Here is a 51,131-nt window from a genome sequence, read left to right on the forward strand (position 1 = left end):
ATCTTGGGATGTCTTCACAAACTCCGAATGATCACGTGGTGGCCGTCTTCATGCCACCTCAACGCCCAAGATCGCGAAGTGTCACTGGAGTACTAACCCATCGCCAGCAATCCGGGCCTCACGGTCACCGCCATGAGCGGACCAACCCCCGCCACGAGCCGTTCCGCCACTAAGCGCAACGGTCGGCAGGGTGATCTTGGTGTCCAGACACAGGCACTCAGATGGTTGCGGTGTCGATCACGAACCGGTAGCGCACATCGCTGGCGGTGACCCGCTCGTACGCCTCGTTGATCTCAGCGGCGGCGATCCGCTCGATCTCCGCGCCGATGCCGTGCTCGGCACAGAAGGCGAGCATCTCCTGGGTCTCGGGGATGCCGCCGATCAACGATCCGGCGAGGATCTTGCTGCCGCGGATGAGGGAGAACGGGTAAAAGGAGACGGGTTCCTCCGGAACGCCCACGTTCACCAGGGCGCCGCCCGTTCGGAGCAGGCTGAGGTAGGCGTCGAAGTCCAGCGGCGCCGACACCGTGGAGAGGATGAGGTCGAAGGAGCCGGCGAGTTCCTCGAACGTCTTCGGGTCGCTGGTCGCGTAGTAGTGGTCGGCGCCCAGCTTCAGGCCGTCGTCCTCCTTGCGCAGCGACTGGGACAGGACGGTGACCTCCGCGCCGAGCGCGTGCGCGATCTTGACACCCACATGGCCGAGGCCGCCCAGGCCGATCACGGCGACCTTCTTGCCGGGGGCCGCGCCCCACTGCTTGAGCGGCGCGTACGTGGTGATGCCCGCGCACAGCAGCGGGGCGGCGACGTCCAGGGCCAGCCCGTCGGGGATATGGACGACGAAGTTCTCGTCGACGACGACGTGCGTGGAGTAGCCGCCGTAGGTGGGCTCGCCGTCCTTGCCGATGGCGTTGTACGTCTGGACGCTCCCCCGCACACAGTGCTGTTCCTGGCCGGCCTTGCAGTAGCCGCACTCGCGGCAGGAGTCGACTAGGCAGCCGACGCCCACACGGTCGCCGGCCTTGTACTTGGTGACGCCGGGGCCGACCTCGGAGACGACGCCGGCGATCTCGTGGCCGGGGACCATCGGGAAGATCGCCTCGCCCCAGCTCTCGCGGACCTGGTGGATGTCCGTGTGACAGATGCCCGCGAACTTGATGTCGATCAGCACATCGAACTCGCGGACCGCACGGCGCTCGATGGTGGTGCGCCCCAAGGGTGCCTTGGCGGCGGGGGCGGCGTACGCAGCAACAGTGGTCATACCGGGGTTCTCCTAGCGGTGGTGTCGCGCCCGGCTGCCTTCCGGCCGGGCACGGTCTCCACCGTGCCGAACGGGCCGGCATTCGCCCAGGCCACGGCTTTGCGTACGTCCGCTGGTCCTACCACTGGCGGGGTCAGGCTGGTGTGCGTCTGACCGTGGATACTCAAGGCATGGACGAACACCCCGAACCGGTGCACGAGCCCGCTGTCGGCGCCCTGGACCCGCGTGCCGAGCTCAGCGAGTTCCTGCGCACCCGGCGTGCCCGGCTGAAGCCGGAGGACGTGGGGCTGCCCGGCTTCGGACGGCACCGGCGGGTGCCGGGACTGCGCCGCGAGGAGCTGGCGCAGCTGGCTGGGGTGTCGGTGGCGTACTACACACGCCTGGAACAGGGCAACGGCCGCAACGTCTCGGCGGAGGTCCTTGACGCCGTAGCCCGCGCGCTGCGGCTGAGCGACGCGGAGCACGCCCACCTCACGCACCTGGCGAAGCCGAAGCAGAAGAAGCCGGTGGGCGGGACGATCTCAGTCGTCCCGCCCACCGGCTTCTTCCAGGGAATCTGGATAGTGGATCTGAATACGCTGAGGCGCCAGAGGCGGTTACAGCCTCCAGGCCCGAGGGCTGATTCCATATAGCCAACCAGCGCTGCTTGTTACGGTAACGCTGGTGTAGTAGTCAATACCGCGGGACATGAATGCCGTCTGGGGCCCGAGGTGTCCCGTGCGGCACGGGTAATTGCCGGTGGTCCCGTTGGTGACTTTAATCTCCACTCTGCAGTTGCTCCCGGTAAACCGATTGATGTAGGTGTCACCATAGGCGAGGACACCGTCGTCCCCGATGCACGCAGCGAACGAGAAGCTGCCGTTCGAGTGCGTGCGACAACCGCCACCCTCCGCGTTCGCGGGAGCGGCAGAGATCGTGAGGATGCCAGCAGGTGCAGGTACACCCGCCAGGTGGGCACGCCGGTCATCGGCAGAGCGGACGACAAGGCGGGGATTTCCATCCTGGCATCACCCGCCACGCGTCACCCGCGAATCAGCGCACCCCACCCTTCCGGGGTGAGTGAGGTGTCTCCAGGTCACCAGGGCTTGTCAACGTCCCACATCGGAGGCGGCGGCCTTCCGGATGATCGCGTTAGCGTCCTCGGGTAGCAGGAAGCCCGCATACCGGGCCGTGGCCGCCGCCGTGGCGACCTTGGACACGTAGCGGCCGTGGTTGCCGTAGCGCTGCCGCAGTTCCTCCCGGCTGTAGAAGCGATGATGTCCCGCCAGCGTGCAGAAGCCAGGGCCGAGGTTGCTCGCCCGGACGGCAGCGGTGGGCACCGCGAACTGGGGTGGCCGGATGCCGCCGAGGACCTGGCCGCTGTCATCGCGCTTGAGAGTGGCTGGAGAGGCGTTCAGGTCGCGTTCGAAGCGGGGCGCGCGCGGTGCGGCCGGACCACCACGGATCCAGGTGTTCACGTGATCGAATGCGGCGTTGAGGACGAGCCCGTTCGGCACGTTGCTCCACAACGGCTGGTACTGGCAGTCGCGGATCAATCCGGTGAGGGTGACGGGCGTGTTGTCGGGAGCGAGCAACGACCCGTCCCGCAGGACCATCGCGTCCACATATCGCGCGTCGTCGAGCGCGATGTGCGAGGTGCCGGCCACCTCCCAGTGGCGGGAGTAGGCGGTGTCCTGCGGCGTGGCGGCCGGGTCGCGCTGCGTGCCGTTGAGCCACTCGGACTCCATGCTGACCGCGGGCACGGAGATGTCGTCCCGGAGCGCGCCGGCGCCGTCGTAGTACACGAATCCGTCATAGACGCCGTGCAGGCGCTGGATGGAGTTGTAGTACGCGGTCAGGCGGCCGGCGGACTGGGACTGGCCATTCGCGATCAGCCGCCGGACGCCGAGTCCCGCCAGCGGATCCTGGGCGGCGGCATGGGTCCGCAGCGTGCGGCCCACCTGGGAGAAGATGTCCCACGCGAGGACGTCGCCGCCCGCATACGGCCACGCGGGCGGCTCGAGCAGACCGCCGGTCGCCGGATCGGTGTTCGACGCGTCGACGGTCAGCCGTCCGTAGCGTTGCGGACTCCATCGCCGCAGCTGCTCGACACCCACTCGCTGCGCTGTGACTCCCACCCATGCGTAGCCCTCACGCATGAGATGGTCGTGGCTCGCCGCCCAGCTGAAGTCGATGTCCTGGCCGCCGGTCACGTTGTTCCATTCGACGACCACGGTGCCGTTGAACCGCTGTGACCTGGCGGGCTTGCGCACGACGATCCTGGTCACATACGGCCAGCCCCGGTCGACGATGGAGGCGTCGGCCGCGCCTGCCATGCGATAGCGGCTCGCCCGGCCACTGACGTAGTACTCCTGCTCGACGTAACCGCGCGCCTTCAGGTCGACAGCGGACGCGCCCAGCATGCGAGTGCCCGGAGCCTGCACGCGTTCGACGGTCACCGTCGGAACGGCCGACGCGGCGGTCGCGGTCGCGGCTGCCGGCAGGAGCGTGAGCAGGAGCGTGAGCACTATTGCAAGACGCAAATTCGCCCTGGCTATCGTCATTCGGCTGCTCCTCGAGCTCCATCGGCGGGAAGCGAAATCCCACCTGGTGCGCTCCAAGGGTGCCTTGGCGGCGGGGGCCGCGTACGCAGCAACAGTGGTCATACCGGGGTTCTCCTAGCGGTGGTGTCGCGCCCGGCTGCCTTCCGGCCGGGCACGGTCTCCACCGTGCCGAACGGGCCGGCATTCGCCCAGGCCACGGCTTGGCGTACGTCCGCTGGTCCTACCACTGGCGGGGTCAGGCTGGTGTGCGTCTGACCATGGATACTCAAGGCATGGACGAACACCCCGAACCGGTGCACGAGCCCGCTGTCGGCGCCCTGGACCCGCGTGCCGAGCTCAGCGAGTTCCTGCGCACCCGGCGGGCCCGGCTGAAGCCGGAGGACGTGGGGCTGCCCGGCTTCGGACGGCACCGGCGGGTGCCGGGACTGCGCCGCGAGGAGCTGGCGCAGCTGGCTGGGGTGTCGGTGGCGTACTACACACGCCTGGAACAGGGCAACGGCCGCAACGTCTCGGCGGAGGTCCTTGACGCCGTAGCCGGCGCGCTGCGGCTGAGCGACGCGGAGCACGCCCACCTCACGCACCTGGCGAAGCCGAAGCAGAAGAAGCCGGCCGTCCGGTCCCAGCAGGTGCCGGGCACCCTGCGGACACTGCTGGACGCCATGGACAGCGTCCCGGCGATGATCGTGGGGCGGCGCTCGGACATCCTCGCCTGGAACCGGATGGCCGCGGCAGTGTTCGGCGACTGGACGGAGCTGCCGGCGCAGGAGCGGAACTGGGCACGGCTGATCTTCCTGCGGCCTGAGTACCGCGACCTGATCGTGAACTGGGAACAGAAAGCGATCGACGTCGTCTCTCTGCTGCACCTGGACGCCGGCTCCCACCCGGACGACCCCCGGCTGTCCGCACTGGTGGGCGAACTCTCCGTGAAGAGCGAGGATTTCACGCGGTTGTGGGCCACCCACGACGTCAAGGAGAAGTGCCACAGGATCCAGCGCCTGCAGCACCCGCTCGTCGGCGAACTCGATCTCCACCCCGAGTCGTTCCACCGGGCCGACGACCACGAACAATTCCTGATGACATACCACGCCGAACCGGGTTCCCCGTCGGCGGAGGCACTACGCCTTCTGGCCAGCTGGGGCACGGATGCGACCCGGGCGGGAACGGGTACGCCGTCAGTAGGCAGGGGCCGTTGAACTTCCACACCCATCAGGGGGTAAGCCGGACCGCGCTGGCCGGGCGGCTGCCGGACCAGGCGATCGATTCCATCTCCGAAACCAGATAGCCCCAGGTCAGAGGCGGGTTCGTTCATGCTGTCGCCGATTGCTACGGGGACCCCTCATGGCCGCGATCGCGATCTTCCTGCTGGGCTCCGGGCTGTCGGGAGCCGCGCAGGACATGATCCAGCTCGTCGGCTTCCGCATGGTCCAGGGACTGGGCGCGGGCGGCCTGATGACCGGGGCACTGGCCTTGATCGGCGAGCTCGTGCCGCCCCGGCACAGCGGCAAGCTCATGGGACTGTTCGGGGTCATGATGCCGATCGCCTTCATCGCCGGGCCGCTGCTTGGGGTGCCGTTAACCAACGTCCCACCAACCGCCAAACCAGCTCTGAGCTGGGATAATCAGCGGTCTGCTTCGAGGTCAGCCGCCGACTGACCGATGGCAGGGCGGGCCGTCGTCGTGAGCTCGGGGACGTACTTGTAGATGGTCGAGCGGCTGACGCCAAGCAGGCGGGCAATGGAGGAGACGGTGTTTTCCGGCCGGGCGAGCAAGTCGCGGGCGTGCCGGATCTGCTCGGCGGTCATCGCCGGCGGGCGTCCCAGACGCTGACCGCGCGCCCGGGCGGCGGCCAGGCCCTCGTGCGTGCCCTCCACGATGAGTTCGCGGATGAACTCCGCTAGCGCAGCAAAGACGTGGAACACGAGCCGCCCGCCGGGGGTGGTGGTGTCCAGCGCCTCGTGCAGGGAGCGGAAGCCGACGCCGCGCTTGCGCAGCCCCGCCACGATCGAGATGACGGCCACGGCGCGCCCTCGTTGAGCTGGGCGGCCGGCAGGTGCTGTCTGATGGCGAAACCCTTGGAAAGGATCAGGCGGACAGGCGGCGGGCGATGGCCGGGACCACGATCGCGGCGGCGACCACGTGCGCCAGCATCAACAGCACCCTCGTGGCCGGGGCCGCGTCCACGAGCACATCCGGTACCAGCGACAACACGGTGAGCACAACCGTGGTACGGACGAATACCGTGCGCGGACGGCGAACCGAGCGAGCCAGCACCAGCGCCAGCACCAGCCCCACCGCGGAGAAGATGACGGTCAGCACGCCGAACCCGGGCACCGGGAGCGGCGTGCCGCCGACGACCAGGCTGATCCCGGTGAGCTCACCCACCGCGGCGATGGCCGCGGTCGCCGCGCCGGCGACCACCGCGGCGATCAAGCCACCGATGACCAGCGGCTGCGCGGGAGAGGTAGCGGTGGCGGTGACGGTGGTGGTGACGTCGTCGTGGATGTTTTGCGTCATTTTGATGCCTTTCGGAGAAGAACTATGCGGACGGTCAGGCCCGGATCGCTGTGGAGCCGTAGCCTTTGTCGCCGATGACGTGGTCGGGGGCCGGATGCGCGGTCTTCCCGGACCGGGCGGCGCACCCGTATCGCGTCCATCACGGCGGTGAAATGGGTGCCGTCGTTGGTGTTCCCGGCCCGTGAGGGTGAAAGCGAGCGGACGCCCCAGGGCATCGCAGGCCAGGTGAATTTTGCTGGTCAGCCCGCCTCGGGAGCGTCCGAGTGCGGGACTGCGGAGCCCTTTTCGGGCCGCCATGGCATGTTGGTGGGCGCGGGCGACGGTGGGGTCGACCGGCATGAGTCAGTCGATGTCCCCGGCCGCGTCCGCCCTTGCCTGGGCAGCCTGGAGCATCCGCTCGTGGGCACGAAGATCGGGCCGTTCCAGTCCTCGTTGTAGGGCCGGGCGCTCGGGTCGCGGTCCCAGCCGTTCCGCCCGCCCAGGACCGCGCCGGTGGTCTTGATGTACTCCTCTTCCACGCCGTCGCGGCCGGTGACCCCGGTCAGCCAGTCCATGGCGTGGTTCGGGCCCGCCACGAACCCGTCCAGCGACATGCTGAAGTGAAGGGGTACTTTCCCGCCTGCGGTCTGCGGCTCGGGGGCGTTCATTCTGTCGCCTCCTGCGATCTGCTTGCGTTCTGTGACTTTGTCGGAGAGAGATGGATCTCGCCTGTCGCTTGGTCAGGGCCGCGCATCGGTGATGTCGCCCCAGGCGTCTGTCCGTGTGGCGAGACGCCGGCTTGGGGGCGGCGGCAGCACAGGGCGACGGCGCCTGTCGTGGCGATTGTGGTGGCGTGGCAAGGCCGCCATTTCGCCGAGGCCGTCGGGCAGGAGGCGCACTGCTCCGCAGACGGCGACCTCCGCTGGCCGGCCCGATCCCCCTGGAGAACGTCGCGCCGCCGCCCGAGATCCCGATCGGCGACCTGCGCTTACCGGCGGTGTCGCACCACCGATCGTTAGCGGGACGTCCTGTCGCGTTTGCTTCTTTCGGCGAGGCGCTGGACCTCCCCGATGTGTATGTCGCTTACCCACTCCCAGCCGGGCTTGGCCGATGGGCCGACCCGCGGGTCACTGGGAACGCGGCCTTCACGCAAGGCGAGCACGTACGCCCGATCCAGCTCGATCCGCGCGTGTACCTGGTCGGCTCCGCCTACTGACCCGTGGCCGGGTACGACGACATCGACGTCGCCTGCCACGCCCTCGAGCAGCCGCAGCCCGACGAGGTACTCCTCGATCGGGTCATTGGTGTCGTTCAAGTTGTCGAGCCCCGGGACCAAGACATCAGAGAGCATGTCGCCGGCGACGAGAACCCCGCGTTCCTCGATCAACAGCGCCGCATGGCCCGGGGCATGCGCCGGATGGTCAATAATCCGGACTTCAGGGCCGTCCCAGGGAATCTGAGCAGTTCCGGCAGGCAGGCCGGTGATGAGGCCGAACAGGTCCAGCGGTGTCTCGTCCGCGATTTCCGGCGGCAACCCCTCGGCGATACGGGTCTTCCAGTCCGCGTTCGACCGCAGATCTCGCATATAAGCCGCGCAGCGGGCTGTACCGTAACGGGGCGCATCGCCGAGCTCGGGGTGCCAGAGCACGTGATCCCAATCAGGATGCGTCGCGAAGCCTGCCGCGACGGTCTGGCCCAACTCGCGAAGGTCGTTCGCGAGGCAGACCATTTCGTCGCCCGTTATTCCCGGGTCGATGAGCAACACGCCGGCCCGGCCCTGCACGACAACGGTGTTGTTTTCGAGTAGCTCGCTCTGGTGGACCAGCACACCCTCCGCGACCTGCGTCAACATGGGGTTCCTTTCGCTTGTGGTTGGTAATCGATCGTCGGGACCGTACTGCCTGCCCGTCCCCGCGACATCGTCTTCGGAGACCGCCGCCCGCGCTCCGGCCGGTTCGCCCTACCGAACGGGCAGTGGGCGGTAGCGCACGTTGAGGGTGGTCACCTGGTCGTGATCGTTGAGCAGTTCTAGATGGACGGGTTCGCCTCCTGGGTTGTCGAACAGCCGGACCCCGTCGCCGAGCAGTACCGGCACGATGTGGAGGTCGATCTCGTCGATCAGTCCGCGCTCGAGGAGTTGGCGGCCGACGTCGGCGGAGAGGATCTCGAGGTTCTTTCCGCCGGCGGCCTTCAGCGCGATCTGGACGGCCTCGGCGACATCGCAGTTCAGAAATGTCGTGTCGGCGGTGGGCGGGGCGTCTTCGGGATGGTGCGTGAGGATGAACACCGGGCCCTGCCAGCCGCCGTAGGTGCTGGTGGGCTCGGGGTAGGCGTCGAAGCCGTCCCGTCCGCCCAGGACGGCGCCGGTCGTCTCGACGTACTCCTCGACGAGGCCGGGGCGGTCGACGCCGGTCATCCAGTCCATCGCGTGGTTCGGTCCCGCCACGTACCCGTCCAGCGACATTGTGAAGTGCCAGAGCACCTTGCCTTCGGCGGTCTGCGGTCTCGTGTCCGCTATCGCCCAGGTGGGCGAGACGGCTGCGTGCGCGCGGGTCTCTTCGGTGGCCATGATCGGTCCTCTTTCGGTGATCGGCTGGGTGCGATGTTCCGGTTGAGCCGGAACACGTTGTCGGGGGTCGTAGCGGTTCTTGAGCGCGGTGAGGCGGACGAGCTTGTGCGGCGGGTATGGCCTCTCGTATGCCGGCGACGTCCTCGTCGTTCAGGGTGTTGACGTAGACGCCACCAGGGAGACGAACCGCAAGGCGAGTGGCCGGGTGAGGATCCGCGGGCGGGTGAGCTCGGGCCGTCCTGCCGACCTGGCCGGCGCCGGGCACGTCACGATCGGTCCTCGTCATCCAGCACGGCGTACAGGTGCTCGACCGACCCGTCCGGGAAGGTCCGGCTCGTGGTGAGCAGCAACTGCTGCCGCTCACTCTTCTCGGGCGTGAGCCGGACCCCGCTGCCCAGGAGGATCGGCATCACGACGACGCCGAACTCGTCGAGGGCGCCGATGTCGCGGAACGCCTCAATGGTGCGCTGCCCGCCCACCAGATGAACGTCGCCGTCGATGTCGGCTTCGCGCATCAGCCGCAGCAGCGTCGCCGGATCGTCGGCCGCCACGACGTCGCTGGGTGTTCCCTCCGGGAGGGGCCGGCTGGTGAGGACGAACACCCGCAGGTACGGCCACGGCCAGTGCGACGAACCGACCGCCTGCTCGAACGTGGTGCGTCCCATCATCACCGCGCCGCAGTCCGCGACGAGGTCGGGCAGGCCGTGGGAGACACCCGACTCGAAGTCGGGCGCGGTCAGGATGACGGGCAGGCCGTCCGGAGAGGCGATGAAGCCGTCGACACTCACGGCGATGTGGGTGCGGATGCGCATGAGGCTCTCCCATGTCCGGTTCGGTCGATCGGCTGTCATGCTCAGCTTGTCCGTCTCGCGGCCCGCCGACATCGGGTAGATGCCTTAGATCTGATGAGATCACCTCTTCAGATCCGCCGCGCATGGGATCATCTGAGGATGTCCGGTCGGCTGACGAGTCCCGTGCTGGTGGGGCGGGAACGCGAACGTGCGGCGCTGGCAGCTGCCCTCACCGCCGCCAGGTCCGGCGCGGCCGTGGTGCTGGTCGGCGGCGAGGCCGGGATGGGCAAGACCCGGCTCGTCCGCGAGTTCACCGGCGGCCTGGGCGCCTCCGCGCGCGTTCTCACCGGAGGCTGCACCGACCTCGGCGTCGACGGCTTGCCGTTCGGGCCGTTCGTCACGGCACTGCGCCGGCTGGTGCGCGAGCCCGACGCGCCACCGGTGACCGCGCTGCTGCCCTGCGGTGGCCGGCGCGGTCTGGCGCGTCTGCTGCCGGAGCTGGGCGTGGCGGATGACGAACCGGAACCCGACCTCGGCCGCGCCCGGCTGTTCGAGGAGGTCCTGCTCCTGCTCGAAGGCGCGGCGCGACAACGGTTGCTGGTCCTCGTTTTGGAGGATCTGCACTGGTCGGACCGGTCGACCGGCGAGCTGCTGACGTTCCTCGCCACCAACCTGGCAGAGCCCGGCGTCCTCATCCTCGGCACGTACCGGCCGGACGAGATCGGCGGCACGCACCCGTTGCGACCGCTGATCTCCCGCGTCGACGGCGTGCGCGGCATCAGCCTCGGCGGGCTGGACCGGGACGGCGTGGCCGAGCAGCTCGGCGAGCTGCTCGCGGCCCCGGCGGACGAGGCGTTCACCGAGCGGGTGTTTCTCCGCAGTGGCGGCAACCCGCTGTTCGTCGAGGCCCTCGTGACAGTCGGCGACGCGCCCACCGCGTCGCTGTCCGACCTGCTGCTGGCCGATGTCGACCGGTTGCCCGACCCCAGCCGCCGGGTGCTGCACGCCGCTGCCGTCGCCGCCAGCCCGGTCGCTCACGCACTACTGGCGATCCTCGTCGAGATGGACGATCTCGCCTTCGAGGACGCGCTCCGGCTGCTGGTACGCCGACGGTTCCTGGACGTCGTCGAGGACGGGTACGCGTTTCGGCGCGACCTGATCCGCGAGGCGGTCTACGGCAGCCTGCTGCCGGGCGAGCGGGTGCGGCTGCACCGCGCCTGCGCCGAGGCCATCACCACCGACCCGGCCCTCGTCTCCGGCGATCGCGCGTACGCCGAGGTCGCCCTGCACTGGCACGCGTCGGGCGCACCCATCCGCGCCGCCGAGGCCGCCTGGCACGCCGCCGAATTCGCGCGGCGGACCTACGCCTACGCCGAACAGCACCGCCTGCTCGACCGGGTGCTACGGACCTGGCAGCGGGTACCGGACCTGGCGGACCGCCTCGGCGTGGACCGCGGCACCGTCGCCGGCCTGGCCGCCGAAGCTGCACTGAACGCCGGCGAGCTGGACACCGGCGTCGCCTCGGTGACGACCGCCCTAGCCGAACACCCCGATCCCGAGGTGGCCGCACACCTGCTCCGGACCCGCGCGGCGATGTACGACCGCAACGGGCAGGACCCGATGCCCGACCTGCACGAGGCGGTCCGGCTGCTCCCGACCGGCACGGACACCCCGCTGCGCGGCCAGGTCCTGGCCGACCTCGCCATCGCGCAGCGGCATCACCAGCACGACGCGGAGGCGCGAACGACGGCCGAAGACGCGTTGCGGATCGGCCAGCGCACCGGCGACCGCGGCGTACAGGCTCGGGCACTCATCACGCTCGCCGCGGCCGACGCGGACCTGCCCACCGCGGTCGAGCTGTTCGAGCGGGCACGTACGGCCGCCCGGGACGCCGGCGCCGCCGACACCCAACTTGCCGTGGCCGTGACCGAATCGGACCGTCTGGAGGCCGCCGGTGAACATGCCAGAGCGGAGCAGGTCGCGCGGAGCGGAATCACCCTCGCCCGCGAGCTGGGACTGACCCGCACCCGCGGCACCCTCCTCGCCCCGAACCTGTCCGAGTCGCTGCTCTCCCTCGGCCGCTGGGACGAAGCCGAAGCGGTGTACCGAGAGGCGCTCGCCCAGTCGCCACCGCCGCTGTATCGCGCCTACCTCCAGGTCATCCAGGCGACCGTCGACCTCAGACGCGGCGCACTCGACGCCGCGACCGCGGCCGCGACGCAGGCGAGAGCGGTGATGCGTGAATCCAACCGGGGCGAGGAGACGTGCCTCGAACCGGACCTTCTGGACTGCCGGCTCGCGCAGATCAGACAGGACGCCGGCGCGGTGACGGCGATCCTCGACCACGTCCTCACCGACCACGACCTCGCACGAAGCCCGCGCTACAGCTGGCCGCTGCTGACCACGGGCGCGCTCGCCCTCGTCGGGCACCGCGGCACCGGCGTCCTCCTCACCCGGATGAGCACGTACGCCGACACGCTCGCCGTCACCGGCCGACTCCAGCAGGCCCACCGACTGACCTTCCTCGCCGCGACCCGCCACGACGACACCGACGCATGGGCAGCGGCCATAGAGGCATGGCGTGACCTCGGACAGCCGTACCCGCTCGCCGAAGCGCTGCTGCACTCCACCCGTGCCGCACTGACGACCCAGCACCGATCCACTGCGGCCGAGCTGATCACCGAAGCAGCGGCGATCGCCGAAGACCTTGGCGCCGCCCCACTTCAACGCGAGATCCAACAACTCGCCACCCGTGCACGGATCACGACCAACCCGACCAGACCCGACAACCCCGCAGGGCTGACCCCCCGCGAGATGGAAGTGCTCGAGCTGGTGGTAGCCGGCCTGAGCAACCGGAAGATCGGCGAGCACCTGTTCATCTCCGCCAAAACCGTCGGCGTACACGTCTCCAACATCCTCGCCAAACTCACAGTCACAACTCGCCTCGAAGCCGCCGCATGGGCCCACCGCAACCAACTCTTCAAAACCGAATAAATGCCACGAACAGAGCTTGTAACCCCTAGTGTGTAAAGCTGATCTTCCTGCTGTTTGGTGGCTCGCGCGCCGAGATTGTTGGCGCCGAACGTGAACCCAGCTGGCAAGATGACCGGCTCCACAGTGATCGTGAATTGTCCGCGCCTGTCAGGGTGCGCGCTGGCGGGCATGCTGACCTTGGTCCGGCCGCGCGGGACATCGATGGGACGTACCCACCTCATGCTGGAGGGTGCACAGGTGGTGTGCCGCATCGGAAGGTGTCAAGTCAAATGCGACAGAGGGCCGAGCGGTTTGATCGCTAGGCGGTCTCTTCTTCGGGTTGGTTGATGTAAGCGGCCCGGGGGATCTTCGGAAGCTGGGGTGCGCGGGTGAAGCGGTGGGGGTTGGCCGCGCGGAAGCGTTCGATGGTCTCGGCTCGCTTGTCCTGGATGGCGTGGGCGGTGCCCATGTGCACGGTGAACGGTGTGTGCAGGGCGACCCCGGCGTGGTAGGGGGGCCGGCCGGAATACGCCAGAAACGGGCCGCAGGGGTTCCTGTAGCTGGTCTGACCTGCGGGGCAGGCCGCCCTCACATCATGGGAGAGGTTTTAGCCAGGGCGGCGAGTGGCTCGTGTTGATGGGTCTTCTATGGGTGGTACAAGCGGTCGGCGCATTGTCGACGATGATCCGCCTAAGGTCCGGTGACCGTGTCGGCGGCTGCTCGCAGAACCTGCCGGAGCTGGTCGAGGCCGGGCGCTCCGGCCGGGCCGTCGGAGGTGCAGTTGGGTGCCACCAGGAGCTCGATCTCCGCATCTCCAGCATCGCGCATCCCTGCGCCGTACGGGCCGAAGGGGGCCGACCTGTCCTGGTAGCGCGCCAAGCAGTGGTGCGCCGCCCTTCCTCCGGTGCGGTCCGGGGATCATCAGCTTGCCCCTTCGCCGAGGACCTGGCGCTGGAGACGGTCCATGAGCTCGGGGTCGGTGCCGCTTCCTGGTCCGGTGATCCGGGCGCGGAGCGGCCGTCGCGGGCCGATGAGGTCCGCCTCATCGTGTGCGTCGTGTTGTTCGGCCTCGGCCAGTGCCCGGTACACCGAGGCGACCGAGGGGTGCTTGCCGGCGTTCTTGCCGGTCTTGATGGTGAGCTTCCTGGCGATTTCCGGGACCGGGACGCCCTTCTGCTTGAGCGCGAGGGCGAAGGTCAGCGCGTCGTCGTCGATGACCTTCGGCCGGCCGCCGTGGTTGCCCTTGGCCGCGGCGGCGTGCTGGCCCTCCAGGGTCTTCTCGCGGATGTAGTTGCGGTCGAGCTGGGCGGCGACGGCGAGCACGGCGAAGAACATCGCGCCCATGCCGTTGGGGTCGTAGATGCCGGTGAGCGGGCCGGTGAGGAGTTCGAGCTGGACGCCGGCACGCTGGAGCTGGGCAGACAGGGTCATCAGCTCGGCGGCGTTGCGGGCCAGGCGCTTGAGTTCGTGGACGCTGAGGATGACCTCCTGGTCAGGGGCGGCCTGCTTGATGTCGTAGGCGAGCGTGAGCGCCTTGTCCAGCTCCGGGCGGACTTTGACGCGGGTGCTGATCTTCTCGGAGAAGATCCGCTTGCACTGCGCGGCCGCCAGCGCGTCCAGCTGGCTCTGCAGCTCCTGCTGCGCGGTCGAGCAGCGCGCGTACCCGATCCGGATCGGTTTGGCGACCGGCACCGCCGGGACCGCCTCGATCGGCGGGCCGGGTTTCCACGGCCGGGCGGGGCCGCGGTCCTCGGGAACGAGGACTTCGAGCTCCTCTCGCAGGGCGGGGACGAGGATGAAGCGGGCGGTGTGATACTTACTCGCGGTCTTTGCGCCGCGGGTGCGGCACGGACTCCCGGCGGGTACCTCGCACTTCGGGCAGGCGTGTCGTTCTGCCGCGTGTGCGGCTTGCTCGGGCGTCAGATCCACCCCGCCAGTCTCTCAGAACTCTCTTGCAGAACGCCGAGCTTTTGAGAGGTTTTCTGCGAGCGACAATCGGGTCAAACCGGACGCGTTTCGGGGGTCTCGCAGAACTCTAGCAACTGGTCATTTCTGCGAACCACACGAGCTACATCTGGGTTCGCGCGTACGCGTGCAGCGCGTCGCGGACGAACGCCGCCCCCGCGGCGTCGTCGTACATGCCGGCGAAGCGGGGGTCGTCGACGTACATGTCCCCAAGGCCCTTCACCATCGCGATCGAGCGTTCCCGATCGCCGTCCGCCGTGGGCGTACCGGGGATCTCGCTGAGCCACCGGACGTGCCGGGCGGCCAGCGTCTGGGCACGCGCCGAGGTCGGAGAGATCCCGGCCCTCGCCGCGGCGACCCAGGCGGCCACGAGGTCCTCGACGGCCTGCTTCCAGGCCAGCTGCTGGTCAAGGGTCTTGCCGTGCCACCAGTCGTTGCTCACTTGGAACGCGCGCTCGCCCCAGCGTGAGATCACCTCGTCCTTGTAGCGGTCGTTGAACCCCGACAACATGACGTCCATCCGCGGTTCCGCCCCCGCCTGCAGGGCCTCCAGCGTGTGACGCACAGAGCGGATCTGCCGTTCGATGCGGTCCCGTTCCTCCTCCAGCGCGGCGATGTGAACGCGGAGCCCATCGCACGTGTCCACCTCGTCCGCCAGGACCTTGGCGATGGCCGGCAACCCCATGCCGAGCCGGCGCATGAGCAGGATCCGCTGTAGCCGGGCGACCGCGCCCGGGTCGTAGTAGCGGTGCCCGTTCGCGCCGACCCGGGACGGGGCCAAGAGCCCGACGCGGTCGTAGTGACGCAGGGTGCGGCTGGTGATGCCGGCCCTCGTCGCGAGTTCCTGGATCGTCCACTCCATCGTTCCAGTGTTACCCGCGGCGGATCGTGGTTGCGATGATCTCCGAGCTGTCGGCGTGCAGGGCCTGCGCCGCCGTCTGCCCGGTCGCCGCCAGGTAGGTGTCGACCAGCCGGTTGCCCGCGGCGTACCCGGCGCCCATCGGCAATCCCACCGGGGTGAGACCGAAGCGCTCGGCGCTGGGGTCGCCGTGCACCCAGGCGGTGAAGTTGTGCATGCCTGTCACGTCGAGCCCGGTGAGCACCTTGGCGAAGACCTCGTCGTCGTGCAGGTGCGGCACGCCGATGCGGGCGGGGCCGAGTTCGTCGCCGTAGAGCTGTCGGGCGAAGGCGTCGGCCAGGCCCTCGCCGACGATGTGCTCGCCGACCGTGACGGTCATCGGGTCCCACACAACCCCGCCCGGGCTCCACCGCAGGTTGTGGTGCAGTTCGTGCACGGCGGTGGCCTCCAGCCGCTCCACGTTCTCGGGGAAGGGCCAGAACGTGATGGCGATGTTGCCCGAGATGCCGCCGAACCCGGTCATTCCTAGGCAGGGACCCATGAAGTGCTTGTCAGCCGGATCGCCGAGGACGAACAGCACGGTGATGTCCGGGGCCTCCAGCCCCGGCGTCGCCTCCAGCAGTACGGCGAGAGCGTCGTCGAGCGCGCGTTGCATCCGCTCCCAGGCTCCGGCCGCCGCCAGGGTTTCGAGCGCGTCAAGGCAACGCTCCTCGTCGCGGTCGATGGGGAACCCGGACGTTTCGAGGTGTATGGCCACCAGGTCGACCTCGCCGGGGTTGTAGCGGTACTTGCCGCTGTTGGGCTCCAGCATCGAACGCAGCAGGTCAGCGCGCTCCGCGACCGGGGCCAGCAGGATCTGCCTCATGGCGGAGTAGGTGTCAAGAACAGTGATCGACATGGCCCCGATGCTAGAAGTTGACGCAGCGTCAAGGTCAAACCAGCGGCGCTCTTCGTCGAGAATGCGGCCGACATGCCGTCACCCAGCGCCGTCATGGGCTGGCCGTTCTCCGCTGGATGGACTCATGCAACGTGGTCGGCAGCCGTTCCCGCGTGCGCAGTTCCTCGGTCTTCCAGTCCGTGGTGAACAGCATCCACCGCTGCGGCTCCGCCGCCTCGGATCAGCTACGCCAGAGGGGCTCCTCGGGGCTGGTCAGAGGCCTGTTGCGACCTCGCCGGCGGGCGAGTGGGTGGGACGGCCGAACGGGCACCTTCGGAAGACCGGCATGCGCCGTTGATCGAACAGTCCGGGTTCACCTCATCAACGACGTCGGGATGACGCTGTGTCACCCGACCGGGACCTTGCCTCGAATCCGGATCTGCCGCCGACCGGGCGTCACGGCGCGTCACGAGCGTCCCCCGCAGCGAACATCCGGCCATCAGCGTCGAGGTCTGACCAGAGCGGCGAGCTCGGTGTCGACGACTTCGGCGGCGTAGGGGGCGGCGTCCGGGGTGATCGGGCGCAGCAGGCCGAACACCTCCATGGACACCAGGCCGTGCAGGTGCACGAACAGGTCGAGCCAGACGGCGAGGACCTCCGTCGGCACCCGCTGTCCGTGCCGTCTGGACCAGGTCTCGAGCTGTTCGGCGGTGCCCGGTGACAGGTGGGCGGCGCGGCGGTGCAGCGCGTCGGGGTCGAGGCGGTCTTCGGCGTAGGCGCGGGCGAGCAGCCCGAGGGCGAACCGGCCGATGCGGGTGCCGGCACGCACGGTGTCTTCCGGCGGCGCGACGTAGCCGGGGACCGGTGTGCCGTAGGCGAGCCCGAACTCGGCTGGGTGGGCCACCGCCCATGCGCGGTACGCGTGCCAGGCCCCACGCAGCGCCTCCCCCACGTCATCGTGCGCGCCGCCGGCTTCGACGGCGTCGGCGTGCTCGTCGAACGCAGCGACGATGAGGTCGGTCAGCAGCTCGTCGCGGCTCGGGAAGTAGCGGTAGAGGGCGGAAACGGCGATCCCGACGTCGCGGGCGATGGCGCGCAGGGACAGGCCGGCCGCGCCGGAGCGGCGCAATTCCTCGAGGGCGGCGGTGCGGATAGCGGCGAGCAGCTCCTGCCGGCGGCGGGCCCGCAGGCCGGTGGAAGGAGTCGTCATCCCGCCATGGTCCCACAAAACGAGAACACTGTTCTTGACAGGCCGAAAAAAGAGAACGATGCTCTTAACGAGAGCAGTGTTCTCTATTTCTGTCCGACCTTCTCGGGAGAGTCCCTCCATGACCACCGCCGCACCGACGACGGCGCCGACCGCCGTCCGCGACCTGTTCACCAACCGATGGCTGCTGCTGTTCCTCGCCGCCTGGGCGGCCGCCACCGTCTACATCTTCACGACCGACCGGTCTGTGCTGCCGCTCAGCGACCAAGAGCCGATCGGGTACTTTTCCGGCATCGTCGGCGGCGTCGTCAGCATGGCGTTCCTATTCCTCCTCGCGCGGCGCCGGGCACCGCTCGACCACCGCAACGCCCCAGACTTCCGCAACCCCGGCAAGGAGACCGCCGGCCTGCTGGCCTGGATGGCGGCAGTCCTGGCGGTCGGCAGCATGTTCGACATCCGCACCCACATCGCGTTCGTCGGGCTCGCCCCCGGTGCGCAGGCCGTCTGGGACGGGCAGACCTCTGCGACCGCCATGACCTGGGCGATCTTCAACTTCGTCGCGTTCGCGGTGCTGCCGTACTGGTTCTTCCGTTACCGGCTGGGCTACCGCCCGGACAGCATGCTGCTGCGGTTCGACCGGCCGAAGGTATGGGTGCCGTACTTCATCCTCGTCGGGCTCCCGCCTGTCTTCTTCGTCGCCACCCCGGAGTACTACACGACCTCCGTCACCGGGCACGCGCTCACCCTCGTGCTGTTCACCCTCGGGTCGTTCCTGCCCATCATGATCACAACCCAGTCACTGCTGACCCCGCGGCTGTCGGTCCTGGCGCGGTCGTGGGTGACCGGATCGGTCCTGTCCGCCCTCGCGTACGGTGCCCTCAACATCACTGAGGCGTTCCTCGCGTGGGATTCGCCCGCGCAGCTCGCACTGTCCCTCGCATGGTTCATGCAGGTCGCGTTCTGGGGTCTTGCGAAAGCCGTCACGACGCTGCGGACCGGCAACGCCTGGCTGCATATCGCGACCACCCACACCATCCACCTCGCCGAGGCCCCAGCCGTCGCAACCACCTTCGACCTGCGATGACGGCGACCCTGCTGGCCCTCGCCGGGCACGTCGCACCCCACGGCGGCACCGAGGGGTTCATCGGGGTCGCGCTGCTGCTCGTGGGCGCGGCGACGGCACTGTGGTGGGCCAGCCGACGAGACAGCTGAGGGGCGACGGTGGGGCGACGGTGGGGCGACGGCCGTCGGCTCGGCCGGTTTCGAGCGGACCCGCACCGATGGCCTCATCCACGCCTCCGCGCCGTGCTCGCGAGCCGAGTCGCCGACGCACTCGGACGCCTTCGGCCGGCCGACACACGCAAGCCGGACGATGCTGCCTCCGATCCGGCTCCTGCGAGCCGCGAGTGCGCGACCACGGTCGCGCTGAACGAAGACGAGTCCGAGCGCCTCGCTCAGGTGTCCGTCCAGGCCGGCATGCACTCCCGGACGGGCACAGATCCGGCCGGAGGAACCCATCGGCCTGACCTGGCTGTGCGCACCCATCGCCCTCACCTCACTGGCTGAGGCTCTGCCCGCTCTCACGTCGATCATGTCGGGGCGAGGGCTGGTTCTTGCCCTTCACAGATAGAAAATCTGTTGTCGTCACGATAGACATTCGCGCCGGGTGGGGGTAAAGTTTCTGCCATCGCAAGGGACGGATCCACGAGGGCAGCGCAGGACGAGCACCATGACGAACTGCCCGGACGGACGTGGACAGCAGTACGGAAACGAAGAAAGGCAGAAGGTCGGACTGCCGCGGCCAGTGCAGTGGAAGAGGGCCGGGGCGGTGGACGCGCTGCCGTTGCACGACGTCGACGCACGCTGTCGATGTAGGGATAACCGGAAAGGAGTGTTGAACGCCATCAGGATCGCCCGTCGCCGGCTAGATGTCATCGCCGCACGGGTACCGCAGCTCCACGAAAAGGACGGTGGTCTACGGTCACGCTTACGCGATCCCCGCGCCCCCGCCACATCGGGCGGCTGGTGCGGAAGAAGTGAACCGGCCGGATGGCCGGTCGATGGTGTTAAACCTCATTCGGGCCCCGGCGCATCATCGCGCCGGGGCCCCTGTTCGCATTCGGGGAAGGTTGAATGGATCAAACGCATCGGGTGTCGCACTCCGGGCAAGACCGACATCGCCGCACCTACGACACGGCGGCCGACAAGCCGTCCGTCTTGGCCGACGGCCCCGAGCAACGGCTCGATGACGAGGACTACCCGGCCTACAGCATGGGCCGCGCCGCCGAGATCCTCGGCGTCAGCCCGGCGTTCCTGCGCAGTCTCGGCGCCGCCAAACTGATCGAGCCGCTGCGCTCGGAGGGCGGCCACCGCCGCTTCTCCCGCTACCAGCTACGCCTGGCCGCCCGTGCCCGCGAACTCGTCGACGCCGGCACCGCCCTGGAGGCGGCCTGCCGCATCATCATCTTGGAAGACCAACTCGCCGAGGCTCTGCGCATCAACGAAGAACTGCGCCGACGCGACTGACGCTGTATCCCGGCCCCGGCATAGCCGGGATCCCAGGACCCGCCGCACAGCAAAGACGTCAGGCAGCCGCCGCGACAGTGCGCACCTGGACGGTGGCGGCGGGCTGTTGCGGGAAAGCAGCGAGAGGGCGTGCCACCCGCCGAGGGCAGGTTTCGGTCCGGGCGTTCGGGGATGAGCCCGGCGCTCTGCGGCACGATGACGCTGGATCGGGCGTTTCCGCAGCTCGTGTCGGCTCGCCAAGTATCTTTACGTCGACCCGCGCCCGGCCTGTCGGCTCCACCTCAAGATCGTGCATGTGGGTTCTGGGCATATGAGGGCTGACCCCCGGCCCTGCCAGCGGCACGCGTTCACGATGGCAGAGCCCTGATCTGGTTGGAGCTTGACGCGGGCCACGGGGCTTGTGCCGGGCAACGGGCCGGTCAGTGGCCGAGGCCGGCCTCGCGGGCCTGGATGATGGCATGGGCGCGGTCGGCGACCTGCAGCTTGGTGAAGACATTGGACACGTTGTTGCGCACTGTCTTCGGCGACAGCGACAGGTGCTCGGCGATCATCCGGTTGGACAGGCCGGCCGCGATGAGCGCGAGTATCTCCCGCTCTCGCGCCGTGAGCTGAGGAAACGGCTCCTCGCGGACCGGCGGGGCCGCGGCCAGCCTGGCGAAGTAGCGCGTCACCCGGCCCGCGAGCGCCGGCCCGAAGATCACTTCCCCGCTGGCCACGGCCGTGATCGCCCGCAGGATCTCGGTCTGGTCCGCGCCCTTGAGAAGGTAGCCCCGGGCACCCGCGAGCATGGCGGCGAAAACGCTCTCGTCGTCCTCGTGCATCGTCAGCACCAGGACGTGCGTCTGCGGGCAGGCGGCGACGATGCGTTCGGTGGCCTGCACGCCGTCCATCCGGGGCATCCGCAGGTCCATCACGACGACCTGCGGGCGGAACCGGATGGCCTTGGCAACCGCCTCCTCCCCGTCTGCGGCGGTCCCCACCACCTCGGCCTGCCCTGTGGAGGCGAGCATCATGCGCAGGCCGTCCCGGTACACCGGATGGTCGTCGGCGAGCAGCACGCGCGGCGTCACGAAGCGGTCACCGCCCCGGCGGGCAGAACGGCGTGGACCCGGGTCCCGCCGCCGCGGCGGGACCCGATCGCACACCGGCCGCCCAGCTCCTCCGCGCGCTCGCGCATGCCGAGCAAGCCCACCCCGACAAGAGCGCCCGAACCGACTCCGCGCCCGTCGTCCGTCACCTCGACCTCCAGCGTGCTCCCGGCCACGGCGACGCGCACGTGGCAGTTGGCCGCGCCGGAGTGCCGGGCGACGTTGGTCAGAGCCTCGCAGACGATCCGGTACGCCGCCACCTCGGTCGCGGCAGGCAGCCCCGCCAGGTCTCCCTCCGCGTCCACCTGCACGGCGAGCCCGCCGTCCCGGAATCGGCCGGCCGCCTGCCGCAGAGCGCCGGCCAGGCCGAACTGGTCCAGGGCCGGCGGATGCAGGTCGTGCACGAGCCGGCGCACGTCGCCGAGCATCGTGGCCAGGTCCGTCCTGACCTGGTCCAGAGCCTGCCGGGCGGCGTCGGCGTCGCGGGCCACCAGATTGTTCGCCGCCTCCACCTTCAGTGCGGCGGCGGCCAACGTGGGCCCCAGCCCGTCGTGCAGGTCCCTGCGCAACCTGCGGCGCTCTTCGGCCACGCCGGTGACCAGGCGCTCGCGACTGTGCTGCAGTTCCTCGGTCAAAGCGGTGGCCCGCACGGCGGCTGCGGCCTGGCGTACCACGTCGGCCAGCAACCGCTGGTCGGACTCGGTCGGCCACGCGCCCGCGCGTGGCACCAGGGCGAAGCGGCCGATCAGCGCCTCGCGGTAGGAGAACGGCAGCACGACGACGTCCTTTCGGGGCGTGCCGTGCTCCACGACGACGGTCCGACCGTCCGCGCGGTCCAGCTCGACCCGCACGTACGGCGAGCGGAACGCCGCCGCCACGGCTGCGGCGGCCTCTACCAGCAGTTCCTCGGGCCGCACGGATTCCTCGAGCCGCCGGGCCAGGGCCGAGACCACCTCGTACGGCTCCGCCCGCCCCGCCAATACCCGCTTCACCCACTGGCGGACCCGCTCCCGCAGCGGCGCGTAGACCACCCCGACCGCGACCGCCGCCAGGACCGCCGCGATCGGCTCGTCGATGAGCGCCCCCAAGCCCACGAAGACGGGCACGTCGATCGCGATGACGGCGACCGCGAGCCCGCCGTACAGCATGGTCCAGCCGAGCACCGGATCGATGTCGTAGAGCCGGTACCGGCTCACCGCGATCAGGACGGCCGCGGCCAGCGCCACCAGAGAGGCGACGAAGGCCAGGTCCTGCGGCACCCCATCCACGACGGCGGGGGCCAGGATCAGGATCATGTTCAGCAGCGCCGCCAGCAGCATCCAGCGAAGCTGCGCCCGTCGCACGCCGGTGGAGCCCTTGAACCGCCAGGCGAAGGCCGCCACCGGCACCAGGAGGCTCGCCACCAGCAGGACCGGCGCCAGCGCCAGCGCGGAGCGCCACAACTCGTCCGGGATCGGAGGCAGCGGCGGGTCGAGCCCCGGCCACCCGGCGTCCGCCGACTCGATCCGCCACGGGACGGCCACGAACACCAGGACGATCAGGCCCGTGGAGCCCAGAGAGAGCCATGCGGCCCACCGCCAGCGCGGCGACGGCAGCCGCCCGTCAGGGAAGAACAGCAGTATGAGCAGCGGAAGCAGGTTCAGCAGCGGGCCCAGCCGCGCCCCGGCGTAGACCGCCGCCGGGGTGAACGGCAGCGTGCCGCCGTGGCGGGTCAGCGACAGCACCGCGTACGCGCCGGCCAGTCCATTGAGGGCGGCCACGGCCCCGCCACCGATCAGCAGCCAGGTCATCAGGTGGCGCGGCAACCGCACCGCCAGCACGGCTCCCGCGATGGCCAGGGCCGCACCGGGCGCCGTCGAGGACCACACGGCCCAGTCCAGCGGCTCCGGCCGGATCACCGTCCCGGTCGCCACGTCGGCCCAGGTGGCGGCCACGCAGGCCACGACGCACAACACGGCCAGCGTCGCCGCCCCTGCCGCGATCCGCCGATCCGCGGCGGTGTGCGCGGCACCGTTCGCCGCCGAAGCACGATCCGGCGCGGATGGGGCCGGGCCGGGTGGGGCGGGGCCGGCGGGAGAGGGATCGGACACGCCGCCAGCGTGTCACACCACGCGTCCCACCTTCACGGGGGCGGTGTCCCTCCCCATCCGGGACAAATGGCCCGGTCACGGAGGGCGGAGTCGGGACTCTCCCGCGTGGCCCTGCTCCCTGGGCGCCCGGGACACACAGCCGGGATCGTACGTCCACCGACACACAACGGAGGAAGAAACGATGCCCAGTCGCATAGTCCCCAGCAACGTCAACCCCAACGAGCCCGTGGCGGACCGGCGCATCGTGGACCCGGCTCGCATGCGGATCGCCGGGCTGCTCCTGGCCGTCGGGGCCACGGCCTGGGCGGCCGGCACCGTCATCGTGGGAGACAAGATCCAGGAGGGCATCCAGACGCTCGACACCCTCACCGGGATGCTGTTCGTCGCGGGGATCTTCGCCCTTGTCTGGACGGTGCTGTCCACCCGCGGTGCCGGCGACGGGTGGACCCGGGTGATCCCGGCGGGGCTGCTCGTGCTGCTGCCCGGCGCGTTCCTGCTCAACGCGCTGTCCTTCGGCTACGCCAGCCACGACGACTTCCCGCTGCCGCTGATGATCCTGGACGCCTGCTGGCCGCTCAGCCAGATCGGCATGTTGGTCCTGGGCATCGCCATCGCGGTCAAGGGCCGTTACCAGGGCGCGTTCCGCTGGTTGCCGCTGCTCGCCGGGATGTGGTTCCCGGTGACCACGGTGGCTCAGATCTTCGGCGGCTCCACCGTCTCGGTGTATGTCAGCGCGGCGTGGCTCCTCGGCACCCACGCCCACCTGGGCGTACGGCTCGCCGCCCGCCCCATGCTCTGAGGCCGCCCCGTTCGGTTGCTTGCGGCTCTGTTCTGACTTCGGGGCGTCCGCCGCAGCCCGGCCGTGGCCTCGGTGCGCCGCGGCGCGTGGGGTGAGGTGTCAGCGCAGGAGGAGGGAGCCGAGCCGGGTCCAGGGTGGACAGAACCGAGACGGCGCTGGTGAGCCGGCCGCGGGTGGTGGCCTGAGCGATGGCCGCGAGGGGATGGCGGGGTTGGCGACGGAGAAGTCGGGGCTGTGGTGCTCGCCCAGGGCGAAGACGTCCAGGCCGGGCCGTCGGCGCCACCCACGGGGTGGGCGGTCAGTTGCTGATGGCGGGCATGGCCCGCCGGTAGCGGGCGTCGGTGAGCTGGGAGGCCAGGAAGGCGGCGATGTCGGCGCGGCTCATCGCGGAGCCGACCTTGTCATGGCCGAGGAAGCCGGAGCGGATGCGGCCGGCGGCGGGCTTGTTGGTGGGGTTGGTGATGCGGGCGATGGTGTAGTCGAGCCCGGAGCCGGTGACGGCCTCGGTCATGCCCGTCAGTTCGGCCAGCGCGGTGGGGAACATCAGCTGGGCCATGACGGGCAGGACCTTGTGCTTCCAGTGCGGCTTGTCGCGCGGGTCGGCCAGCGACGGCGTGGCCAGGCCGATGAAGCGGGACACCTTCTGCGCCTCCATGACCTGCACGATGGTGCGGGTCCCGTCGGTCACCGGGGTGCCGGTCGCGGACCGCTTCAGGGACGGGCCGAGCGCGCTGATCACCGCGTCCGCGCCACTGAGGGCCTGCTCGACGGCATCGCGCTCGGACAGCTGCCCGGTGACGACCGTGAGGTGGGAGTGGGTGAGGCTGAGCTTGGCGGGGTTGCGGACCAGCGCGGTGACCTGGTGGCCGTCGTCCAGGAGCTGCTGGACGACAAGGCGGCCGATGCCGCCGGTCGCGCCGAAGACGGTGACACGCATCAGGGGGTTCGCGGCCAGGATCAGCAGGACGGCGTTGAAGGCGATCGCCCCGGGTTCTTTGCGGCGGGCATGGGTGATCGCGGCCAGCACCATCACCACGACCAGGCCGGTCGCGGCCAGGGGGGTCAGCACGGGGGCGATGCCGGTGACCGCGGGCAGGATCAGCCCGAGCGCGGCGGCGAACTCCACGATGCCGATGAAGCGGACGGTGGCCTGCGAGAAGTCGGCCGTCCAGGGCAGCCGGCCGACCAGTTTCTCCTTGGGCTGGGTGGACTTCATGACGCCGGCCATGGCGAACATGGCGGCCAGCACGGCTTGCACGATCCACAAGAAGACGTTCACGTACGGATTCCTTGGCAGAGGGGGACGGGGTAGGGAGGGAGCGGATGCCCCCTCCCGGGAGCGGGGTGGGCCGGCCGGTCAGGCGTTGAAGACGGCCTCGGAGCGGTCGCGGTTCTCGTACAGGTCCCAGTACAGGGGGGCGATCTGCTCGGGCGTGGCCGCCGGAAATCCTGCCGGGCCGCCCCCGCCGATCCAGACGTTGATCGCCACGTGGGCGGCGTACACGCCGCTGACGGCCAGTTCCTTGTTCAGGTTGAGCACCCAGTTGCGCAGAGCCGCGGCGGCCGCGTTGACGTTGCCGAGCATCGGCACCGGGTCCACGGATCCGCCGCCGGTCGTGAACAGCAGGGTCCCCGCGCCGGCCTCCCGCATGGCGGGCAGTACCGCCCGGGCCGCCGCGACGGCGCCGTAGAAGTTGTACTCGATCTGTGGCTGCAGATTGTCCACCGTGACCTCCGAGGGTGAGGCCAGGGTGACGCCGGGCACCGGGGAGTGCGGGGCGGGGGAGTACTCCAGTACGTCGATGCCGCCGAAGCGGGCCTTGGCCGCGTCCAGGGCATCCGTCAGTGAGGCGCGGTCGAGGACGTCGGCGGGGAACGCTACGGCCGTGATGCCTTCCTGGCCGAGCTGGGCGGCCAGCGTTTCCAGCTTCTCCTTGGTGCGGGCGATCAGGGCGACGTCGAAGCCGCGGCTACCGAAGGTGCGGGCGATGGCCAGGCCCATGCCGGGGCCGGCGCCGACGATGGCGATGGTGGGCACGATCAAATCTCTTTCCGTGAAGCGATGGATGTCAGGAGCAGGCGATGGCGATCTTGCGCGGGGTGCTCGCGCCGAAGGCGGCGAACGCCTCCGTGGCCTTCTTCAGCGGGCCGGGCGGCGGCGAGCTGCGCGGCCAGCGAACCCACCCCACCGGCGGCCCCCGAGATCAGCACCGTCTCGCCCTCGGCCAGGGCCACCGCGTTCAGGCTCACCGAGCCCGGTTCCCCCGCCTCCGGGCGGGGAGTGTCCACCTCGGCCATGGCCGGGGTCTCGGGGACGGAGTTCAGCGTTACAGCACGCATGAGCTGCACCTTTCAGAAAGTGGAACGGCCTCCCCGATTCCGTGATGACAGCCTAACAGTGAAAGTGGGTACCCTGTTCCAGTTGGGTGGAGTAACGTCGTGACACCTCAACGCAGAGCCCGACTCGCCCGCCGACCGCATGGACGCCTACGCCGCCGCCGCCACCGCCGATCCCGATCCCTGGCACGGCTTCACCGGCTACGTCCATGCCCTCTGCGCCATGCAGGCCGCCGACCGCGGCTTCGCCGACGTGCTGACCATGACCTTCCCCGCCGCCAAAGCCCTGGAAGAGCGCCGCGCCGGGGCCTACCACGGATTCCTCGAACTCATCGCCAGCGCCCAGGCCACCGGCCACCTGCGCGACGACGGTTCGATGGCGACACCGACGGACCGGCATCCGTCCGCTGGCGGATGGACGATGCGTAGTTGGCGCGGACGCCAGTCGCGTCTTGCCATCTGGTCGCTGACTTGATGCTCAGGCCCAAGAGTCGGGCGATCACGGCTGGTGGCATCTGCGTGGAAAGGTCTCGGATGGCCGCCTGCCGGGTCGGCCGGGCGTAGATGCCCAGACGTTCAGCCGGTGGGCGAGCTCATATGGCGGCCAGAGTGCATGCCCGGGAACAGCCAGGGCGTCGTCGGGCTGGGTCCGATCGCCCCGTGGCTGCGGCGCCATCGAGCGGGGCGTGGGATGCCGTCCTGCCGGCGCTCGCTGCAGATCGAACGGGCTCCCCGCTCGTCCATGATGACGAGCCGCTCGGGCGGCCCGCAGCTTGTCTGCGGCAGGTAAGGGCGTGGCCGTAGCTTGATGCGAGTACTCAAGTTGACGCTTAATAAAGCAGATGCTTTAGTACCTGCATGGGAACCATGGTCGAGGATCAGCAGCTCGATGCCCTCTTCGCGGCGCTCAGCGACCGCACCAGGCGAGACATCGTGGCCCGGCTGAGCACGGGCGAGGCGACGGTCAAGGAGCTGGCGGAGCCGTACGCCATGAGCATGCAGGCCGTGTCGCATCACATTCGGGTGCTCGAGCGATCCGGCCTGATCAGCCAGGGACGGCACCGGCAAACCCGGCCATGTCGGCTCGAACCCGCGGCGCTCGAGGCCGCGCTCTCATGGATCGAGGAGAGCCGGCAGGCGTGGTCAGACCGGATGGACCGGCTAGAGACGCACCTCGCCCGCTTGCAGGAGGGTGAGAACCAGTGAACGTCGGCGAACTCGTCTACCGGCGGGTCTTCCGCGCGCCGCGCGAGCTGGTGTGGCGGTGCCTCACCGAGCCCGCCGAGCTCGCGCGCTTCTGGGGCCCGAGCGGCATGGCCACGCCGATCGACGGCATCGTCGTCGAACTTCACCCCGGTGGCCGGTTCGAGACCCTGATGCTCGGCGAGTACGGCAGCCACCGGATGGTTGCCACCTTCACCGAGATCGTCCCGCCCGAGCGGCTTGCCTGGGTGGAGTCGGCGACCGGGATGCACACCACCAGCACGCTGGAAGACCTCGGCGACGGCAGAACCGCGGTCGTCATCCACCAGCGCAACGTGCCCGAGACAATGCGTACGCCCGAGTCCCGCACCGGCTTCCTCACCTCCCTCGACAAGCTCGAGGAACACCTCGCTCACCTCATACAAGGGGACCGATCATGACCGACCTGCAGTCCTGGGTGGCGCCGACCTACAGTGGGCTCGCCGATTCCCTCGCCGCCGCGACCGCCGAGACGTGGGACGCCTCGTCGCTGTGCGAGAAGTGGCTGGTGCGCCATGTGATCGCGCACGTGACGATGCCGGCGCGGCTGACTCCCGGGCAGTTCGGGGCCGAGATGGCGGCGGCCGGCGGCGACTTCACCGTACTTTCCGACACCGTGGCCGCGCGGGACGCTGCGCTGCCCGTCACCGACCTCCTCGTCCAGCTCCGATCGCCGAGACTGCACGCGTGGCAGCCGCCGGGCGGCGGTGCGGCCGGTGCACTGAGCCATGCCGTCATTCACTCCCTGGATGTGACGATCGCACTCGACCGGCCCGCGATCCCACCGGCAGAGGCTGTGACCGCCGTCCTCGACCAGCTCACCGCCGCAAACGGCACCTTGTTCGGCATCGACCTGACCGGTGTCCGGCTCGAGGCCGCCGACACCGACTGGAGCTGGGGAAACGGCCAGCTCGTTCGCGCCGACAGCGGCTCTCTGGTGGCACTCCTGAGCGGCCGAGTCCTACCCGACGGCCGGACACTGCCCCACGGCTGACACCCCGGGCCGACACGCCCTCACGTGGGGACCAAGGGCATACGTCTGCAACGTGCAACACGGCCTCCACACGGGCCTGATGTCCGCTCATCGGTAAAAGTGCGCACCGACCCATCGTTTTTGCCTTAGCCATGGTCAACAAGTGGCGCTCGTTCTCACGAGCATTCACCGCCGCAGGACGGGCATTGCGGCAGCACAACGTGCCGGGCCCCGGCCTCGGAGCGGCCCAGGATGTACAGCAGGGCCATGAGCAGCTTCAGGCTGAGCCGTTCCGGATTCTCGGTGACCAGGCGATAGACCTGACTGACCGACAAGGTGATGCCGCGCTCGATCCGCAGGGGCCGCAGCGCCGCGGTGGAGAACATGCGCTGGCTGGCCGTCACCTCTCGCAGCCGTCATTGGTAGTTGAGTTTCGCGATCATCCTCACTGTTCCTTGGCGAAGACGCGATCCAGCGCCTTGCGCATCATCGTGTTCATGAAGTCACCGTTGACCGACGTGCAGGCCGCCCTCGTCGAGGCGTCCTTGATGCCGACCTGACGCTGGACGAACTGCGGATCGGCGCCGTCTTCGATCAAATGCGTGACGTAAGTGTGCCTTGTGTCCGCAGAGGCCGTGTGCCAGTGATCCCATGTGACGATTGGGCAGGCGTGTCGTCGCGGACTACTTTCGCGATGCCGGCAGCCGGAGGTGTTGCGTTCCGAGACCGTCGATGTGATGCATATCACTTTCTGGGCGCTTCGGGTCGGGCATGCGCGATCATGACCGGAATGGACACTCGTTTCCTTGGTATCGCTGAGCTGGTCGAAGCCCCGTCCGTGGCGGTCGTAGTCGACGTCATGCGTGCCTTCACGGTGGCTGCCTGGGCCTTTGCCCAAGGGGCGGAAAAGATCGTTCTTGCTGAGTCGTTGGACGAAGCCCTGGCGCTCAAGGCTCGCCACCCGGATTGGGTGGCGCTCAAAGACGGTCCGCCCGCGCCCGGGTTCGACACCGTCAACTCGCCGGGCCTGCTGCGGTCTATTGACCTTGGCGGACGGACCGTTGTGCAGAAAACCACGGCAGGGACGGTCGGCGCCCTTGCGGTCAAGGAGGCGTCGCTGGTGCTGTGCGCCAGCTTCGTGGTGGCGGAGGCAACGGCCCGGCTCTTGCGGACGAGCGAGAGTGACAGTGTCACGTTCGTAGTCACTGGCGAAGATGGGCAGGCCGATGAAGATCTGGCGTGTGCTCAATACATCGCTCGGAGGGCCACCGAGGCTGGGACGGATGCTGCTGAGTTCCTCCACCGCGCTGCCGAGTCGCGCGCCGCCGCCGAACTGGCGGAGGGGGTACGCCAAGGAGTCCATCCTGATGACGTCGCACTCTGTCTTGAGGTCGACCGGTTCCCCTTTGCCATGGTGGCGACCTTGGAAGGCTCGCTCATGATCCTGCGTCCGGCGGCCGTGCCTTCGCTGACCGACGATGCCCCGATCTGATCGCTGGTGAGGTCCAACTCTCACCATGCGAGAGCCGGCGTCCGGTCGGGTATGCGGCATCAGCTGCATGTCCCGATGACGGCGGTTCGGGGTGGCGGCAGGTGGCTGACCCGAGTGGTGGCGGCAGTGATCTCGCGGAGCCGGACGATCTGGGCCTCACGAGGATCGGATCTCGCCGGCCTCGCGCATGGCCTTCAGGCGTCGTTCGAATTCGGCGCGGAGGTGCGTGTAGGGGCGGGTGCCGTAGTAGGCGGTGCGGTCGACCGCCGCTTCGTGGGCGAGGGTCTTGATGTCGCACTTTCCGCCGGGCGGGATCTCGTCGCGCAGGAGGCGGTCCCTGGTGCCGTTCGCACCCGCCTTCTACCAGGCCGAGAAGGAGATCGGCTGGCCCAGCCTGAAGTTCCCGCACCTGCGGCCGCTGCTGCGCCACGAGGACAGCTATAAGCCCAGGACGTACTTCTCCAGGGACATCCGGGTTAAGCAGGATCAAAGTGTGGTCCGCGAGGTCGACCAGTGGGTGCGACGGGACGGCAACCGGCTGATGTTCGTCAACGGGGGCCACGATCCCTCCACCACGACATCCTTGGCGAGGTGATCGGCAAGCTGCAGGAGCGGCAAAAGGGCAAGGCCATCGCCGACCTAAAGCGTTGGGCCCGATGAAGCCCCGAGGTGACGACCACCGCTGGCATCTGCGCGGAAAGCTGAGGAGCGCGGGGATCGCACGGATGACCAGTCGCTCCATCCGACCGCCGAGCTGGACGGGGCTGAGGTGGGTGCTGGATTGAACGCCGAGAAACAGCCACGGCGTCGTCGCGCGGAACGGGGACGGACGGACAACGCGCACCTCGTCAACTGAGTCGGCCTACACCACTGCCACGAGCCTGCCTGCTGATCATGCTGCTCCACCGGGGATCCCCAAGATCCCCGACAGAGTCAAGCTTAGAGTGATACCCCCGAGCCCGGATCCGATGGGGGATGGTTGGGGAGGGTGACGACGAACTCGCTGCCCCTGCCTCTGGAAGGCGTGCGGTGTTCGATGGTCCCTTGGTGGGCCTCCACGATCGCGCGGGCGATGGAGAGGCCGAGCCCGCTGCCTTGGCGGCGTACCGGATCGCCCTGGTAGAACCGCTCGAAGAGGTGCGGGCGCAGGCGAGGGGCGATGCCGGGCCCTTCGTCGGCTACCACGAGGGATATGCGATCGGGCAGCGGGGACAGCCTGACGTGGACTGGAGTGCCGGGCGGGGTGTGCTGGAGCGCATTGCTGAGGAGGTTGCGGACCAGCCGGCGCAACCGCTCGGCGTCGCCGGTGACGACGAGCGGATCGTCGGAGGGCGCCGACAGGGTGATGGGACGGTCGGGATCGATCAGGCGGGCGTCGTAGACGATCGCCTCGATAAGATCCACGAGCCCAACGGGTGCCGTCTCCAATGGCCGGTGCTGGTCGAGGCGGGCTAGAAGGAGGAGTTCCTCTACCAGGTTGCGCATGCTCGCGGCTTCCTCCGCGATCCGGCTCATCGCGGTCGTCACGGTGTCCGTGGGCAGATCGTCGTGGAAGTACAGTTCGGCCCAGCCGCTGATCGTGGTGAGAGGCGTGCGCAGTTCGTGGGAGACATCCGCTACGAAGCGGCGTAGCCGCTCCTCGGCTTGATGTTGTTCGTCGAACGCGTGGTTCAGCGCGGCTGCGAGACGGCCGGTCTCGGTTTCCGGAGTACCAGGGGGAATCCGCCGGGTTCTGTCGCCCTCGGCGATGGCGATCGCGGTGGCGGCCATGTTCTCCAGCGGTCTCAGTCCCATTCTCAGCACGGCGAGGACGAGACCGATCAAGGTGAGAAGGGCGAGCGAGGTCGCGATCGCCTCGTTGCAGGCGAGCCGATGCAGGGTGTCCTCGTCGTTGCGCAGGGAGACGGCGACGATGACGCCTTCTATGGATGATGCCGGCTCGGCGCCTGGTGGTCTGTCGAAGCGGTGGTAGAGGACGCGGTAGGGATTCCCGGTGGCTTCGAGCCGCACGATCCTGCCTGGGGAGTCGCGCAAGCGGGCCACCGTCGTGGCGTCCGCCACGCGCTCGGAGTCCCAAGTTGGCCATGTGACCGGCTTTCCGCTGGTGTCCACGAACTGCGCCTTGATGCGGTCTCCGTCGAGCAGGCGCAGGAACCGTTCGACGCTCTGCAGATCCTGCTGACGGGACAGGACTTGGTTCAGGCGCGCGGCGATGGTGGTCAGCTGCCGTTCGGCGCGGGCTTCGAAGAAGGAGCTCAGCATGGCGTACGCGGCGAGCGCCGAGCCGAGGAGACCGAGCGACACCAGTACCGTGATGCCAGCCAGTAGCCGACCGCGCAGGGTACGCGGGATGAGGGTGCTCACCTGGTCTGCTCGTCGGGTGGCAGCCTCAGTGCGTAGCCGAAGCCGCGGACGGTGTGCAGCAGCCGCTGCTCACCGTTGTCGATCTTGTGGCGTAGGTTGGAGACGAATTTCTCCACCACTCCGGCGTCACCGCCGAAGTCGTACTGCCATACCCGGTCCAAGATCTGTGCCTTGGACACCACGCGGCCGGCGTTGAGCAGCAGGTAGCGCAGCAACCGGTACTCGGTGGGGGAGAGTGCGATCAGACGTCCGCCGCGCCGGACGTGATGAGCGTCTTGGTCCATCTCCAGGTCGGCGTATCGGAGGACCGCCCGCTCGTCCGCGCCTCCAGCGCGCCGCAGCACCGCGTGCAGTCTGGCGAGGACCTCGCCAATGCTGAAGGGCTTGGTGATGTAGTCATCACCACCGAGGGTGAGCCCTTCGATCTTGTTCTCGGTTCCGTCACGGGCGGTCAGAAAGAGTACCGCGAAGGTATGGCCATTTCGCCGCAGGCGGCGGAGAACGTCGAAGCCGTCGAAGTCGGGCAGCATCACGTCGAGTATGGCGACTGCCGGCTGGAAGCCGGCCGCCGCTTCCAGTGCCTGTGCTCCGCTGGCGGCGGAGGCGACCTGGAAGCCTGACAGGTGCAGGGTTGTCACGAGTAGTTCGACGATGTGCGGATCATCGTCAACCACCAGCACACGAGCTCCGGTCGCACGTGCCGTGTCTGCTGAGTCGTCTGCTGGATCGCGTGTGGTGCCCATTGATCCCGGTCCCGGTGTCCCTGTCCGCCATCGTCGAAATCCTTCGCCACCGCATGCTATGGCGGACATCCCGGAGCCGGCACCGGTGAGCCGATGCCTTCAGGGAACCGTCAGGGAAGCATCCAGGAAACGACGGCATTCAGGGCCAGGATCGCGTTCCATGATTGCCGTACTTCTCTTGAGAAGGCGTTACGGATCCCGACGCGCCTTGAGCTCACCGAAACCGGCGCGCAGTTGCGGAGCCCGAATCGCCTCTTGGGGGCTGGCCACGATCCTCGGCGTGGGCCTGGTCTCCACTACCGCGTCCCCCGCCATCGCATCGGCGGGAACCGGCTGGCCCGTCTGCGTCGGGCGCGGGACGCCCATTCAGCTCGGCCTCAGCCAGAGCGGCCGGACGGCCGACGGGCGGTTGGTCAACTTAACCCTGCGCTCTCGGGCCATGCAGGGCGAGCAGCGCGTCGAGGTACTGCTCCCCGAGCGGTACGACCCCACCGGGCGGACTCGCTACGCGACCCTCTATCTGCTGCACGGCGCGGGAGGCAACCGCAAGACCTGGATCGAACGAGAACAGGTCCAGAAGGTCGTGGGCGATTTGCCCATCATCGTCGTCATGCCGGACGGTTCAGATCAAGGCCCAGACGGCAAGAATCGCAATGGCGGCTACGCCGACTGGTTCGGCCTGCCCCAGGGCACTTCCGGTCCGGTGCCGGCCTGGGAGAGCTACCACGTTCGCGAGCTCATCCCGTTCGTCGACCGGACGTTCCCGACGCGAGCGAATCCGGCGGGCCGCGCCATCGCCGGCATCTCGATGGGCGGCGGCGGTGCGGTCAAGTACGCCGCGGCGTTCCCCGGGACCTTCGGATACGTGGGATCGTTCTCCGGCGGGCTCGACAGCACGGTCGACGGCCGGCGGCAGCAGAACTGCGTCAGGGGTAATCCCGACGAGCAGGAGGTGGTGTGGCGCGACAACAATCCGACCCACCTCGCCGCGAACCTACGGGGAACGCAGCTGTTCGTTCGCTCCGGCACCGGCAAACCAGGCCCCTTCGACTCGTCGACCCCGCCAGCTGATCCGATCGAGCGCAGGCAATGGCAAACCCGCCTGCTTGTGGAGGCCGGGGCCCACAAGATGGCGCGCAACTTCCTGGCCGCGCTGGACGAAGCCGGGATCCGAGACGTGAACGCGCGTTTCCTGCCCGGTTCGCACTCTCCGCCGTACTGGCAGCGGGACTTCCGCGAATTTGTCTCCTGGCTCACCCCGCTGCTGCGGCCGCGCATGAGCCCGCCATCGTCCTTCCCGCTCTCCACGGCCCGCGCGTCCTTCACCGCCTGGGGGTGGAAGTTCCAGGCCGATCGCAAGGTTCGCGAGTTCGCCTACCTGACTGTGGGCCGCGACGCGCTCGCCGCCACCGGCAGCGGCCGCCTTGAGGTGGTGACACCGCCGGGCCGCCGACCTGGTGCGAAATACCCGGTCACGATGGGGAACAAAACGCGGGTGGTGATGGCCGATCGGCACGGACGCCTGGCGTTCACCATCGACCTCGGCCCCAGCCACACCGAGCAGCAGACCGACTTCGGCCCGGATGCCACCAAGGGATGGCGGTCGGCCAAGGCAGAGATCGGCGCGGCCTGCTCGCGGTCCCGCGACGCGAGCACGCCTTCTCGAAAGGAGTGTGACGGTGCCCACTCCTGACCTGCTCGCTCTCGGCACAACGCTGACCATGATGCTGGGCCTGGGAGCTGCGACATCCGGCGAACAGGGGCCGCCTCCGGCTCCCCGACCGGAGAAAGTCGTGACGACTATCGTCAAGTTGCCCGCCGAGATCACCAGTGTGCGCTTTCCCGCATACGCCGCGGACGGCGCACGCATCCTCGCCGGGGCGACGTCCACCGGCTTCCGGGGAACGCAACTCGTGTCCTTCGCCGAGGATGGCACCGGGCTGCGCTGCCTGACCTGCCAGGCGTGGAATGGGCCCGAACTGCTCAAGCCGATCGCATTCCCCGACGGCCGCCGAGTGCTGGTCCGCATCGGAGCCCAAACCCCCGACGTGCCGGCAGATCACGGCGTGGTGGAGTGTGCCCCCTCGGTGACCGACTGCCGCCGGGCGACCGTCGTGCCGATCGTGCCGCCGGCTGCCGCAGATCCGAACGTCGAGCAGGACCAGCGGGAGTTCCGGCTCGCGCCGGACGGCCAACACGTGGCGCTCAGTCAGGTCCGCCGTACCGCATCGGGTCGATCCACCGCTGTGGGCATCGTCGGCCGGCTGGTCCGCCGTGGCGACGCCTATCACGTGGACGACGCCCGGGTAGTCGCCACGGACGGCGAGCTCAAAGGCTTCACTCGCGACGGCCAGAGCGTGACGTTCGCGCGATTCCTCAACGCGTTCGAAGCGGGCAACCCTGACGCCGTGCAAGTAGACCTTCGTTCTGGGCGAGAGGGGCGGCTGACCACGGCGCTGGACTGGGACGAGGACATCGACATCTCCCCCCATGCCCATGGGGGACGAGGCTGGATGGTCGTCGGCAGCGCACGCACCACCGGGCTCCTCGAAACCTTCACGCAGATCCGCCGGCCGCCGTTCATCGACGAGGGCGTCCACGCCCTGCCGTTCGTGGCGTTCAACACCCGCAATCCGCAGATCGCCGAGCCATGGCTAGTCGATGAGCACGACGCCCGCGGTTCGTACGCAGGGCAGCCACTCGCCCCCGACGCCATCTCCCAAGGATGGGACTCCAAACCAAACTTCAGATGGAAGCCCGACGGCACCGCCGTGATGTTCTGGCAGCAACAGATGCGGAGCACGCAGACCAGGGTGGTCATCACCCGCCTCCCGGAACGCAAACCCGCCCGCCCGAGTCCCGCCCGAGCAACCCCCACTCCCTCCTGGGCACCACCGCTCGCGGGCCACACACCGCCCGACCTCACGCCGATGACCTTCCACCGCGGGAAGATTTCCGGGAGCATCACCATCACGCGCCGGCCCTCACCGACCCCGCCATTCGAATCCCTGCTGGAGGTGACCTACACGAACTACTCCGACACGCCAGGATTCGTCATCAACGGCATCGAGCGGAGCCACTACGGGCGATCTGGCCTGTACGGGACGGCATCCCGCTACAGCGCCGACCTCGTGGTCTCTGGACAGCACCGCGGATTCCTCAAGGCCGACAACGTGCTGATCCAGCCTGATTCCATAACAGGCACGATCACATCGGAGCTGGACGGTCGACGTCTCGCCCTCGGTCCGCTTCCCTGACCGCCAGGCTGGACGGACCGGGGGTTGGCTGGTCGTGTGGATGTAGATGTCTTAAGGCTCTATCGGGCCCTTCGCGGAGTACGCCTCGCATCTGGTCCAGCGACACTGTTTCCGGCGGGAGGTCCCCCAGCCCCCAGGTGGCGCCCGCCTTGGCGGAGAGCGTCGGATGGGCGCTGGGCGAGAGGGCGACGGCGATGTCATACGGGCTCGTCTTTGCCGGCGAGATCTGTGATAGTGGCGACGACGATCTCGGCGTGCCGGAGCTGACGCTTGGCGGCGGTCCGCGCGGGCCGAGTCCATGCCTCGACGCCCGGTGGGCCGGCCGCCGCGGAAAGTTTCACTGCTCGATCCTCGTGGCAGACGCGGTAGCCGCGTAGCCCGCCAGCATGTCCGCCACCTCCATGGGGCGGCTGAGCGCGACGCAGTGGCCGCCCGCGATCTCGTCGGGGACGATACCCAGGCGCTCGGGCACCAGCCGGCGGAAGAAGCCGGGCGGGAAGAAGCGGTCCTCGCTGCAGAGCACGAACCTCGTCGGCACGTTCGGCCACGCATCCAACGGCCATGGAGCGGCCGATGCGGCCGTGGACGGATGGTCGCGCTCCTTGCCCATCGCCTCCTCGGCCAGTTCCCGGGGTACATCGTGGTAGAAGCTCACGAATGGATCCGCGCTGCCGGTCAAACCGCCATCGCGTTCGGCCTGCTCCTCCACCGCGCTCTGGTAGCCGGTGTTGGACCACCACTCATCCGGCGACTCACCCGGCGACGGGATCATGCCGGCCAGGAGGACCAGCACATCGACGGGCAGCCGATCGGCGACCAACGGGGCGGTGAAGGCCCCGAACGAGTGGCCCACGACGACCAGGTCCTGCCTGTCACCGACGGCCTCGACCACGGCGTCGGCGTAGTCCGCCAGGGTCTTCGACTCGTCATCACCCGGAAGGTCGGGGGCCAGCACGTCGTGCCCACGCGCTCGTAGCTCGGCCTCCACCAGGTGCCAGGACCATCCGACGTCTCCTCCGCCGTGGATCAACACGAATGTGCTCATTGGACTCTCCCTTGATTGTTGGAACCCGGATTCATCATTGGAATTCGGAGCGCACGACGACGGCGACCGCGAGCACCACGATCACGCCGCCGACGAGGGGCGGCATCTCCTCGACCATGATCCGGATCGCGAGGTAGGCCGAGCCCCAGACGACATAGACGCTCGCCAGGGCGGCCCCGACGAGCAGGAGAGGGCTTTGAGCTTTTGCCGGTGCAGCGGCGGTTACTGTCATGCCAACCACGCTAGAAGCCAGGCATCATCGTGAAAAGCGATTCTTTCCGATCAAATCGATCGCTAGGAGCGATGTCTGGCCCTGGCCGAGGCTGTGGACCGAGTCCCGGTAGCAATGAAGAAATTCCCTACGGATATACCGCTGACCTGTGACGACGTACGGCTCTATGACTGAGGTCTCGACTTCCTTACGGTGTGGACCATGAGCGACGACGCGCCGAGTTCGGGTACGGCGTGGGCGGTCGGCCGCTATGGACCGTACGAGATCGGGACGCTGAGGTGATCCGGACGGCGCTGCGCCAGGGGGGACGGCGGGAGTTCAGCGAACGCCATGACGAGTTCGTCGTCGGGCAACAGCCGAGGCTGCGAGGCGGCGGCCGGGAACCGGGTGTGCCGGTGACGGTGGTCAGGCGAGTGAGGGTCTCGGCGTAGCCGGCGCGGGTGGTGACTGCGGCGAGGGTGTCGAGGAAGCGGTCGATGGCTGTCGCGGTCTGCCGCTGGAGGCGGTGGCAGGCGAGCGAACCGCCGGACGACTTCACGGGTGGAAGGGCACGACCGGTGTCCTGACAGGGGAGTCGATGACCTGGAAGGAGGTGCGCGCGATCCCGGACGAACCCGACAAGCGCCGGAGCTACCTGGAAGAGCGCATCACCCGGCGGCTGACAGCAGACCCTGACCCCGGGACAGACGTGGAGGAGGCGACGGCATACCTCCTTGTGCAAGCCCGTGAGGACATCATCAGTCGCGTGCCTGCCTCGCCCGAGGCTCGGGCCTCCGCGTACCGGATCCTCGCGTCTCTGCCCGGCATACAGGCTGAGGGGGAGATGACAGATCCGCTGGGCCGACGCGGGCAGGGCGCTCAGCTATCAGGAGGAAATAGAGCCGGGCCTGTTCACCCAGGTTCGGACCGTGGTCGATCCCAGCACCGGCCTGCTTCTTGCCCAGGTGAGGACGGACACAACCAAGCTCGCGAGCGGGCGGCAGGCGGAGATGCGTGTCTCCACCTCGTACCAGGCGATCGGCTGGACCGACGAACGCTCAGAACTGCCCACGCATCGGAACTGAGTCGCTCACCAATCCGCGCGCGAGAGCCGGCAGAAGGGTCGGCGACGCATCGCCTTCTTAGCGATCACCGCCGCCGACCCTTGCCAGGGCTGGCGGCGGGCGAACAGGTGGGCTGGTAAGCCGGCGGCGCCGAGGCCACATGGTCGGACACGACAATGTGCTGCCAGGTCGGCTCCTGGCGCGGGGGTGGCTGTGGTGGCCCGCGCCATGCGGGCTTACGGCATGATCACGACAGGTTCGGGGTCACCAGGGGATGACGCCGTCGTCCTCGAAGAACGAACCGGTCGGGCCGCCGTCGGGCAGCGCGGCGAGCCGGATCGCCGTGGCTGCGCCCTGCTCAGGAGTGCGGGGTCCGTGGAAGCCGGTGAAGTCGGTCGCTACCAGGCCCGGGCAGGCGGCGTTGATCAGGATGTTCGTACCGGCGAACTGCCGGGCGTACTGCACGGTGACAGCGTTGAGGAACGACTTCGACGGCGAGTAGGCCGCCATGATGGGGCCGATCTCGATGTCCGGGTCCGCCTGCCGGGTCAGGGAGGCGACGGCACTGGAGACGTTGACGATGCGTGGCGACGCCGAGCGCTGCAGCAGCGGCAGCATCGCGTTGGTCACCCGGATGACACCGATGACGTTGGTCTCCACGACCGTGCGGACCACGTCGAGGTCGAGCGTGGTCGGGTCCTGCACCCACCCCGGCCCCGTCTCTCCTGAGACACCGGCGTTGTTCACCAGGACGTCCAGGCGCCCGGCCTGCCGTTCGATCAGCTCCGCGGCATCGGTGACGCTCTGGTCGCCGGTCACGTCCAGCGGCACCCCGAATGCGTCCACCCCGGCGGCGCGCAGCTTCTCAACGGCGGTCTCGCGCCGGGCCTCGTCGCGGGCTCCCACGCCCACCCGGTACCCGAGGGCGCCCAGCCCGGCCGCAATTTCGTACCCGATTCCCTTGTTCGCGCCGGTCACCAGCGCGATCTTCGTCTCGCTCATGCCATCGATGTTCGCTCGCGGACGAGCGGTGCATCCAACACCGATCCAGTGCCCTGTCATACCTGGTAGGTATCACTGAAGTATGGTGTGGCCGTGGACACCTTGGAGACCCGCGAGTTGAGGTACTTCATGGCCGTCGCCGAGGAACTGCACTTCGGCCGCGCCGCCGAGCGCCTCGGCATGGCCCAGCCACCGCTGTCCCGGGCGATCCAGCAGCTCGAGCGGCGCCTCGGCGTCTCCCTGCTGAAACGTAACCGCCGCGGAGTCTCCCTGACCGGCGCTGGAGAGGTACTGCTGCAGGAGGGCCGCGCAGCCCTCGACGCGACCACCGCCGCCGCTCGCCGCACCCGTCGCGCCGGTGGCGCCGACAGACCAGGCGACCCCCGCCACCGCCTGGTGCTGGCAGTGAAGGCCGCCGCGTCTCACGAGCTGCTGCAGAAGCTCCTCGACGCCTACGCGGCTGAGCCTGACGCCGCCGAGATCGAGGTGCTGCCGTGCGGCATTGGTGAGCAGGAAGGGCTGCTGCGCGATGGCCGCGCTGATGTGGCGCTCATGCAGGCGCCGTTCAACTCCCTCGCCGGGTTCGACAGCGAGGAACTGATGACCGAGGGGCAGATCGCGATCCTGCCCGCCAGGCACCCCCTCGCCGCGCACAAGACTTTGTCCCTGGCCGACGTCAGCGACATCCCCGATCTTCCGCTCGCCCGCTGGCCCCGCCACGGCACGTACCCACCCGGCCCGGGCCCCGAGATCCACGACCAGACGCAGCTGGCCCAGCTGATCGCCCTCGGACGCACCGTGGCCGTCATCCCCGACTCCGCCCGCGCCTGGCTATGGGCCGAGCACACCGCCGTCCCCTTGACCGACGCACCCCCCGTCGTCACCCACATCGCCTGGCCCACGCACAGCCGCTCCCTCGCCCTCGCCGGGCTGATCCGCACGGCCACACAGCTATGACCCTCTCTTGCCTTCCATCGCCCGCATCACCCTGGTGACACACCACCTGACCCGCCCGCCCGCGCCCTGCCCACCTACTCCAACCCGCCTGGCATCCTCATCGGAACGGCCAGTGACGACAAGACAGGCCCCGCCGGGCTCCTTGACGTCATGACCGTTCGGTTGCTGTTCGAGCCCCGAGGCCGCATTCGACCAGGCGGCGGGACATTCAAGGTACCTGCGTAGAGCGGCCTGATCACGAGCGACCGTCTGATGGCCGCGCCGCACCAGTCACGATCGCGACAACGCCCGGAGTCGCTACCGGATCGTCTGGTCGATGCCACTCATCTCGGCAGCCGGACGTGTCCTCGGTGCTCTGCGTGACGGAGCGCCGCAGGCCACGACGCACACGGGAGCCCTCAGAGTGACCCTTGATCGAGAAACCCACGCGCCAGCTCATGACACCGGAGGGCACTGCTGTCGACGTCGCCTCCTCATCGCGGACCGCCCCGTGATCCGGGATGGTGCGCAGGGCGCCGCTCAACGTGCGGCCACGGCCTCGGCCTCGGCCAGCGGGGGCAGATGCCGGATGGTGCGGCTCAACGTGGCGCCCAAAGCCACGACCGCCATGACGGACGCGATCGACAGCAGGGCGGCCGTCACACCCCAGCGGTCCAGGATCAGTCCCGAGGCGAGCGGCCCGACCGGGGTCACCGCGCTGCCGATGAGGGCGAGGCTGCTGATCACGCGGCCCTGCAAGTGGTCGGGCGTGATGGTCATCTGGTAGGTGTACAAGATCGCGTTGGCCGCCGGGGCCAGGAAGAACGCCGCGGCCAGCAGCGCCCCGATGGCCCAGGCGGTGGGATGGACGGCCATCGCGGGGATGGCCGCGGCGGCCACCCAGAACATCGCCAGGACGACCGCCGCCGGTTTGCGCCGCTGCAGCCGGGGGGCGGCCAGCGCGCCGAGCAGGCCTCCGGCGCCGGAGATCGCCATCATCAGGCCGACATCGGCCGGTGCGGCGCCACTCTGCCGGGCAGCGACGATCGCGGTGAGGGTCAGCGCGGAGAACACCAGGCTGAAGCCCGCGGCCGTCACCAGCAGGACGCGCAGGAACCGCTGCCGCCAGGTCCAGCGCAGGCCCTCGGCGATGTCGCGCAGGAGAGTGCGCGACCGGTCCGCGGTGGCGGGCGTGGGGGATTTGATGGCGAGGACCGCGGCGAAGGACAGCAGATACGCCAGGAGCTCTCCGGCAAGAGGGACCGTTCTCCCCAGGTTGAACAGCAGGCCGCCCAGCGGAGGACCGGCGATCGAGGCTCCGTACTGGCGTGCCTCGTTGTGCGCGAGGGCCTGAGGCAGGTGTTCGGCGGGAACCACGCGCCGTAGCATCGCCGTCTCCGCCGGGTGGAAGAACACCCCGCAGGCGCCGCTGATCACAGCCGCGGCCAGCAGCATCCGCCAGTCGAGCAACCCGAGCAGCGAACCGGCGACGGTGGCGGCGACAAGAGCGGCTCGCATGAGATCGCAGCTGAGCATCGTGCGCCGCCGATCCCACCGGTCGACCAGGGCGCCCGCCGGCAGGCGCAGCGCGATGCCGGCGGCCATCGCGGCAGAGCCGATCAGCCCGGCGTGGACGGCTGAACCGGTCAGTTCCAGCGCCAGCAGGGGATAGGCGACGGATGCGACCTGGGAGCCCAGCGTCGAGGCCAAGGTGGCGCTCCAGAGCAGGACGAAGTCGCGGTTGCGCCGCAGTGGCTCACTCATGATCCGAGATTATGTACGTTTTTTAAAAAATGTACAACTTCAAGTTGTACGGAACTGCAGTACTGTGCAGACATGGATGGCGAGACAGTACCCTTCACCGAAGCCCGCGCTCAGCTGGCCGAGCTGATGGGGCGGGTGGCCTACGGCGGCGAGCGGATCGTGCTCAGCCGCCATGGCAAGCCGGTGGTCGCTTTGGTGTCGATCGCCGATCTGGAAAGGCTTCAGGCGATGGACGGCGGCGGCGCTGAGCAGGTCATCACCCTGGGGCGGTCGTCGTTCGACCATGCCGGGCCACCGGCTGCTGCGCCGCCACGCCGTTTGGACATCGCGGCACAGGACAGTCCGCCGGGCGACGCCTCCCGCTGAATCTCCCCGTACCGCGTGTGTACACGGCCGCCGAGTCCCGGCCACCTACGCCTGGGCCCGGGAACATGATCGTTCTCGGCGCCAACGGCTGCCCGCTCGCTCCTCGACCCCGAGATAGCCCCGGGCTGAGACGCCCGGGCAGCCCGACCGGCCGCCCCCTCCAGGCCCTCAGCCGCGAGACCAAGGTCAACATCCGCTGTCCGATCCATCAGGTGGCGGCTCGCCGTAGCCGTGGGGTCCGGGCCAACACTCCCGGGATCCCTCCTCCCTCGTCACCCCGAACGCAGTTCCGCCGCGACCGCCCGTTCCCGCAGCTGAGCGGCCTCCGCCCGGGCCGCTTCCAGCTCGGCTCGCAGATCCTCCAACCGCATCCGCTCCAGCCGCAACTCCGTCCGCACCTGATCGCGCTCCTTGACCGCCGCGTCAGCACGTGCCTTCTCCCGCGTCACGAGCTTCCGCTCGCGGGCCAGCGCGGCCGCGGCCTCCGCCTCGACTGAGGCCGTTTTCGCCGTCAGCCGTTCCACCTCGACAGCCGCCCTCTCAGCCTCCTGGAGTGCTATCGCCCGGTCGCGTCCGGCCGCGGCCGCCGTACGCTCGGCCGCGGCAGCCCGCTCCACGGCGCGCTCGCGCTCCTGCGCCGCCGCCTCTTCCCGCGTCCTGGCCGCGATCACATCACGTTCGGCCTGCTCACGCGCTCGCATGGCCGCGCTCGTCTCTTCCCGGGCCCGATCCCTTTCCTCCCGCGCCCGGCCGGCCTCCTCCTCAGCCTGTACGGCCTGCGCCCGCGCCTCCGCGGCTCTCCTGTCCGCCGACTCGACCCGTTCGGCCAGTTCCTGTACGGCCTGATCCCTGGCCTGTTCGGTCAGCTCGACCTGGTGCGCCGCCTCCTTGGCCCGCTGCTCGGCCAACTCCGCGCGCCGCTGCGCCTCCTCCGCCGTCTGCAGGGCCTGCCGTTCGGTGCTGGAGGCCTCCCGCAACGCGGCCAGCGCCTGCTCGCGTGCCCTCTCGGCGTCGTCGAGCGCGGTCTCCCGTTCGTTCTCCGCCTCCTCGAGCCTGGTCCGCATCTCGGCCGTCTGCCTGCGGGCGTGCTCGGCGGCCTCACGCGCCAGCCGTACCTGCTCGAACGCCTGCTCACGCTCCGTACGCGCGATGGCCACCCGCGTGTGCGCCTCGGCCTGCACCGCACTGAGCTTGGCCTCCACGCCCGCCGGGCTCAGCTCCTCCGCCAACGCCTGCGCCAGCGGCTCGATGGCCGCGGCCAGCCCGCTCTCCATGCGGTCGTACAGCTGCTCGGCCCTGGCCAGCGCACCCTCCAGCCCGGGAGTGGCCCGGCGCAGCTCGCGCTCCCGCTTGGCCGCCGCCTGGCAGTCCTTCTCGGGACAGTACGCCTTGGGCCGCCCCCGACCCCGCCGTTGCTCGATCGGCGCTCCGCAATGTTTACAGGGCGTCACCACGCTGCTCTCCATCGTCACAGAGAGAGCCTACCATTTTTGATTTTCTAGAAAATATAAATCGAAAATCAAGATTCGTTGCGCACGGACATTGCCCACACAACTTGCGAGAAGGCTAAATTCCCGCAAGTAGCACCAGCGCGGTGTGGCCGTCCGGGTGGGCTCGTGCGAATGGGACCCGCCACCTAAATGTCCTGTCTCGGGGTCCTGGGACCATCCGGCTGAAATTGAACGCTAAGCCTCCCACCGCAGGTCAAGGCCAGGTAGAGCTCCGCTGGCGTGTCCCGTGGCCAGTCGTGCTCATGATGTGGTGAATCGGTCCAGTTTGTAGATCATGGGGTGCATGCCACCGGTACTCTCGGAGAGAGATCACCGTTTATGGCGGGATACATCACGAGGAGCCAGGTGAGCGACAGCGCGGCCGCCGATTCCACCGACCAGTCCGCTGAGACGATCGCGCCTGTGGCGCCGTATGAGCCGGTCCGCGTCGTTCCGACCCGCCCTGATGGCTGGCCCGACTGGCTGGGGCGCAGGCCGATCAGCTCGGCTGAGCGCGACAAGATCCTGGGCGCTTTGCGCGTCGATCAGGATGAGCAGAACGCCGTGGAGCGCCGCGATAGTCTCCAGCGCGCGCCGCTGTTCTCCTGTCCGACGATCGAGGGCTTCGGCGGCCAAGACGATCCCCGCAAGGTCATCCGGCTGCGCGCCACTATCAACGCGGCGTGCCGTGTGGCCGCTGGTGACCGGCGGACCAGCTACCACGCCACCGACGAGCTCATCACGATCGGGATCGCCGGCCCCGACGCCCGGGAACGCATCGCCGGCCTGCGCCAGCAGCTCACCCGGATGAGCCGCAACCGAGGCTGGACGATCACCGAGGAGCTGCGCTGACTTCGTCGCGGTCAGCGAGGGCGATGGCGGGCGAGCGGGTCGTTGTCGGCGGTGAGGCGGGCGGAGGTCTCCTCGCCGAGCCGGACGTAGTGCCCGAGAGTGGCCAGGTGCTTGTGGCGGCTCTTGGCCTGCAGTTCGGGGGCGCTGCGGCCGCTGGCGGCCAGATGCTTGAGCGCGGAGTGCCGCAATTGGTGCAACGTCCAGCCGTCCCGGTGCGGGTCCAGCTTGGCGGTGGCCTGCTTGAACAGGTACTCGGCGCGCGGGTAGGACAGGCGGCCGCGCCCGCTGACGGGGTCGATGTCGGTCAGCGCCCTGGCGCGTTTGCCTGAGGCGGGTGAGCGCCGCTCGGCCAGGAACACCGGCCCCGCGGTGCGGCCGGCCAGCAGCCGGGGCAGGAGCCGGGCGGTGGCGGTGGCCCAATGTAGGTACTCGGTGTTACCGCCCTTGCTGCGGGTGCGGGCCCGGCGAAACTCCAGGTCGAGATCGCCGATGTCCAGGGTGAGGATCTCCTCGGCCCGGGCGGCGGTGTCATAGAGCAGCCGCCACAGCACCCGCTCGCGAAGGGCGTTGCGGTCGTCGGTGAACAGCGCTTCCAGTCGGGCCTGCGGAACGGCCTGGTCGTCCCGCTGGGTGATCTTCCGGCGTTCCAGGTGCCGGGCGGGATCGGCGACGATCCACTCGTTGCGGATCGCGTAGGCGGCGAAGGATCGCAGCGCGGACAGGTGCTTGTTCCACGTCGCCGGGGCCCGCTCGTCCCAGCGGGCCATCACCACCGCGTAGAGCGGCGGGCCGAGTTCGGCGATGGGCGCGTTCTGCCCGGCGGCGGCCAGCAGGTGGGTGAGGGTCTCGGCGTAGGTGCCGGCGGTACCGGGCTCGTCGCGGTAGCGGTCCAGGAACCGGGCGACCGCGTCGCCGAGCGGAACGGCGCCGTGGCCGGTGCGCAGTGGCGTGATCGACATCGAAGGCGGCCTCCCGGCCGATGTGACACAGAACGTTTGGGAGTCGCGGTCATCGCCGCGGGATCGATCCGCAGGTCGCTGTGATCGCTGTTCAGCAGTGTGACACAGAATATCTAATTCTGTGTCACAGGCGGCCGCGGCCTCAACCGTGTTCGTCATGAAGAGGTGCTTGATCGGCTGCCCGCATGGCCTCGACCACGGGGAGCAGAGCGGCATGGTTCGACCGGGGCTTGAGGCTTTCCCGGCTACCGGCCCAGAACCGTCCACGAAAGGCGGCGAAAAGTCTCCGGGCTCAGTTCAACGACAGCCTTGAAGTCATGAGTGCTGGTGACAACGAGCAGCCCGGCGCGGAGCCTGCCATCGAGACCCGCGGCCGACGGCCACGCCGCGGACGGATCGATGCGCGCAACGCCTCCATGACCGTGGCCAGCGAGTCCGAACCCGGAAAGCCCACCGCAGCCCCCGACGAACTGAGCGAGATGACCGCGTGATTCCCGATTCAACCCCCGCCCCGCCTTCCTGGCGGGAACTGCTGGGCCCCCAACATCTCGGAGCTGCGATCGTGCTGGCGGGCGGCGTTCTCGTCGGTGCGGTCAATATCTATCTGGCCTCGAGCCTGCTGCCGACCGCGGTGGCCGACATCGGCGGCGCCGGCTTCTACGCCTGGAACATGACGATCTACCTCGTCGCCATGGTGATCGCGACGATGCTGGTCAGTCGGCTCCTGGCCCGGTGGGGGAACGTCGGCGCCTACCGCCTCGGCTTCGCCGTGTTCCTGGTGGGCTCGCTGGCCTGTGCGGCGAGCCCGGCGATGCCGGTACTGCTGGCCGGCCGCGGCGTCCAGGGATTCGGGGCGGGGGTGCTGTCCGGGCTGGGGTTCGCCGTCATCCGCTCGGCCCTGCCGAGCCGACTGTGGACCCGCGGCAACGCCCTGATGTCAGCGATGTACGGCGTCGGCAACTTCGTCGGCCCGGCGCTCGGCGGCCTGTTCGCCCAGTTCGGCTCGTGGCGCCTGGCGTTCGTGGCGATGGCGGTGATCGCGGCGGCGTGCTGCGCGATCGTGCCCCGGGTGCTACCGCGCGGCGAACGCAGTGACGCGCGGGCGCCGGTCCCGGCCGTGTCGCTGCTGCTGGTCACGGCGGCCACCGCGGCCGTCAGCCTGGCCGGAGTACTGCCCGGCACCATGGCGATGGTGGGCGGCATCGTGGTGGCACTGCTGCTGGTGGCCGTCTTCGTCGCCTACGAACGGCGCAGCGAGCTGCGGGTCTTCCCGCGTACGACCTACCAGGCCGGCTCACCATTGAAGTGGATCTACCTGACGCTCGGGCTCCTGGCCTTCGGCGTCGCGGTCGAGTCGTTCGTCCCGCTGTTCGGCCAGCAGCTGGGCGGGCTGCCCCCGCTCGCGGCCGGCCTGTTCGGGGCGGCCATCTCGCTCGGCTGGTCGCTGACCCAGCTCGGCAGCTCATCGGCCACCAGACAGCGCACGGTACGCCGTTTGCGCATCATCGGCCCGCTGCTCCTGGCGTCCGGCTTCCTCCTCCAGGGACTGCTGCAGCGCGAGGACACGCCGACCTGGCTGGTACTCCTGTGGGTGCCGGTGCTGTTCATCGCGGGTTCCGGCATCGGCCTGGCCTACCCGCACCTGTCCGTGGCCGCCATGTCCAGCACCCAGGATCCAGAGGAAGGACGCAGGGCCGCCGCGGCGATCGCCACCGTAACGAGCCTGTCGATCGCGTTCGGCACGGCCGTGGCCGGAGTCCTGGTCAACCTCGGCGACCCGTCGATGCTCGACTCGGCACGGTACGTACTGTTCGGATTCGCGATCATCTGCGCGATCGGCGCCATCACCGCATGCGCGGCGAACCGTTCGAGCCGCCCGGAGCCCGCCGACCACGCTCCGCTTCAACAGGGCTCGTGACTCGCGATCCACCGACATGACGTCCACCCCCTGGGGATGACCGGCTCGGATTTCCGATCGCCTGTTCACCAAGTGCCCGAGATCACCCCATGACCGCATCGATGCGAGGAGATGCCATGACTGACGCCCTGCCAGAAATGCCGACCTTTCCGATGGCCCGCGCGACGGGATGTCCCTTCGACCCGTCGCCGGAGTTGAGCCGACGACTCGAAGACGCGCCGGTTTCACGAGTGAGACTGTGGGATGGCAGCACCCCGTGGATGGTCACCCGCCATGCGGATGTGCCTGCGCTGCTCGCTGATCCGCGGGTCAGCGTCGACGTGGCGCAACCCGGCTTCCCGCACACCAACGCGGTGAGCAAGGCACGCGACGCACACATGAAGACGCTGATGCAGATGGACGCGCCGGAGCACACCGCCCAGCGACGGCTCCTGACCTCGGACTTCACGATCAGAAGGATGGAGGCGTTGCGGCCCCGGATCCAGCGGATCGTCGATGACCTTATTGATGAGATGCTCGCTGGCCCGAATCCAGTAGACCTGGTGGAGGCGTTCGCGCTACCGGTTCCCTCACTGGTGATCTGCGAACTGCTGGGCGCGCCCTATACCGCCCGCGACCTCTTCCACCGAGTGTCCCGCACGCTCGTCATGGACGAACCCGACCCTGAACAGGCCATGGCCGCCAGCCAGGAACTGAACGCCTACCTGGAGGAACTGGTGGACAAGAAGAATGCCGAGCCGGGCGACGACGTGTTCAGCAGGCTGGCCGTCGAGCAGTACCGGACCGGCGCGATGACCCGGCGTGAGATCGCCACGGCCGGTCAACTCCTTCTGGTGGCCGGGCACGACACCACCGCGACCATGATCGCGCTGGGCACGACCGCACTGCTGGCGCACCCGGACCAGTTGAGCGCGGTCCGCGACGGCGGCGACCCTGCACTGGTGACCAACGCCGCCGAAGAGCTCCTGCGCTACCTGTCCATAACCCATACCGAAGCCCGCCGCGTCGCGCGGGAAGATCTCGAGATCGGAGGCCGGCTCATCCGCAAAGGCGACGGCATCATCGCGGTGAAAAGCATCGCTAACCGCGACCCCTCGGCCTTCCCCGACCCCGACACCCTCGATGTCCACCGCAAGGCCCGCCACCATGTCGCCTTCGGTTTCGGCGCCCACCAGTGTCTGGGCCAGTCACTGGCCCGAGTGGAACTGCAAGTCGTCTACAGCACCCTGTATCGACGCATCCCCACACTGGCCCTGGCCGTACCGCTGGAACAGCTGACGTTCAAGGAGAACGCGGTCTTCTACGGGGTGCGCGAACTACCCGTCACCTGGTAAATCACACAAGGAGAAACACATGAAGATCACCATCGACCAAGACGCCTGCATCGGCTCCGGGCAATGCGTACTCAGCTCGCCTGAGGTGTTCGACCAGCGCGACTCCGACGGCATCGTCGTGCTCCTGCAAGACAGCCCGGAACCCGGGCTACAGGAGGACGTCTGGGAGGCCTCCCGCATCTGCCCAGCCCTGGCGATCACGCTGACCCCGTCGTGAACCAGCCATCTCGAATCGTTGTCGTAGGTGCTTCGGCGGCGGGTCTGACCGCCGCCGAAACCCTGCGCCGTAAAGGATTCACCGGCGCGTTGACCATGGTCGGTGAGGAGCCGCAACTGCCCTACGATCGGCCGCCGCTGTCCAAACAAATCCTGCGCGGCAGTTGGGAACCCGACCGTGTGGCGCTGCGGCGCCACGACGCCCTCACCACGCTGGGCGCGGACTGGCTGCTGGGCATCGCCGCCACTACCCTCGACACCGACGCGCGCACCCTCACCCTCTCGAACGGCAGGGTGCTTGCTTATGACGGGCTGGTGATCGCCACGGGAGTCACCCCCCGGGCGCTGCCCGCGGGACACGAACTCGGCGGCGTGCACCTGCTGCGCACCCTCGATGACGCCCTCGCCCTGCGGGACGGGCTTCTCGCCGCCACCTCGGTGGCCATCGTCGGCGCCGGCTTCCTTGGATCGGAGGTCGCCGCGGTCGCCCGAGAACTCGGCCTGAACGTCACCCTGATCGATCCGCTGCCCGCCCCGATGATCCGCCAGTTCGGCGACCATGTGGCGCAGCTGCTTGCCGAGCTGCACATCCAGCACGGCGTGCAGCTCCGCCCCGGCACCGCGGTCACCGGATTGACCAGCCGCGATGGCCGGGTGACCGGAGTGGACCTGGACAACGGCGTCCACGTCCCAGCCGACCTGGTGCTGGTGGCCATCGGTTCGATACCGGCGGTCGGCTGGCTGGCCGACAGTGGACTGAACCTGGGCGACGGCGTCGAATGCGATCAGAGGTGCCAGGCCGCCCCCGGCGTCGTCGCCGCCGGCGACCTCGCCTCCTGGCAACACCCCCACTTTGGGCGCATGCGCGTCGAACACCGGATGAACGCCACCGAACAAGGCGCCGCCGCCGCGGAAACTCTCTTGGGGGCAGCAACCCCGTTCGCACCGGTGCCCTACTTCTGGACCGACCAATACGACGTGAAAATCCAGGCGTACGGCCTCACCGGTCGCGACGGCGAATTCCACATCATCGCCGAAGACACCACCACCCACCAGTTCGCCGCTCTTTACAGCACCGACGGCCGCGTCACAGGCGCCGTCACCTGGAATCTACCCCGGCAGGCACGCGACCTCCGCCGCCATGTCGCCGAGCGAACCCCCTGGCGGCAGGCGCTCCAGCCTGGCCCATCGTCATAGAGCTTGGTCGTCGTCAGCAGTGGCGGGGTCACGCAGGTCACGCAGCCGGCCAGGGAGTTCGGGCCGGTTGAACGGATAGGAGCCCACGAAGTTGATGTGTCCCCACTGCAGCGGGGACAGGTGGGCTCGGATCTCCGGGCTGATCGTCATGCCGCTGGCCGCGAGCTTCTTCACCGCGGCGTCGATGTACAGCGAGTTCCAGTAGACGATCGCGTTCAACCCCAGGCCGAGCGCGCCGAGCTGGTCTTAACCGAAATGATCTTGAAGCTCTCTGGCATGTCGGATGGCGGGAGCAGCTCACGCTTCGTGACCGGGAAGAATCTTGGTTCTG

General features: G+C 69.0%; 52 protein-coding genes and 3 pseudogenes. 25 read left to right on the forward strand and 30 right to left on the reverse strand.

The genetic code is table 11. The features are described 5' to 3' along the window. Positions 1 to 217: 217 nt before the first annotated feature. Complete coding sequence (locus ACIBX3_RS57990; protein WP_397129413.1) at positions 218 to 1,258, reverse strand: NAD(P)-dependent alcohol dehydrogenase; 1,041 nt, start codon at positions 1,256 to 1,258, stop codon at positions 218 to 220. 170 nt (positions 1,259 to 1,428) lie between these two features. On the opposite strand from ACIBX3_RS57990, the pseudogene ACIBX3_RS57995 reads away from it, so the two are divergent. Beyond that, positions 1,429 to 1,761 (forward strand): annotated as a pseudogene (locus ACIBX3_RS57995) (helix-turn-helix domain-containing protein); the annotation flags it as partial. A 585-nt stretch (positions 1,762 to 2,346) separates the two neighbouring features. Here the strand turns inward: ACIBX3_RS57995 and ACIBX3_RS58000 are convergent. Next, positions 2,347 to 3,801 carry an alpha/beta hydrolase domain-containing protein gene (locus tag ACIBX3_RS58000; RefSeq protein WP_397129414.1) on the reverse strand — a complete coding sequence of 485 codons (1,455 nt, stop codon included), beginning with the start codon at positions 3,799 to 3,801 and terminating at the stop codon, positions 2,347 to 2,349. A 272-nt stretch (positions 3,802 to 4,073) separates the two neighbouring features. Between ACIBX3_RS58000 and ACIBX3_RS58005 the strand changes: the two genes are divergently transcribed. Both ACIBX3_RS58005 and ACIBX3_RS58010 read left to right on the forward strand, forming a co-directional pair. Beyond that, positions 4,074 to 4,994: a helix-turn-helix domain-containing protein gene (locus ACIBX3_RS58005; protein WP_397129415.1), complete on the forward strand. Its 921-nt coding sequence runs from the start codon at positions 4,074 to 4,076 to the stop codon at positions 4,992 to 4,994. 145 nt (positions 4,995 to 5,139) lie between these two features. Then, positions 5,140 to 5,454, forward strand: a complete 315-nt coding sequence (locus tag ACIBX3_RS58010) for an MFS transporter (RefSeq protein WP_397129416.1) — start codon at positions 5,140 to 5,142, stop codon at positions 5,452 to 5,454. On the opposite strand, the gene ACIBX3_RS58015 is transcribed toward ACIBX3_RS58010, so the two are convergent. The 6 genes and pseudogenes from ACIBX3_RS58015 to ACIBX3_RS58040 form a co-directional block, all read right to left on the reverse strand. After that, on the reverse strand, positions 5,421 to 5,819 hold the full coding sequence (locus ACIBX3_RS58015) for a recombinase family protein (RefSeq protein ID WP_397129418.1): 399 nt from the start codon (positions 5,817 to 5,819) through the stop codon (positions 5,421 to 5,423). The genes ACIBX3_RS58010 and ACIBX3_RS58015 overlap by 34 nt on opposite strands. A gap of 64 nt (positions 5,820 to 5,883) precedes the next feature. Then, positions 5,884 to 6,315, reverse strand: coding sequence for a DUF6069 family protein (locus ACIBX3_RS58020; protein WP_397129467.1), 432 nt, complete (start codon positions 6,313 to 6,315; stop codon positions 5,884 to 5,886). A gap of 180 nt (positions 6,316 to 6,495) precedes the next feature. Further along, positions 6,496 to 6,648, reverse strand: a pseudogene (locus ACIBX3_RS58025) (IS5/IS1182 family transposase); the annotation flags it as partial. Positions 6,649 to 7,309: 661 nt separating this feature from the next. Then, positions 7,310 to 8,146 (reverse strand): MBL fold metallo-hydrolase, encoded by an 837-nt coding sequence (locus ACIBX3_RS58030; protein WP_397129419.1) that lies wholly within the window; start codon positions 8,144 to 8,146, stop codon positions 7,310 to 7,312. A 108-nt stretch (positions 8,147 to 8,254) separates the two neighbouring features. Next, entirely contained in the window at positions 8,255 to 8,863 is a 609-nt protein-coding gene (locus tag ACIBX3_RS58035) for a dihydrofolate reductase family protein (protein WP_397129420.1), read from the reverse strand. 266 nt (positions 8,864 to 9,129) lie between these two features. After that, entirely contained in the window at positions 9,130 to 9,675 is a 546-nt protein-coding gene (locus ACIBX3_RS58040) for a dihydrofolate reductase family protein (protein ID WP_397129421.1), read from the reverse strand. Positions 9,676 to 9,813: 138 nt separating this feature from the next. Between ACIBX3_RS58040 and ACIBX3_RS58045 the strand changes: the two genes are divergently transcribed. Continuing rightward, positions 9,814 to 12,648 carry an AAA family ATPase gene (locus ACIBX3_RS58045; RefSeq protein WP_397129422.1) on the forward strand — a complete coding sequence of 945 codons (2,835 nt, stop codon included), beginning with the start codon at positions 9,814 to 9,816 and terminating at the stop codon, positions 12,646 to 12,648. 298 nt (positions 12,649 to 12,946) lie between these two features. Here the strand turns inward: ACIBX3_RS58045 and ACIBX3_RS58050 are convergent, their stop codons facing one another. The 6 genes from ACIBX3_RS58050 to ACIBX3_RS58075 form a co-directional block, all read right to left on the reverse strand. Further along, a complete protein-coding gene (locus ACIBX3_RS58050) occupies positions 12,947 to 13,102 on the reverse strand; it encodes a hypothetical protein (protein ID WP_397129424.1) in 156 nt (51 codons plus the stop codon). Between the two features lie 215 nt (positions 13,103 to 13,317). Further along, complete coding sequence (locus tag ACIBX3_RS58055) at positions 13,318 to 13,455, reverse strand: hypothetical protein (RefSeq protein WP_397129425.1); 138 nt, start codon at positions 13,453 to 13,455, stop codon at positions 13,318 to 13,320. A 93-nt stretch (positions 13,456 to 13,548) separates the two neighbouring features. Continuing rightward, positions 13,549 to 14,556, reverse strand: a complete 1,008-nt coding sequence (locus ACIBX3_RS58060) for a recombinase family protein (RefSeq protein WP_397129426.1) — start codon at positions 14,554 to 14,556, stop codon at positions 13,549 to 13,551. 139 nt (positions 14,557 to 14,695) lie between these two features. Continuing rightward, positions 14,696 to 15,454: a MerR family transcriptional regulator gene (locus ACIBX3_RS58065; RefSeq protein WP_397129427.1), complete on the reverse strand. Its 759-nt coding sequence runs from the start codon at positions 15,452 to 15,454 to the stop codon at positions 14,696 to 14,698. Between the two features lie 10 nt (positions 15,455 to 15,464). Then, a complete protein-coding gene (locus ACIBX3_RS58070; RefSeq protein ID WP_397129428.1) occupies positions 15,465 to 16,349 on the reverse strand; it encodes a DUF2268 domain-containing protein in 885 nt (294 codons plus the stop codon). Between the two features lie 478 nt (positions 16,350 to 16,827). Then, positions 16,828 to 17,538 carry a TetR/AcrR family transcriptional regulator gene (locus ACIBX3_RS58075; protein ID WP_397129429.1) on the reverse strand — a complete coding sequence of 237 codons (711 nt, stop codon included), beginning with the start codon at positions 17,536 to 17,538 and terminating at the stop codon, positions 16,828 to 16,830. A 118-nt stretch (positions 17,539 to 17,656) separates the two neighbouring features. Between ACIBX3_RS58075 and ACIBX3_RS58080 the strand changes: the two genes are divergently transcribed. The 3 genes from ACIBX3_RS58080 (at position 17,657) to ACIBX3_RS58090 (ending at position 20,061) form a co-directional block, all read left to right on the forward strand. Beyond that, complete coding sequence (locus tag ACIBX3_RS58080) at positions 17,657 to 18,619, forward strand: hypothetical protein (protein WP_397129470.1); 963 nt, start codon at positions 17,657 to 17,659, stop codon at positions 18,617 to 18,619. Continuing rightward, positions 18,616 to 18,747 (forward strand): hypothetical protein, encoded by a 132-nt coding sequence (locus tag ACIBX3_RS58085; protein ID WP_397129430.1) that lies wholly within the window; start codon positions 18,616 to 18,618, stop codon positions 18,745 to 18,747. The genes ACIBX3_RS58080 and ACIBX3_RS58085 overlap by 4 nt, the downstream gene beginning before the upstream one ends. 921 nt (positions 18,748 to 19,668) lie before the next feature. Beyond that, positions 19,669 to 20,061: a MerR family transcriptional regulator gene (locus ACIBX3_RS58090; protein WP_397129431.1), complete on the forward strand. Its 393-nt coding sequence runs from the start codon at positions 19,669 to 19,671 to the stop codon at positions 20,059 to 20,061. A 419-nt stretch (positions 20,062 to 20,480) separates the two neighbouring features. Here the strand turns inward: ACIBX3_RS58090 and ACIBX3_RS58095 are convergent, their stop codons facing one another. Both ACIBX3_RS58095 and ACIBX3_RS58100 read right to left on the reverse strand, forming a co-directional pair. Continuing rightward, positions 20,481 to 21,131 carry a response regulator gene (locus tag ACIBX3_RS58095; protein ID WP_397129432.1) on the reverse strand — a complete coding sequence of 217 codons (651 nt, stop codon included), beginning with the start codon at positions 21,129 to 21,131 and terminating at the stop codon, positions 20,481 to 20,483. Beyond that, positions 21,128 to 23,239, reverse strand: coding sequence for a sensor histidine kinase (locus ACIBX3_RS58100; protein WP_397129433.1), 2,112 nt, complete (start codon positions 23,237 to 23,239; stop codon positions 21,128 to 21,130). The genes ACIBX3_RS58095 and ACIBX3_RS58100 overlap by 4 nt, the downstream gene beginning before the upstream one ends. A 181-nt stretch (positions 23,240 to 23,420) precedes the next feature. Here ACIBX3_RS58100 and ACIBX3_RS58105 point away from each other — a divergent pair, with 181 nt between their 5' ends. Continuing rightward, positions 23,421 to 24,038 carry a hypothetical protein gene (locus ACIBX3_RS58105; RefSeq protein ID WP_397129435.1) on the forward strand — a complete coding sequence of 206 codons (618 nt, stop codon included), beginning with the start codon at positions 23,421 to 23,423 and terminating at the stop codon, positions 24,036 to 24,038. A 298-nt stretch (positions 24,039 to 24,336) separates the two neighbouring features. Here ACIBX3_RS58105 and ACIBX3_RS58110 read toward each other — a convergent pair whose 3' ends face one another. The 3 genes from ACIBX3_RS58110 to ACIBX3_RS58120 all read right to left on the reverse strand — a co-directional run bounded on the left by ACIBX3_RS58110 (position 24,337) and on the right by ACIBX3_RS58120 (position 26,378). Next, positions 24,337 to 25,317 (reverse strand): NAD(P)H-binding protein, encoded by a 981-nt coding sequence (locus tag ACIBX3_RS58110; protein ID WP_397129436.1) that lies wholly within the window; start codon positions 25,315 to 25,317, stop codon positions 24,337 to 24,339. 78 nt (positions 25,318 to 25,395) lie between these two features. After that, a complete protein-coding gene (locus ACIBX3_RS58115; RefSeq protein ID WP_397129437.1) occupies positions 25,396 to 26,076 on the reverse strand; it encodes an SDR family NAD(P)-dependent oxidoreductase in 681 nt (226 codons plus the stop codon). Positions 26,077 to 26,078: 2 nt separating this feature from the next. Further along, positions 26,079 to 26,378 carry a hypothetical protein gene (locus ACIBX3_RS58120; RefSeq protein ID WP_397129438.1) on the reverse strand — a complete coding sequence of 100 codons (300 nt, stop codon included), beginning with the start codon at positions 26,376 to 26,378 and terminating at the stop codon, positions 26,079 to 26,081. Between the two features lie 139 nt (positions 26,379 to 26,517). Here ACIBX3_RS58120 and ACIBX3_RS58125 point away from each other — a divergent pair, with 139 nt between their 5' ends. The 4 genes from ACIBX3_RS58125 to ACIBX3_RS58140 all read left to right on the forward strand — a co-directional run bounded on the left by ACIBX3_RS58125 (position 26,518) and on the right by ACIBX3_RS58140 (position 28,611). Further along, positions 26,518 to 26,850, forward strand: a complete 333-nt coding sequence (locus ACIBX3_RS58125; protein WP_397129439.1) for a hypothetical protein — start codon at positions 26,518 to 26,520, stop codon at positions 26,848 to 26,850. 392 nt (positions 26,851 to 27,242) lie between these two features. Next, complete coding sequence (locus ACIBX3_RS58130; protein WP_397129468.1) at positions 27,243 to 27,581, forward strand: ArsR/SmtB family transcription factor; 339 nt, start codon at positions 27,243 to 27,245, stop codon at positions 27,579 to 27,581. Next, a complete protein-coding gene (locus ACIBX3_RS58135; RefSeq protein ID WP_397129440.1) occupies positions 27,578 to 28,018 on the forward strand; it encodes an SRPBCC domain-containing protein in 441 nt (146 codons plus the stop codon). Before ACIBX3_RS58130 ends, ACIBX3_RS58135 begins: the two co-directional genes overlap by 4 nt. Beyond that, complete coding sequence (locus tag ACIBX3_RS58140; protein ID WP_397129441.1) at positions 28,015 to 28,611, forward strand: maleylpyruvate isomerase family mycothiol-dependent enzyme; 597 nt, start codon at positions 28,015 to 28,017, stop codon at positions 28,609 to 28,611. Before ACIBX3_RS58135 ends, ACIBX3_RS58140 begins: the two co-directional genes overlap by 4 nt. Before the next feature lie 155 nt (positions 28,612 to 28,766). On the opposite strand, the gene ACIBX3_RS58145 is transcribed toward ACIBX3_RS58140, so the two are convergent. After that, positions 28,767 to 28,994, reverse strand: coding sequence for a helix-turn-helix domain-containing protein (locus ACIBX3_RS58145; RefSeq protein WP_397129442.1), 228 nt, complete (start codon positions 28,992 to 28,994; stop codon positions 28,767 to 28,769). 41 nt (positions 28,995 to 29,035) lie between these two features. Then, complete coding sequence (locus tag ACIBX3_RS58150) at positions 29,036 to 29,188, reverse strand: hypothetical protein (protein WP_397129443.1); 153 nt, start codon at positions 29,186 to 29,188, stop codon at positions 29,036 to 29,038. Between the two features lie 192 nt (positions 29,189 to 29,380). On the opposite strand from ACIBX3_RS58150, the gene ACIBX3_RS58155 reads away from it, so the two are divergent. Next, positions 29,381 to 30,082, forward strand: a complete 702-nt coding sequence (locus ACIBX3_RS58155; RefSeq protein ID WP_397129444.1) for a 2-phosphosulfolactate phosphatase — start codon at positions 29,381 to 29,383, stop codon at positions 30,080 to 30,082. Between the two features lie 289 nt (positions 30,083 to 30,371). Then, the gene (locus ACIBX3_RS58160) at positions 30,372 to 30,677 is read left to right on the forward strand and encodes a hypothetical protein (RefSeq protein ID WP_397129445.1); all 306 of its coding nucleotides are present in this window, start codon (positions 30,372 to 30,374) and stop codon (positions 30,675 to 30,677) included. A gap of 344 nt (positions 30,678 to 31,021) precedes the next feature. Here the strand turns inward: ACIBX3_RS58160 and ACIBX3_RS58165 are convergent, their stop codons facing one another. Further along, positions 31,022 to 32,446: a sensor histidine kinase gene (locus tag ACIBX3_RS58165; RefSeq protein WP_397129446.1), complete on the reverse strand. Its 1,425-nt coding sequence runs from the start codon at positions 32,444 to 32,446 to the stop codon at positions 31,022 to 31,024. Next, positions 32,443 to 33,126, reverse strand: a complete 684-nt coding sequence (locus tag ACIBX3_RS58170; RefSeq protein WP_397129447.1) for a response regulator transcription factor — start codon at positions 33,124 to 33,126, stop codon at positions 32,443 to 32,445. The genes ACIBX3_RS58165 and ACIBX3_RS58170 overlap by 4 nt, the downstream gene beginning before the upstream one ends. Positions 33,127 to 33,469: 343 nt before the next feature. Between ACIBX3_RS58170 and ACIBX3_RS58175 the strand changes: the two genes are divergently transcribed. Together ACIBX3_RS58175 and ACIBX3_RS58180 are read left to right on the forward strand one after the other, a co-directional pair. Further along, positions 33,470 to 34,882, forward strand: a complete 1,413-nt coding sequence (locus ACIBX3_RS58175; RefSeq protein ID WP_397129448.1) for an alpha/beta hydrolase — start codon at positions 33,470 to 33,472, stop codon at positions 34,880 to 34,882. Positions 34,883 to 34,982: 100 nt separating this feature from the next. Beyond that, positions 34,983 to 36,446, forward strand: coding sequence for a hypothetical protein (locus ACIBX3_RS58180; RefSeq protein ID WP_397129449.1), 1,464 nt, complete (start codon positions 34,983 to 34,985; stop codon positions 36,444 to 36,446). A 337-nt stretch (positions 36,447 to 36,783) separates the two neighbouring features. Here the strand turns inward: ACIBX3_RS58180 and ACIBX3_RS58185 are convergent, their stop codons facing one another. Then, positions 36,784 to 37,491: an alpha/beta hydrolase gene (locus ACIBX3_RS58185; RefSeq protein WP_397129450.1), complete on the reverse strand. Its 708-nt coding sequence runs from the start codon at positions 37,489 to 37,491 to the stop codon at positions 36,784 to 36,786. A 34-nt stretch (positions 37,492 to 37,525) separates the two neighbouring features. After that, complete coding sequence (locus tag ACIBX3_RS58190) at positions 37,526 to 37,723, reverse strand: hypothetical protein (protein WP_397129451.1); 198 nt, start codon at positions 37,721 to 37,723, stop codon at positions 37,526 to 37,528. Positions 37,724 to 38,631: 908 nt separating this feature from the next. Here ACIBX3_RS58190 and ACIBX3_RS58195 point away from each other — a divergent pair. Beyond that, positions 38,632 to 38,787 (forward strand): hypothetical protein, encoded by a 156-nt coding sequence (locus ACIBX3_RS58195; protein WP_397129452.1) that lies wholly within the window; start codon positions 38,632 to 38,634, stop codon positions 38,785 to 38,787. 243 nt (positions 38,788 to 39,030) lie between these two features. On the opposite strand, the gene ACIBX3_RS58200 is transcribed toward ACIBX3_RS58195, so the two are convergent. After that, complete coding sequence (locus ACIBX3_RS58200) at positions 39,031 to 39,768, reverse strand: SDR family oxidoreductase (RefSeq protein WP_397129453.1); 738 nt, start codon at positions 39,766 to 39,768, stop codon at positions 39,031 to 39,033. A 93-nt stretch (positions 39,769 to 39,861) separates the two neighbouring features. On the opposite strand from ACIBX3_RS58200, the gene ACIBX3_RS58205 reads away from it, so the two are divergent. Beyond that, entirely contained in the window at positions 39,862 to 40,725 is an 864-nt protein-coding gene (locus tag ACIBX3_RS58205) for a LysR family transcriptional regulator (protein ID WP_397129454.1), read from the forward strand. Between the two features lie 519 nt (positions 40,726 to 41,244). Here ACIBX3_RS58205 and ACIBX3_RS58210 read toward each other — a convergent pair. Further along, positions 41,245 to 42,468, reverse strand: a complete 1,224-nt coding sequence (locus tag ACIBX3_RS58210) for an MFS transporter (RefSeq protein ID WP_397129455.1) — start codon at positions 42,466 to 42,468, stop codon at positions 41,245 to 41,247. Between the two features lie 72 nt (positions 42,469 to 42,540). Between ACIBX3_RS58210 and ACIBX3_RS58215 the strand changes: the two genes are divergently transcribed. Then, complete coding sequence (locus ACIBX3_RS58215; RefSeq protein ID WP_397129457.1) at positions 42,541 to 42,834, forward strand: type II toxin-antitoxin system Phd/YefM family antitoxin; 294 nt, start codon at positions 42,541 to 42,543, stop codon at positions 42,832 to 42,834. 272 nt (positions 42,835 to 43,106) lie between these two features. On the opposite strand, the gene ACIBX3_RS58220 is transcribed toward ACIBX3_RS58215, so the two are convergent. Next, positions 43,107 to 44,300: a hypothetical protein gene (locus ACIBX3_RS58220; protein ID WP_397129469.1), complete on the reverse strand. Its 1,194-nt coding sequence runs from the start codon at positions 44,298 to 44,300 to the stop codon at positions 43,107 to 43,109. 390 nt (positions 44,301 to 44,690) lie between these two features. Here ACIBX3_RS58220 and ACIBX3_RS58225 point away from each other — a divergent pair, with 390 nt between their 5' ends. Continuing rightward, a complete protein-coding gene (locus ACIBX3_RS58225; RefSeq protein WP_397129458.1) occupies positions 44,691 to 45,176 on the forward strand; it encodes a hypothetical protein in 486 nt (161 codons plus the stop codon). An 11-nt stretch (positions 45,177 to 45,187) separates the two neighbouring features. Here ACIBX3_RS58225 and ACIBX3_RS58230 read toward each other — a convergent pair whose 3' ends face one another. Next, on the reverse strand, positions 45,188 to 46,135 hold the full coding sequence (locus ACIBX3_RS58230) for a tyrosine-type recombinase/integrase (RefSeq protein ID WP_397129459.1): 948 nt from the start codon (positions 46,133 to 46,135) through the stop codon (positions 45,188 to 45,190). A 317-nt stretch (positions 46,136 to 46,452) separates the two neighbouring features. Between ACIBX3_RS58230 and ACIBX3_RS58235 the strand changes: the two genes are divergently transcribed. The 5 genes from ACIBX3_RS58235 to ACIBX3_RS58255 all read left to right on the forward strand — a co-directional run bounded on the left by ACIBX3_RS58235 (position 46,453) and on the right by ACIBX3_RS58255 (position 50,800). Further along, complete coding sequence (locus ACIBX3_RS58235; RefSeq protein ID WP_397129460.1) at positions 46,453 to 46,626, forward strand: hypothetical protein; 174 nt, start codon at positions 46,453 to 46,455, stop codon at positions 46,624 to 46,626. Next, positions 46,623 to 48,053 carry an MFS transporter gene (locus tag ACIBX3_RS58240; RefSeq protein WP_397129461.1) on the forward strand — a complete coding sequence of 477 codons (1,431 nt, stop codon included), beginning with the start codon at positions 46,623 to 46,625 and terminating at the stop codon, positions 48,051 to 48,053. Before ACIBX3_RS58235 ends, ACIBX3_RS58240 begins: the two co-directional genes overlap by 4 nt. A gap of 116 nt (positions 48,054 to 48,169) precedes the next feature. Next, entirely contained in the window at positions 48,170 to 49,387 is a 1,218-nt protein-coding gene (locus ACIBX3_RS58245; RefSeq protein ID WP_397129462.1) for a cytochrome P450, read from the forward strand. Between the two features lie 19 nt (positions 49,388 to 49,406). Then, positions 49,407 to 49,604, forward strand: a complete 198-nt coding sequence (locus ACIBX3_RS58250) for a ferredoxin (protein ID WP_397129464.1) — start codon at positions 49,407 to 49,409, stop codon at positions 49,602 to 49,604. Next, positions 49,601 to 50,800 (forward strand): NAD(P)/FAD-dependent oxidoreductase, encoded by a 1,200-nt coding sequence (locus ACIBX3_RS58255; protein ID WP_397129466.1) that lies wholly within the window; start codon positions 49,601 to 49,603, stop codon positions 50,798 to 50,800. Before ACIBX3_RS58250 ends, ACIBX3_RS58255 begins: the two co-directional genes overlap by 4 nt. On the opposite strand, the pseudogene ACIBX3_RS58260 reads toward ACIBX3_RS58255, so the two are convergent. Then, positions 50,795 to 51,031: pseudogene (locus ACIBX3_RS58260) on the reverse strand (Tn3 family transposase); the annotation flags it as partial. The gene ACIBX3_RS58255 and the pseudogene ACIBX3_RS58260 sit on opposite strands and share 6 nt — an antisense overlap. Between the last annotated feature and the right edge of the window lie 100 nt (positions 51,032 to 51,131).

The sequence above is a fragment of the Nonomuraea sp. NPDC049480 genome, from assembly GCF_044465905.1.
In the GTDB taxonomy this organism is placed as follows: Bacteria; Actinomycetota; Actinomycetes; order Streptosporangiales; family Streptosporangiaceae; genus Nonomuraea.

What these genes read in the sequence shown, in the direction of transcription:
- ACIBX3_RS58160 (WP_397129445.1), top strand. Translation starts at nt 30,372, where the DNA reads ATGTCGCACTTTCCGCCGGGCGGGATCTCGTCGCGCAGGAGGCGGTCC.
- ACIBX3_RS58140 (WP_397129441.1), top strand. Translation starts at nt 28,015, where the DNA reads ATGACCGACCTGCAGTCCTGGGTGGCGCCGACCTACAGTGGGCTCGCC.
- ACIBX3_RS58105 (WP_397129435.1), top strand. Translation starts at nt 23,421, where the DNA reads ATGCCCAGTCGCATAGTCCCCAGCAACGTCAACCCCAACGAGCCCGTG.
- ACIBX3_RS58190 (WP_397129451.1), bottom strand. Translation starts at nt 37,723, where the DNA reads ATGACAGTAACCGCCGCTGCACCGGCAAAAGCTCAAAGCCCTCTCCTG.
- ACIBX3_RS58130 (WP_397129468.1), top strand. Translation starts at nt 27,243, where the DNA reads ATGGTCGAGGATCAGCAGCTCGATGCCCTCTTCGCGGCGCTCAGCGAC.
- ACIBX3_RS58185 (WP_397129450.1), bottom strand. Translation starts at nt 37,491, where the DNA reads ATGAGCACATTCGTGTTGATCCACGGCGGAGGAGACGTCGGATGGTCC.
- ACIBX3_RS58090 (WP_397129431.1), top strand. Translation starts at nt 19,669, where the DNA reads ATGGATCAAACGCATCGGGTGTCGCACTCCGGGCAAGACCGACATCGC.
- ACIBX3_RS58030 (WP_397129419.1), bottom strand. Translation starts at nt 8,146, where the DNA reads ATGTTGACGCAGGTCGCGGAGGGTGTGCTGGTCCACCAGAGCGAGCTA.
- ACIBX3_RS58055 (WP_397129425.1), bottom strand. Translation starts at nt 13,455, where the DNA reads ATGCGCGATGCTGGAGATGCGGAGATCGAGCTCCTGGTGGCACCCAAC.
- ACIBX3_RS58045 (WP_397129422.1), top strand. Translation starts at nt 9,814, where the DNA reads ATGTCCGGTCGGCTGACGAGTCCCGTGCTGGTGGGGCGGGAACGCGAA.
- ACIBX3_RS58085 (WP_397129430.1), top strand. Translation starts at nt 18,616, where the DNA reads ATGACGGCGACCCTGCTGGCCCTCGCCGGGCACGTCGCACCCCACGGC.
- ACIBX3_RS58070 (WP_397129428.1), bottom strand. Translation starts at nt 16,349, where the DNA reads ATGTCGATCACTGTTCTTGACACCTACTCCGCCATGAGGCAGATCCTG.
- ACIBX3_RS58250 (WP_397129464.1), top strand. Translation starts at nt 49,407, where the DNA reads ATGAAGATCACCATCGACCAAGACGCCTGCATCGGCTCCGGGCAATGC.
- ACIBX3_RS58155 (WP_397129444.1), top strand. Translation starts at nt 29,381, where the DNA reads ATGGACACTCGTTTCCTTGGTATCGCTGAGCTGGTCGAAGCCCCGTCC.
- ACIBX3_RS58010 (WP_397129416.1), top strand. Translation starts at nt 5,140, where the DNA reads ATGGCCGCGATCGCGATCTTCCTGCTGGGCTCCGGGCTGTCGGGAGCC.
- ACIBX3_RS58020 (WP_397129467.1), bottom strand. Translation starts at nt 6,315, where the DNA reads ATGACGCAAAACATCCACGACGACGTCACCACCACCGTCACCGCCACC.
- ACIBX3_RS58200 (WP_397129453.1), bottom strand. Translation starts at nt 39,768, where the DNA reads ATGAGCGAGACGAAGATCGCGCTGGTGACCGGCGCGAACAAGGGAATC.
- ACIBX3_RS57990 (WP_397129413.1), bottom strand. Translation starts at nt 1,258, where the DNA reads ATGACCACTGTTGCTGCGTACGCCGCCCCCGCCGCCAAGGCACCCTTG.
- ACIBX3_RS58065 (WP_397129427.1), bottom strand. Translation starts at nt 15,454, where the DNA reads ATGGAGTGGACGATCCAGGAACTCGCGACGAGGGCCGGCATCACCAGC.
- ACIBX3_RS58000 (WP_397129414.1), bottom strand. Translation starts at nt 3,801, where the DNA reads ATGACGATAGCCAGGGCGAATTTGCGTCTTGCAATAGTGCTCACGCTC.
- ACIBX3_RS58220 (WP_397129469.1), bottom strand. Translation starts at nt 44,300, where the DNA reads ATGGAGAGCAGCGTGGTGACGCCCTGTAAACATTGCGGAGCGCCGATC.
- ACIBX3_RS58005 (WP_397129415.1), top strand. Translation starts at nt 4,074, where the DNA reads ATGGACGAACACCCCGAACCGGTGCACGAGCCCGCTGTCGGCGCCCTG.
- ACIBX3_RS58040 (WP_397129421.1), bottom strand. Translation starts at nt 9,675, where the DNA reads ATGCGCATCCGCACCCACATCGCCGTGAGTGTCGACGGCTTCATCGCC.
- ACIBX3_RS58215 (WP_397129457.1), top strand. Translation starts at nt 42,541, where the DNA reads ATGGATGGCGAGACAGTACCCTTCACCGAAGCCCGCGCTCAGCTGGCC.
- ACIBX3_RS58120 (WP_397129438.1), bottom strand. Translation starts at nt 26,378, where the DNA reads ATGCGTGCTGTAACGCTGAACTCCGTCCCCGAGACCCCGGCCATGGCC.
- ACIBX3_RS58210 (WP_397129455.1), bottom strand. Translation starts at nt 42,468, where the DNA reads ATGAGTGAGCCACTGCGGCGCAACCGCGACTTCGTCCTGCTCTGGAGC.
- ACIBX3_RS58235 (WP_397129460.1), top strand. Translation starts at nt 46,453, where the DNA reads ATGAGTGCTGGTGACAACGAGCAGCCCGGCGCGGAGCCTGCCATCGAG.
- ACIBX3_RS58035 (WP_397129420.1), bottom strand. Translation starts at nt 8,863, where the DNA reads ATGGCCACCGAAGAGACCCGCGCGCACGCAGCCGTCTCGCCCACCTGG.
- ACIBX3_RS58245 (WP_397129462.1), top strand. Translation starts at nt 48,170, where the DNA reads ATGACTGACGCCCTGCCAGAAATGCCGACCTTTCCGATGGCCCGCGCG.
- ACIBX3_RS58080 (WP_397129470.1), top strand. Translation starts at nt 17,657, where the DNA reads ATGACCACCGCCGCACCGACGACGGCGCCGACCGCCGTCCGCGACCTG.
- ACIBX3_RS58230 (WP_397129459.1), bottom strand. Translation starts at nt 46,135, where the DNA reads ATGTCGATCACGCCACTGCGCACCGGCCACGGCGCCGTTCCGCTCGGC.
- ACIBX3_RS58125 (WP_397129439.1), top strand. Translation starts at nt 26,518, where the DNA reads ATGGACGCCTACGCCGCCGCCGCCACCGCCGATCCCGATCCCTGGCAC.
- ACIBX3_RS58075 (WP_397129429.1), bottom strand. Translation starts at nt 17,538, where the DNA reads ATGACGACTCCTTCCACCGGCCTGCGGGCCCGCCGCCGGCAGGAGCTG.